Raw genomic sequence first — 57,671 nt, forward strand, 5'->3', positions numbered from 1 at the left:
ACTTTAGCTTGTGTCGCAATACCTGCGTGGTCCATACCTGGTAAATACAATGTGTCATAACCTTGCATTCTTTTCATTCTTGTTAAAATATCTTGTAAAGTTGTATCCCATGCATGTCCTAAATGCAACTTCCCTGTTACGTTTGGTGGTGGAATAACAATTGTGTATGTTTCCTTTTCTTTATTTTCACTTGGCTTAAAATAATTATGATCTAACCAAAATTGATAACGGCCTTCTTCAACCTTCTTAGGGTTATACTTAGGTTCCATTTCCATTAAAATCACTCCCTTTATAATATAAAAAACCCGTCCTAATAAATAGGACGGGTTAAACCGTGGTACCACCTAAATTCAATATAATCACTTATATTGCACTCTAACGATTATCGCTCGCACACGCATTAACCTACTTAGTTTCAATTAACGTTCAATTTAAGGCTACCTTCAATCATCATTAATATGCATTTACACCAACCATGCACTCTCTATCATTAATCAATGATTTACTCTTCCTTGATAAATATTCGATTACTTTAATAATATAAGCAGAATCCATATAAGTCAATATTGATTCAATTTAATTTCCATATTTTCTAGTTCGTGCTGTTAAGAATATTTTAATTAATGGCGCAACAATCAGTAGAATAAAGAATATCCTAAATATATGATAACTTGAAATCATGGCGACATCTCCGCCTGTTTCTAATGCTACAACGATGATTTGAGCCATACCACCAGGTGCTGCACTTAAGAATAAATCGTTTATATTGTCGTCTATAAATAACTCAAATACAAAGACAAGTACAAATGCCCCAATAATGAGTGATACATTTTGAAATGCTATAGCAAAAATCGTTTTTCTCGTTAAATTATTGATTAAATCTGATATTTGAACACCTATTCTTATACCGAATAATACTTGTGCAACGACAATAATCGGATAATCTAACGAGAAGATTTGCCCAGTATATAAATTCCATACTAATAATACAAATATCGGTGCAAGTAATTGCGGCACAGGCACTTTCAATTTATAGAATATAAAGTATAAAGCGATGATACCGATTAGTAGCACAAATAGTCCTGTGAAATCTAGCGCTGTAAATATAGATGGCGCCTTTTCAATTTCTCCTGACGCGGTACCATCATTACCATAAATGGATGAAATAATTGGAACTAATATTACGACAAACATGATTCGAGATGTTTGTGTCAGTGTAACAATTAACAAATCTGCTTTTTTATTTTCTTCAGCCATAATAACCATCTGACTTAAAGCACCTGGTATTGCACTTAACAATGCCGTTTCGAAAGTAACATTTGCAATTTTTCTAAACGCTATTGATACAATTAACGCAAGTATTAATATACAAACTGACATTAATATAATTTGTATCCATTCATCTTTAATATCATGAAGGACATTAGGCGTGAATGTAGAACCCATTTGAATACCTAATATCAGTAACCCGATATTACCTAACCATGTTGGCCATTTAATCGTTCTTTTCAACACTTTAATCACAATTAAACTCGCAAATATAGGTCCAAACAACCATGGTAATATCATGTGAATACTTTGTAACACAAAACCGAGTATAATTGCTAACAAACTAACGAGTATAATGTTCCATTTATTTCTATTCATGATTTAACACCTCAAAAAAATTATATCATTTATCGTTCTATAATTTGAGGTATGTTTTATTCGTTCGTAATTCTTTCTAAAGCAGTGTCAAAAGCTTGAATTGTTTTTTCAATATCTTCTTTAGTATGTGCTGTAGATAAGAATGTTCCTTCAAATTGTGAAGGTGGTAAGAATACGCCCTCTTGAGCCATTTCTCTATACATTTTACTAAATAGTTCTAAATCTGAAGAATTTGCTTCATCAAAGTTAGTTACAGGTCCTTCATTTAAGAAATAACCGATCATTGAACCTGCACGATTAACCGTAATCGGAACAGCGTGTTTTGCAAATACTTCTTTCAGACCCTTTTCAAGTAAATCTCCAAGTTCATTAAAGTATTGATAGCTTTCTTCAGTTAATTCACTTAGTGTTGCATAACCACTTGTCATTGCTAATGGGTTACCTGAAAGTGTACCAGCTTGATATACATTACCGACTGGTGCTATTTCTTCCATAATTTCTCTCTTACCACCGAATGCACCAACTGGTAGTCCACCACCTATAACTTTACCTAAACATGTTAAATCTGGTGTTACACCAAAGTAACCTTGTGCACAGTTATAGCCAACTCTAAATCCAGTCATGACTTCATCAAATATAAGTAATGAGCCATATTCTTTCGTAATATCACGTAAACCTTCTAAGAAGCCTTCAACAGGTGGCACGACGCCCATGTTACCAGCTACTGGCTCAACTATGACGCCAGCAATATCTTCACCAAAGTGTTCAAACGCAACTTTTACTGCTTCAATATCGTTATATGGTACAGTAACAGTGTTTTTAGCTGTGCCTTCTGGTACACCAGGAGAATCTGGTAAACCTAAAGTCGCAACGCCAGAACCTGCTTTAATTAATAATGAATCACTATGACCGTGATAACAGCCTTCAAATTTCAATATTTTATTTCTACCAGTATATCCTCTAGCAAGACGTAAAGCGGCTAATGTCGCTTCTGTACCTGAAGAAACCATTCTCACCATTTCAATAGATGGCACACGTTCAATAACAAGTTTTGCCATTTTATTTTCAAGTTCAGTTGATGCACCGAATGAAGTACCTTTATCAACTGCTTCATGTAATGCAGCTTTTACTTTTTCATGTGTATGACCTAGAATTAATGGTCCCCAACTTAATACATAATCAATATATTCATTACCATCTACATCATAAATTTTAGATCCTTGTCCGTGGTCCATAAAAATCGGTGGTGTATCTACTGATTTAAAAGCACGTACTGGACTATTTACGCCACCTGGCATTAAATTTACGGCTTCATCATAGGCATTTATTGAACGTTCATATCTCATATTAGTAGTCTCCTCCATCTATATATTTACAAATATCTTTAGCAAAATAAGTAATAATCATGTCAGCGCCAGCACGTTTCATTGACGTCATTTGTTCCATCACAATTTTTTCTTCATCTATCCAGCCATTTAATGCAGCTGCTTTTGTCATACTGTATTCTCCACTTACATTGTATGCAACAATTGGTAAGTCTGAGCGATTACGAACATCTCTAATGATATCTAAATAGCTTAGAGCTGGTTTAACAATCATCATGTCGCAACCTTCTTTAATATCACTTTCTAATTCTCTGAATGCTTCTAATCGATTACTTGGATCCATTTGATAAGTCTTACGATCACCAAATGAAGGTGCCCCTTCTGCTGCTTCTCTAAATGGGCCATAGAAGCTAGATGCGTATTTAATACCATAACTCATAATAGGAATATTTATAAATCCTGCTTGATCTAAACCTTCTCTAATTTCAGCAACAAATCCGTCCATCATATTACTTGGAGCAATAATATCTGCACCAGCTTTAGCTTGTGATACAGCTGTTTTTACAAGTAATTCTAATGATTGATCGTTATCTACATCTTTTGTTTCTTCGTTTATTACACCGCAATGTCCGTGGTCTGTATATTCACATAAACACGTATCCGCCACTACTAACATATCTGGGAATTTACTTTTAGATAATCGTGTTGCTTTTTGTATAATACCATCATCAATAAAAGCACCTGTTCCACAAGCATCTTTCTCATTAGGTATACCAAAGAACATAACACCTCTAATGCCTAAATCATAAGCTTCTTTAAGCTCTTGTTCTAATAAGTTTAAACTTAATTGATAAATACCTGGCATTGAAGATATTTCGTTCTTAATATTATCTTCTTCAATTACAAAAATCGGATATATTAAATCTGATTTATGAACATACGTTTCTTTCACCATATTTCTCATTACTTGAGATGATCTAAGTCTTCTATGTCTATCAAATTTCATGATTTTACCTCTTTCAAAATTGTATTTATCATGCCTTCTAATGTGTATTCTTCTGCTACTTTAGAAGGTTGATGATATGTATTTAACTTTCGCTCTGTTATAGCACCAATTGCATAAACTTCAACTGAGTTCGGAATTCGATGATAGGTATCAAAATAACTAGAAACAGCTGATGAACTTGAAAAAGTAACATGCGTTACTTCTTGCTGTTGTATCAGTTCATGTACTTTTCTAACATTTTCTATATTTGTAACAGGCTCATATAGATGCAGTACTTGTACTTGATTATCCCATTTCATAAGTTCTTTCGCCAGTTTATCTCTAGCTTGTTTACTACATGGGATTAATATAGATTGATTTGTGAACTGATCTTTAAATTCATGTAATAAGCCTTCTTGAGTAAATGAATCTGGCATTAAATCTACTGGAATATTGTATTGATCTGCTACTTTTTTTGTTTTTGTACCGATAACTGCTATACAATCGACTTCTATTTGATTTAAATATGGTTCAAATATTTTGATCGCATTTACAGACGTAAAAATAAGCCAATCATAGTGTGGTTTTAAACAAGATTGTTCAAATTTGATAGGAACAATATCAATGAACGGATAATGACGAATTTCGACATCTTCACGTTGAACAGTTCTTGTACTTGTAACCACAATGATTGGCTTCATGTTAACGACTCCTTATTATGCTTCTTCGTTCAATTTCTTAATGATTTCATATGCACCCTGTGCTTTTAGTTCTTCAGAAACTTGTTTACCTATTTCAACAGGGTCAGTCCCTTTTATTGTTGATTCATATCTTTCTTTACCATCTGGAGACATGATTAAACCTGTAAATGAAATTTCATCTTTTTCAAGTGTTGCGTAACCAGCTATTGGCACTTTACAACTACCATCCATTTCATTTAAGAAAGTTCTTTCACATGTTACACATGTTTCTACATTCTCATCATGAACTGATTTAAGAATATCTAATAATTCTTGATCATCACTTCTACATTCGATACCTAGTGCACCTTGGCCTATAGCAGGTACCATTGTATCTTCTTGTAAATATTCAGTAACGATATCATCACTCCAGCCCATACGTTTTAATCCAGCTGCAGCAAGTATAATCGCATCGAAGTCTTCAGTTTCTAATTTATTTAAGCGTGTATCAATATTTCCACGAATCCACTTAATTTCTAAATGAGGATATTTTGCTAATAATTGTGCACCACGTCTTAATGAACTTGTACCAACAATACTACCTGGTTTCAAATCCGCAAGTTTAACATGGTTATTTGCGATATATGCATCAAATGGATTTTCACGTTCTGGAATACATCCTAATGTTAATTCATCAGGCAATTCACTTGGAACATCTTTTAAGGAATGAATAGCAAAGTCAATTTCATGATTGAATAATGCTTGTTGTATTTCCTTAACGAATAATCCTTTACCACCAACTTTAGATAATTGAACATCAACAATCTTATCACCTTTAGTAACAATTTCTTTAATTTCAATATCTAATTCTGGGTATTTTTCTTTTAATTTATCTATAAATTGCTGACTCTGCGTCATAGCTAATTTACTTTTTCTAGAACCTACAATAATTTTACGCATAATTTCCTCCACCATTGTTTAGTTAAACCATTGATGAAATCCTGAAAATTTTGAGACCACCAAATAATTTATCATACACACGAGAAACATCATAATATTTGCTATAACTAACGTTTTTGTGTTGATTGATTTTCTTACTCTTAAAAATAAATAAATACCATAAAGTAGTAAGACTATTAATGAACCGATTACTTTACTATCAATCCAAATTTCACTACCAATTATAATAAGTCCCCATTGAATGCCAAGTATTAAACTAATTAATAAGACTAAAAATCCTACTAATGTAAATCTGAACACATTTTGTTCTAATTGGTCAATACTGCCCATTCTAAAGAACTTTTGATTAAATTTTTTCTCTTTTAAATTTTTTCTTTGTAACAAATACAAAATTGCATGTGATGTACTCAATGCAAAAAGAACATAGCTTAAAATAGCTAAAGAAATATGTATTAAAAGTAATTCATTCATTATATTTGCTGCAGTATTTTCTGTGTCATACTGTTCAGGTCTAAATGTATGAATAACTAGAAATACAAACCCAATCAAATTGATAATAAAGACTGTTAAATCTGTGGATTTAAAATAATTTAAAACTAATGAAACAGTGATAATCATCCATGTATAAAAGTAAAATCCTTCGAAAATCGTTAGTACAGGGAATTGTTTAGTTGTAACAATATACATGCACAAAAAGATTGTTTGAAAAATCCAAACAATCCCTAGCGTATAATACCCAAACTTTCTAACTTTAGAATTCTTTTGAATAAAGTCATAAAAATAGCACCCTAAACAAATCATGTAAATAATTAATACTATTTCATGCAAACGTACAGAAATTACATCTTGCATAGCATCACCATTATTTTGTATTAAGATTCAACTGTTTTAGGAGACAATTGATCTTGTTTTAATTCTTTCTTAGTTTCATTTATTCGCTCAACTTCACTTGAGATATTGAAGATTTCTTGGAATAATTCTAATTTTTCTTTTGATTTTTTGTCCGTTGATAATTCTTTTGCTTGTGTAATCGGATCTTTTAATAGTTGATTGACGATACTTTTCATATGTTTAGAAATAACTTTACGCTCTCTGTCAGTCATATCAGGTAACTTTCTTTCTACACTCATCATAGTATCTTGTTGTATATGTGATGCTTTATCTCTTAATGCCGTAATAATTGGTACAACACCTAGCATATTTACCCATTCTTCATGTTTATCAATTTCTTTAGCAATTAATAATTCAATTTCACGTGCTGCTTGTTCACGTTCTGCTAAATTAGCATCAACCAGTCCGTTTAAATCATCTACATCGTAATTAAACATTAATTCTAAATCATTTACTTCTGGGTCTATATCTCTAGGTACCGCAATATCAATTAATACTAACGGTTTATTTCTTCTAAAACGCTCTACATCACGCATCATATCTTTCGTTAATACATAATGTTCCGCACTTGTTGAACTAATCACAATATCCGCTTCCATTAATGAACATTGTAATTCATTGATACTTTTCGCTACACCTTTATACTGCATCGCAAGTGATTCTGCTTTTGCTACTGTACGATTTAAAACAGTAATGTCATTAACACCACTACCATTTAAATTTGCAACAGCTAACTCAGCCATTTCCCCAGCACCAATGATTAATGCTTTCTTATTATCTAATTTACCTAAAACCTTTTTAGATAATTCGACAGCTGCATAAGATACTGAAACAGCATTTGACGCAATATCAGTCTCATGATGCGCACGCTTAGCTAAAGTAATTGCTTGTTTAAATAGACGGTTAAACATTGTTCCAGTTGTAACCTCTGTTTGAGCAATTTGAAATGCGTCTTTCATTTGACCTAAAATTTGAGTCTCTCCAAGAACCATAGAGTCTAATCCTGAAGTCACTCTAAATAAATGTTCCACTGCATCATTCTCAGTTAAAACATTTGTATATTGTTTAATTGTATCTAATGATTGATCAAACCAATCTGCTAAAAATGACTGAATATAATATTTACCAGTGTGGATTTGATCTACAACAGCATATACTTCAGTTCTATTACAAGTCGATAAGATTACACATTCTAATATAGATTTTTGATTGTTAAGTGTTACAAGCGCATTCTCAATTTCTTGATCATTAAAAGCTAGTTTTTCACGCATTGCAACATCTGCAGTCTTATAGTTTACGCTTACTACAACAACATGCACTTCTAACGCCCCCATTAATTTATGTCCAATGTCTAAATTATAACATTTCTAATCTAGAAATGTGAGTAATTTGTTTAAATAAATTGTGACAATAATGCCCAAATATTGTCTGTCTTATCTTTGTTTAAAGATGAGTAACTAATCAATTTATCTTCAGGATCTAATTCTAAGGTTTGTCTAATGATTTTTAAATGCTTTTGTACTTTACCTTTAGGAATTTTATCCTCTTTTGTTGCGATGACAATAGTTGGTATTTCAAAATGTTTCAGATAGTTATACATCAACACATCATCTTGGGTTGGTTTATGTCTAATATCAACTAATTGAATTACACATCTTAATGCTTCTCTAGTTGTTAAATATTGTTCAATCATTTTACCAAACTGTTCTCTTTGTTTTTTACTAACTTTAGCATATCCATAACCTGGTACATCTACAAAGATAAGTTGCTCATCGATATTAAAGAAATTTAATGTCTGTGTCTTACCTGGTTTCGATGAAGTTCTTGCAACTTTTTTTCTTGAAATTAACGTATTGATAAATGTTGATTTACCAACATTTGAACGTCCGCTAAGTGCTATTTCTGGTAAACCAGTCTCAGGATATTGTTTCGGATCTACTGCACTGATTATAATATCTACATTATTCGGATTAATTTTCATCGTTTTCTCCTACAAGTTTGTTTCTTTTATTATATCTTATCTTACTTATATTTTAAACATAGTAACGATAGCTATATCAAATCACTTTTAAACATTAAACAAGGCTGAGACAGTTAATAACATGTCTCAGCCTTAGTAATCATATATGATTATGCTGATGTTTTTTCATCATTGATTAAATTACCTTCACTATCATATAAGTTTGGTAATTTATGATCTCTAATTGTATCTTCAGTAATAACTACTTTACTTACATCAGAGCTAGATGGAATATCAAACATAATATCGATTAAAGCTTCTTCAATAATTGAACGAAGTCCACGTGCACCTGTTTTACGTTCTATTGCTAATTCACTAATAGCCGTAAGTGCTTGTTCATCAAATTGTAGTTCAACATCATCTAATTCAAGCATCTTAGTATATTGTTTAACTAACGCATTCTTAGGTTGCGTTAAAATATTTTTCAATGCATCAACATCTAATGTTTCAAGGTTAGCTACAATTGGGATTCTACCAATAAATTCTGGAATTAAACCATATGCCTGTAAATCTTCTGGTCTAATTTGTGATAATAATGATTCTTCGTCACTAATTTCATCACCTGAGCTACTAAAGCCGATAACTTTTTCACCAAGTCTACGTTTAATAACTTCATCAATACCATCAAAGGCACCACCAAGGATAAATAGAATATTTGTTGTATCTATTTGAATAAACTCTTGGTTTGGATGCTTTCTTCCACCTTGTGGCGGTACACTTGCTGTCGTACCTTCTAAAATCTTAAGTAACGCTTGTTGTACACCTTCACCAGACACATCACGTGTAATTGACGTGTTCTCTGATTTACGTGCAATCTTATCAATTTCATCCACGTAAATGATACCTTTTTCAGCACTTTCAACATCGAAATCTGCTGCTTGGATTAATCTTAATAATATATTTTCAACGTCTTCACCAACGTAACCTGCTTCAGTTAAACTTGTTGCATCTGCAATTGCAAATGGTACATTTAATGATTTAGCTAACGTTTGTGCAAGCAATGTTTTACCACTACCAGTAGGTCCGATTAATGCAATATTACTTTTCTGTAATTCAACACCATCTTCGCTTTCAGAAGGTTGTTGTACACGTTTATAATGATTATAAACAGCTACAGCTAATGATTTTTTCGCATTTTCTTGACCGATAACATAATCATTTAATTGTTCCATAATTTCTTTAGGTGTAGGAACATCAGTAAACTGTTCTGGTTCTTGTGACTTTAATTCTTCCTCTACAATTTCAGAACATAATTCTATACATTCATTACAAATATATACGCCACTACCAGCAACAAGTTTTTTAACTTGATCCTGTTCTTTACCACAAAAAGAACATTTTAAGTTTTCTTCACCATCATTAAATTTAAACATTTTTACACCCCTATTCTTTTTAGACTATACTAAATGTATTTTACTTTTTCAAATTAAACGGACTAAAAAAGAATAGTAGCAGAAATATTCTGCTACTATAATTACTTTAATACCGAATAATTATTATTCTCCAGCTGATTCAGCTACTAATAAATCGATAACTTTTTGGATTTTAAGGTCATTAACTAAAATATCGTTATTACCTAATGTTGCTTTAATATCTTCAACAGATAATCCAAATTGTTCGCTCATTTTAGCGAATTCAGCTTCAACATCTGCATCAGATACTTCGATATTCTCTGCATCAGCAATAGCTCTTAAAGTCAAATTAGTTTTAACGCGTTTTTCAGCATCTTCTTTCATTTGTGCTTTAAGTTCTTCTTCTGATTGACCTGAGAATTGATAGTATAACTCAAGGTTTAAACCTTGTTGAGAAATACGTTGTTCAAATTCTTGCATCATACGATCTAATTCTGTATTAATCATAGCTTCTGGAATATCAACTTTTGCATTGTCAGTAGCTTTTGTAATAGCTTCTTCTTTTTCAGTTGCTTCTGCTTGATTAACTTTAGCTTCTTCTAAGTCTTTACGTAATTTTTCTTTATATTCATCAACTGTGCTAACTGATTCATCAAGTTCTTGTGCTAACTCGTCATCTAATTCTGGAATTTCTTTAGATTTCACTTCGTTAACTTCACATTTGAAAGTAGCTTCTTTACCAGCTAATTCTTCAGCGTGGTATTCTTCTGGGAATGTGACAACAACATCTTTGCTATCGTTAGCTTTAAGACCGATTAATTGTTCTTCAAATCCAGGAATGAATGATCCAGAACCAATTTCAAGATCATAACCTTCTGCTTGACCACCCTCGAATGCTTCACCATCAACATAACCATCAAAGTTAATGTTAACAACGTCTCCTTCAGCGATTTCGCCTTCTTTAACTGTTAATTCAGCTTGACGGCTTACTGCATCTTCAATTGCTTGATTGAATTCTTCGTCAGTAACTTCACGATCTTGTTTCTCGATTGAAAGACCTTTATAGTCTCCTAATTCAACTTCTGGTTCAACAGTTACAGTTGCTTCAAAGATAAGTTCTTTACCTTTTTCCATTTGTGTAACGTCGATTTCTGGACGATCAACTGGGTTGATTTCTGCCTCTTCTACTGCATTACCATATGCTTCAGGTAAAATGAAATCTAAAGCATCTTGGTATAATGATTCAACACCAAATCTTTGTTCAAATAATGGTCTTGGCATTTTACCTTTACGGAAACCAGGTACATTAATTTGTTTAACAACTTTTTTGAATGCTTTGTCTAATCCTTTATCTACTTCTTCTTTAGGAACCGTAACAGTTAATAAACCTTGGTTACCTTCTTTCTTTTCCCATGTTGCTGTCATGAATAAAAACCTCCGTGATTATCCTAATTTTATAAATTTTCAACTCTTTAATTATAACATAGCTTTCTAATGTTTCAACTATAGTGTTTATATTCATTGTAATTTTTGAATGACTTCAATGAATATGTCCCAATCTTGTTGAGCCACACTTTCGTAGTTAGCGTCTATATTAAAACGTTCTGATAAAAGTTTCAAGTAACATGCAACTAAAACATCATCATTTATATCATTAAGTGTAATTGGATACAAAATAATGGCATGTTGGTTTAATAAACTTTTAGCTAACTCTATAGATGAAGGGCTATCAATTTCAAGCTGATCAATTACTTTAGGAATGATATTTTGTGTAAAATTTGTTCTTTCTATACCAGGTAATTCAGTCGGTATAACAGTAATATTCTCATCTATTTTATTGAATTTAACTTCAGCTGACCATTCACTTAATCTTAAATATTCTAATATTAAACTTTGCACATTAGGATGCAATACTTCATTCTCAATAATTTGAGCTAAAGTTAAATTAAATATACCTAAGTGATGATCAATTAAATCTATAAGTAGATTAATTTGTTCTTCAAATTGTGTTTCTTGAAATGCTCTTAATACCTCTGAAGCTTTCAATTGCCTTTGGTTTAACTTTTCTTTAGCCATATCTTGAATAGGTAGCAATGCCATTCTAGTAGCATGTTCGATATTTTCATCTTTAATTTGATTAATAATTTCAACTACCGTTTGATATTGTTCTAAAAAGTATAAACTTTCTACAAAATATATGACTATTTTATCATAGAATGGATGACCTTGATTGAGCAATATACTTGCTTCTTCTCTCAATTCAAGATAGTAACCGCAAGATTTTAGGACTTCACATTTCTTTATTGATAGGTCATCATCCATCTCAAAATGTTGCTCATACGTCTCAAACAATTCATATGCTTCATCAAATTGTTCATTTCGGATCGCAAGATTAATATTGTTAACCAGTTGTTTTTTTAATTTTGGAAATGGAATAATTTCACTCAAGGTTACTCACCTCTTCTGTATATACCATCTATAATAAGACTACTCCATGTTTCGTAATTCTTATGATTTAACAATTCTGATTGATCAGCCCACTTAATTTTCAACGTGTCTGTTTCGACTGCTTCAACGCTAGATTTATTAACCTTTAATTTAAAAACAACACCAATATGAACTTTTCCTACTTCATCTTGATCATCATTTATAAATCCAATTAACTCCATGTTAGCTACATCTTGTTTATTTAAACCAACTTCTTCTTCCAGTTCTCTTGCAGCATTCTCTCTAATTACCTCTTCAACTGTTACAGCTTCAGGAACATCATTCATATGTCCACCTACGCCAATTGAACTTAAACCGTGTAATCGGCTTTCGCCTCCACCTGTTAGTCTTTCATATACAAGTACTTCGTCGTCCTCATTTTCTAATATGCAATATGAAATGAGTTGTTTATATGAAGGATCTTCTTCCATGTCACCACGACGTTTTGTTTCAAATTGACTAATTGTTTCATAAATATATTTAGTTTCTTCATCTTGAATAGATTTAAACCCATCAAATTGATAAGCTTCGTCTTTAAATATTAATTTACGTGGTACTACTGTTATCATTTCATCAAATTTAGACATAATAAACTCCTTATTCTTATTTCTACACTATTTTAACAAAGCGTATTTGAAGCGTAAAGAAGACGCATCTTCAACTATATTATTTCATAAAAAAAGCCATCAATAAAGTTAATAACTTTATTGACAGCTTATACAACAATGAAATGCAATTATTTAGCTAAAGCGTCTTTAGCTTTAGTAGCTAATTCAGCAAATGCTTTTTCGTCTGAAATAGCGATTTCAGAAAGCATTTTACGGTTAATTTCAATACCAGCTACTTTAAGACCATTCATTAAACGGCTATAGCTAATGTCGTTTTGACGAGCTGCTGCATTAATACGTGCAATCCATAATTTACGGAATTCACGTTTTTTCTGACGACGGTCACGGTAAGCGTAGTTACCAGATTTCATAACTTGTTGCTTAGCAACTTTATATAATGTATGTTTTGAACCAAAGTAACCTTTAGATAATTTTAAAACTTTTTTACGACGAGCTCTCGTCACTGTTCCACCTTTAACACGTGGCATGATAATTCCTCCTTAAAATGGACCATTAGTCCGCTATGTTTATTATTTTACGTACGTTAACATTTGTTTAACTCGTTTAGTATCTGATTTAGAAACTAATGAAGCTTTACGCAATTTACGTTTTGCTTTTGTAGATTTGTTTGCGAATAAGTGTGAAGTGAACGCTCTAGAACGTTTTAATTGACCTGAACCAGTTCTTTTAACACGTTTTGCTGCTCCACGATGAGTTTTCATTTTAGGCATTGAGATTTCCTCCTATAATTTCGGTTTATTTGTCGTTTGAAATTGGCGCTAACATTAAGAACATTGAACGCCCTTCCATTTTAGGTCTTTGTTCAACTGTTGCTATGTCTTTACAAGATTCTGCAAAGCGTTCTAACACACGTTGACCAATTTCTTTATGCGTGATCGCACGACCTCTAAATCTAATAGATACTTTAACTTTATCTTCTTTAGATAAGAATTTTTGAGCATGTTTCAATTTAGTTTCGAAGTCATGTTCTTCGATAGTTGGACTTAATCGAATTTCTTTAACATTGACTACTTTTTGTTTCTTACGCATTTCTTTTTCTTTCTTCTGCTGTTCGAATTTGTATTTACCGTAATCCATAATTCTTGCAACAGGTGGTTTAGCATTAGGCGCTACGATTACAACGTCTAAATCTACTCTTTCAGCCATTTCAAGGGCTTCATATTTAGATTTAACACCAATTTGCTCACCATCTTGGCCAATAAGGCGAAGTTCTTTTGCACGAATTTTGTCATTAACTTGAGTTTGATCTTTAGCTATGGTTGACACCTCCTAGAATTTTACGAAGTCGTCCAAGAAAAAAAGAACGAATGCATAATGCACCCGTTCTCATCCATAAACTTTAAAGGTTTATTATACCTGCTAACTGCTTAACGCGTCACTACAGGTGAGAAGCGGGTATGCTTCTACTTGGTCCGTTTCGTATTCAACAAAACTTATCTTACCAATTATAAACCCTTATGTCAATGTTTATTTAATATTCTTTTCAAATTCTTTCATATCCACATCTTGACTTAAGTCAACTTTATCAAGTGGAATCATTTTAGTTCTGTATTTTAGCTTATGAAAAATATAAAACGCTAAAAATACAGGAATACCCATATAAGTAATAAAGAATCTTCTTGGTTCGAATTCACCAGTTTGGATGAAATCAACATCTTGCCCTACGATTACAATCGCACATAAAGCAAATGCGAACAATGGACCAAATGGGAACCATTTAGCTTTATATTTTAATTTTGTCTTATCATAATCTTGTAGATCAAATGCTCTTCTAAATCTATAATGACTGATTGCAATTCCTAACCAAGCAATAAAGCCTGTCATACCTGAAGCAGCGATAATATATTCGTATGCCCCACCACTTAAATGCTCAATTGCAAATATAAGAACAACAACTACTGCTGTTGCAAATAATGCTGTGTAAGGTACACCTGATTTATTTGTTTTTGAAAATACTGGTGATGCTAATTTATCTTTACTCATTGAAAATAGCATTCTAACTGAAGCATACATACCAGAGTTACCTGCTGATAATACTGAAGTTAAAATGACAGCATTCATAAATGAAGCTGCAAATGCTAAACCAGCATTCTCAAATACAAGAGTAAATGGTGATTTCGCAATTTCGTCTCCACCCATTAAGTTTGGATTTGTATAAGGAATAATCATACCAATTACAAAGATTGCTAAAATATAAAATAATAAAATTCTCCAGAATACTTGTTTAATCGCTTTAGGTACTGCTCTTTCAGGATTTTCAGATTCTCCAGCTGTGATACCAATCAACTCGGTACCTTGGAATGAGAATCCTGCAACTAAGAATACACCTAATACAAGTAAGAAAGTATTAACATTCGAGTCACCTAAGAACGGTGCGTCACCTGCTACAAAGTTATCGAAACCTAAGTATTCACCACCTAGTAAGCCGAATATCGTTAATAAACCTACACCAATGAAAATAATAACTGTCGCTACTTTAATAAATGCAAACCAGTATTCACTTTCCCCGTATACTCTAACTGAAAGTGCATTAAGGCCAAATATAATAACCATAAAAATGACACTCCATAACCATGATGGAACGATTTCTAGTGGTTCCCAATAACTCACAACTTGAGATGCAATTGTGATGTCAGCTGCAACTGTGATAACCCAGTTAAACCAATAGTTCCACCCTAAAGCAAATCCTAGTGATGGATCGACAAATCGTGTTGCGTAAGTACTAAAAGAACCAGAGACTGGTAAATAAGTTGCCATTTCTCCTAATGATGTCATAAGGAAGAAGACCATCAAGCCAACTATTGCATATGCTAGTAATGCACCACCCGGTCCAGCATCTCTAATTGCTCCGCCAGAAGTCATAAATAAACCTGTACCAATACAACCACCGATGGCTATCATAGAGATATGTCTATCTTTGAGTTTCCTTTGAATATTGTTCGTTGATTTTTCTTGATTCATTGCTATTTCCTTTCTCCATTCCACAATCGAGCCACTAAAAAAGTCGCATATCTCAAGAGATATGCGACCGATATATGAACATTCCATACAAATTGGTAGCACATCACTTAGTGTGACAGTCCAGTATCTATTAAACACTGACCCAACAAATCATATTATGGATATGATTTGTTTCGGCGATGCACCCTTTCATTATTTCAACATACGCGCCATTTCGCTTCTGAATAATTACTCTTGAGCATCGCAACCTCTAACTCATTACTGAGGAATATTTAATTAAATTTCACTATTAAAACTATACCCGATGATTCCAGAAATTTCAATAGGCTATTACTTTTTTAGTCGAATTTCATCCACAATATTCCAGATAAACTCGTCTTTTTCAACTGTTTTTGAATCTTTTGATCCGTATTGACGTACATTTACTTCTTGGTTTTCAACTTCTTTATCACCAACAACGATTTGGTACGGTATTTTTTGCATTTGAGCTTCACGAATTTTATATCCCATTTTCTCGTTACGGTCGTCAATATGAACACGTACACCTTGAGATTTCAATTCATCATTTAATGCTCTAGCATAATCGTAATGTAAGTCAACATTTACAGGTATAATTTCCACTTGTCTTGGTGCTAACCAAAGTGGGAATGCACCTTTAGTTTCTTCTATTAAGAATGCAGTAAATCTTTCCATTGTAGAAATAACGCCCCTATGAATAACAACTGGACGATGTTCTTCACCATCATTACCAATGTAAGTTAAATCAAATTTTTGTGGTAATAAGAAGTCTAATTGTGCAGTAGATAAAGTTTCTTCTTTACCCATTGCTGTTTTAACTTGAACGTCTAATTTAGGACCATAGAATGCCGCTTCACCGATTGCTTCTTCATATGGTAATGCCATTTCATCGATTACTTCTTTAAGAACTGCTTGCGCTTCATTCCACATTTCGTCATCATCGAAGTATTTTTCTTTATCTTCAGGATCACGATAACTTAATCTGAATGTATAGTCCTCGAATCCGAAATCTTTATACACATCAAGAATCATATTAACAACGCGTTTAAATTCTTCTTTAATTTGGTCTGGACGAACAAAGATATGTGCGTCATTTAAAGTCATACCTCTTACACGTTGTAATCCAGATACTGCACCACTTGCTTCATATCTATGCATCATACCTAATTCTGCTATACGAATTGGTAACTCTCTATATGAATGACGACTATTTTTATAAATCATCATGTGATGTGGACAGTTCATAGGTCTAAGCACAAGTTCTTCATTGCCTAAATCCATTGTAGGGAACATATCTTCGTGATAGTGATCCCAATGTCCAGATTTCTTATAGAATTCTACATTAGCCATAATTGGAGTATAAACGTGGTCATAACCCATAGCGACTTCTTTATCTACAATATAACGTTCTAATTCACGTCTAATAGTTGCGCCATTTGGTAACCATAAAGGTAAGCCAGCACCTACATCTTGATTAGTTGTAAATAATTCTAATTCTCTACCGATTTTACGGTGATCACGTTCTTTTCTTTCTTCTAATACTTTCAAATATGCTTTTAAGTCTTTTTTATCAAAGAATGCTGTTCCATAAATACGTTGCAACATCTTATTGTTTGAGTCACCTCTCCAATAAGCACCCGCAGTAGATAATAATTTGAATTCTTTAATTTTTGAAGTTGAAGGCACATGTACACCGCGACATAAATCTGTAAATTCACCTTGAGAATAAAGTGTTACATTTTCATCTTCAGGAATAGCATCAATTAATTCTAATTTATATTCATCATTTTTAAAGAATGCTTTCGCTTCATCTCGACTTACAACTCTACGTTCAATTTTAAAGTTTTCATTCACAATTTGTTTCATTTCTTTTTCGATTGTTTCAAAGTCGTCACTAGAAATTTTATGTTCTGTATCTACATCGTAGTAGAACCCACCTTCGATTACAGGACCTACGCCAAACTTCACATCACCATATAATCTTTGTAAAGCTTGCGCCATTAAATGTGCAGTTGAATGTCTTAACACTTCCAAAGCTTCATCGCTTCCAGGTGTAACAATTTCAACTTCCCCATCATTTTCTAAAGGTCTTGTTAAATCTACTAATTGTCCATTAAATTTACCTGCTACAGCTTTCTTTCTTAAACCTGGGCTAATAGATTGAGCGATTTCTTCAGTAGTTGTGCCTTGTTCAAACCCTTTCACATTACCATCCGGAAACTTAATATTTATCTCACTCATAACGACTTCCTCCTCTTTTTTATTAAAGAACACAAAAAAGAGACCTCATCCAAAGGGACGAAATCTCTCGCGGTACCACCCTCATTAACGCACTTAACGTATAAGTACGATAACTCTACATAAGATAACGGTCTTGAGCCGAATGTGGATTAACACATCATGTATTGAGGGAGTAACTATTTATATTGCATTATCTCAATTTCAGCTAAATGAGACTCTCTGTGAATGCTTTATAGACGTCATGTCCTCTAAATTTGTATATTCATTTACGATAATTCAATTATACAACTCTACTGTAAAATATCAAGCTAAAATTAAGCGCGATAGTTTTTACCATCTAATTCATATGGTTCAGAGATTGTTTTAATGCGTTCCATAATTCGACTAGCTTTTGTAATCTCTGCACCTTGTCGTGTTTTGCTCAAATGGAATTCTAATTCATCAAAGTTAAAATTCGAACTAAAGAATGTCGGTAATTTATGGACCATTCTATAATGCAATAATGGCCCCAATATTTCATCACGAACCCATGGCGTCAGTTCTTCTGCACCGATATCATCTAGCATCAACACTTTAGCTTCACGTGCCGCTTCAAATCGACTACTGAATGATCCATCATTAAATCCATTTTTAAGTACTCTAATAAATTCAGGCAAATATATAATTGTAGAAGGTTGCTTTTTAACCTTTAACTGATTCGAAATTGCACCTAATATATACGATTTACCCGTTCCGAATGGACCATGTATATATAGCCCTTTAACTTCTTCACCTGCTACAATTTTATTACAAATATCCATAGCTTTCTTAATAATTTGCATACGAGACTCATTTTCGATGTATATATCTTTAATTGTCGCTTTCAACGTTTCTTCAGGCATTTGGAATGATGTCACTAAACTTGATTCAAACCTTTGTTCATCGTATTCGATTTTGTTCGGACAAGGTAAGTATCTCGTTTTGATATGGTCATTCTCAATGTATAGTTCAGGTACATGACCTTTCACAAAGTTGATACAAGTGCCATAACTACCACATTTCTCACAACATTTCGATTGATCTTTATATGCTTGTAATTGATCTAAATCTCTATCAATCATTTCGTTCGTTAATTCAGATTGATGTTCTTCTAAAAATGCCTTTACCTCTTTATGAGACAATGTATCTTTTTTAATTTTTTCTAATCGTTTTTGAAAATCTTTATTTTGTTTCAAATGTTGTCCAAGTGGTTCCATTATTGATCACCTTCTTTCCAAAAAGCTTCCATTTCTTTTTGAAGCGCTTGCTTTCTTTTTTTAAACGCAGCATCAGATTCATGATCATTTTGTTTCTCTTCTTTAGTTGAATCAGAAGATTTTTGTTTTAATAACCATTCTGGTGTCTTTTCAATTGATTTTAATTTATAAGGGTTATTTGCATTATTTTTACGTTCTTTTTTCTTCTCAGCTTTTTGTTTATCAAGATTTTTAACATAATGATAGGCTTCTTCAGCTGAAGCTAATTTAAGTTTCTTCCAATTCGAAGCAATTTCTTCAATATATGCTTTCGGTAATTGCATATTATTTTTAAACATTACATACTCTAACAAGATGTTAATAACACCGTATGGTAATTTTTCGCGTGTAATAATATCTTCAACAGTTCTCTTTTGTGCAATTGTTGGTTCAGATTGCGTAAATGATGATAATACGTCTATTGGACTTGTCGTATCCAACAATTCAAACCAAGACAATAAAGAGTTCACTTCACTGTTTTCAGAATGCGTATTTGCTTTAGGTTTTTCATTTTTTAGATCTAATGTTGGCAGTTCACCTTCATGCTCTATTTGATAGATTGTACGTGCATGTTTTCTTAAATCTTGAAGTGAAATCGTTTGGTTTTCTGTAATAGATTTTAAGATAATAGACTTCATTTCAACCGGTGTAATACCATATAACGTAGCAATTTGTATAATGACTTCTTTCGTCTGTTTATTTAAAATTTCTTTAGAAATCAAATGATTACTCAACAATAATTCTAACATTTCAAAATCAAATTGAACGTCTGACAAATCGAGGCCTTTACTTTTATATTCGGGACGAATATTGATATCATCTTGTTGTTCAACATTCGTCAACTTTGGCACTTTAAAGACATCAGTAAAGCTCTTTGTCACGTCATGAAAACCTTCTGTTGTCACACTGTCATCTTTATATCTATTTTTTAATCTAATATATCTTGACTTCCCAATTTGTTGATATAAAAATACAGATAATAAAGGATCATTAAAGAATTGCTCTGCTGTCGCAGGTTGCTCTAATTGATAAATAAATGATTGAGCTTCTTGATTTGTCTTAAAGTATGTTTTTAATAAACCGATACCTTCTAACAAGTCTAAAGCATCTCTAAAGCTAGATAAATTTATTCTTAAATCATTCATAATTGTATAATGATTATACGCTTCTGTTTCATGATGATAATTAAACTGCGATAAATATAAATAAACACCAATTGCATCAGTTCCAATTAATGGCGTATATAAACTAACTAATATATCTTGATGTACATGTGTATAATTATAATTCGATTTAACATAGAAGCCATCACTTGGCTTGATACCACTAAAATATTCCGCCATTAATACTCACCTTACTTTCGGTCTTTCAATATGCCTTGCATAGACTTTAATAATTGATCGACATCTTTAAATTCTCTATATACTGATGCAAATCTTACATAAGATACTTGATCGACATCCATTAAATGTTCCATAACTTTTTCACCGATATCATTTGAAGATACTTCTGTGTTACCTTCAGATCTTAATTCTTTTTCAACTTGATTTGTGATTTCTTCTAATTTTTGATAAGCAACCGGTCTTTTTTCACAAGAACGTACTAAACCGTTTAATATTTTATCTCTATTAAATGTTTGTCTTGCCCTGTCTTTTTTTACGACGATTAAAGGCGTGAGCTCTACCCTTTCAAAAGTTGTGAAACGAAATCCACATGATTCACATTCTCTTCGTCTTCTAATTGCTACTAAATCATCCGCGTGTCTAGAGTCTACAACTTTGGAATTTTCATATTTACAGTTTGGACATCTCATTCGTTTCACCCCTTATATACTTATTACATAGGTTGATTATACAGTAGTTTGTTATTTTTTTAAACGCTCACTACTTTTCAAAATGCACTTATAGATACTTAACAGTAATATTTTTCAATAAAAAACGTAATGCGGTATTTAATTTACCACATTACGTTTTAATTGTAACTTATATCACTTATGAAATTTTTTGTTCTCTCACTTCTGAAAGTATTTGAGCAATTTGTTCTGCTAGTTCAACAACTCTCATTGAGTAGCCCCATTCATTATCATACCAAGCGAGTACTTTCACTTTATTATCTGCAATGACCATTGTAGATTGTTCATCAACGATTGCTGAATGTGGATTCGTTTTGAAATCAATTGAAACAAGTGGCTCATCATTAATATCCATAATTCCTTTTAATGGTCCATTACTAGCTTGACGTAATGCTTCATTCACTTCTTCAACTGTTACATTTTGTTTTAAATCGACAACTAAATCTACAAGTGAAACATTAGAAGTTGGAACTCTTAATGCCATTCCATGCATTTTCCCTTCTAATTCAGGTAATACAAGTGACAATGCTTTTGCTGCACCTGTTGAAGTTGGAATGATACTATCCGTACAAGAACGTGCTCTTCTCAAATCTTTATGAGGATTGTCTAAGTTCTTTTGGTCATTTGTAAATGCATGTACAGTTGTCATTAATCCATTTTCGATTCCAAATGTATCATTTAAAACTTTGGCTACCGGGCTTAAACAATTCGTTGTACATGAAGCATTTGAAACAATATCATAATCATTTAAATCAAGTGCATCATCATTTACACCTCTAACAATTGTTTGAACATGGCCACCTTTAGATGGTCCTGTTAAAATAACTTTTTTAGCGCCAGCGTCAATATGTGCAATAGCTTTATCTCCATGATTAAATTTACCAGTTGCTTCTATAACAATATCAATTCCTAAAGTTCCCCACGGTAATAATTTAGGATCTCTTTCAGATACAAGTAAAATTTTATGACCATCAATGATGATACCATCTTCAACTGCTTTAATTTCTCCATCTAATTTGCCATGTGTAGAATCATACTTAATTAAATGAGCAATTGTTTCTGGTGGATATGAAGCATTAATAGCCACAATATTTAAATCATTTGATTTAAGTGCACCTCTTAAGACCATTCTTCCAATTCTTCCTAAACCATTAATTGCGATATTTTTCTTCATAGTCGAGAACCCCTTTTAATGTGATATACTATTTATTGCAATTAGTATATCACATTAAAAGTTTGTTGAAAACGTTTTCTATTATCTTTTTCTAAAATAAATTAAAAAAATGGATGAATAACAAATGCTATTCATCCACCTTCATTTCAAGCTTATTTATTTTTAAAGATTTAACGCCTTACTTTTAAGTAAATCATCAATATTGTGATGTAAGTCCTCTAAAGTTCCGTTGTTATCAATTATACAATCTGCTAAATCTTTCTTTTCATCTATAGGTATTTGCGATTGTATTCTTGCTTCCGCTTCTTCATCACTTAACTGATTACGTTCTTTAAGGCGTTGTATTTGAGTTTCTTGATTTGTATAAACTAACCAAGTTTCATCGACTGTATTTTGCAGTTTGTTCTCAAACAATAACGGAATATCCATTATGACATTTTTACCATGACTTAATGCTTCTTCTTTTTCTTCATCCATAATTGTTCTTACTATCGGGTGAATAATATTGTTTAGTTTTTCTCGCATTGTTTGATCGTTAAATACAATAGATCCAACATATTGTCTATTCATTTCACCATCTACAATCGCTTCTTCTCCAAATACTTCTTTAACTTGTTGTAGACCAACGCTTCCTTTTTCGACTGCTTTTCGACTGGCTATATCGGCATCTACTATACAAAATCCTTTATCTTGTAAAATACGAGATACTGTAGACTTGCCGGTAGCAATACCTCCAGTTAAACCTATTACTTTCGCCATTTTTACACCTACTTTTGACAATTTGGACAATAGTGCGTGTTTCTTGTGGCAATGACTTTTTGTAACACTTGCCCACCACATTGACCACACACTTTTTTACCATATATTCTATGTTTTTCTTGCATTGTCCCTTTTTCACCATCTGCATTGTAATAATCAGATATACTTGAACCACCGTTATCGATACCCTCTTGTAACACGTTTACCACTTCATCAAAGACCGCTTTACGTTCTTTTGAAGTTAACTCTTTCACTGGTCTCATCGGAAGAACACCTGCTCTTAACAAAGCTTCACAAGCATAAATGTTACCGCAACCTGAAATAACTGTATGGTCCAATATCGCGACTTTAATTGGTTTATTTATAAATTTATTCGACATTACTTTATTTAAGTAATGTTGGTAAGCTTCTTCAACAAACGGTTCTGGTGCAATCTTTAAGACTGAAGGATATTCACTTAAATCTTCCAATGCTCTTAATTCACCGAACCTTCTAATATCTGTGTAAATAAGCTGTAATCCGTTATCTAATTCAAATATGACGTGCCAATGCTTCCTATGGTTATCAACTTCAATATGACTTAATTCTGGAACTGTAAAGAATGCCCCCGTCATACCAAAGTGACACATAATAACATTGCTATTTTCACCGTTATCAATTTCCATAAAAATATATTTACTTCTACGATAGACACTCATAATCTTGTAATGTTCAGTACGTTCTTTGAATACAGCTAATGAACTACCTTTTATAATTGTTTCTTTACCTGTCGATTTGCCCAATTCAACTTTTTCTGAAAAAGTTACATTTTGTATTGTGGCACCGACAATTTTAGGTTCTATCACTTTTTTAACACTTTCTACTTCTGGTAACTCAGGCATATATAATCTTCTTTCCTATTATTATTTAGCATCATACCAAGTTTGTCCTGAACTAGATTCTACACTTAATGGTACAGATAACTCGAGTGCATTATCCATGATGTCTTCTACAAACGGCTGGAATGCTTCTAATTCTTCTTCTGGAACTTCAAATATTAATTCATCGTGTACTTGTAATAATAATTTAGCTTTAAAATCTTTATCTTTCATCTTATTTGCAAATTGTACCATTGCTAATTTAATAATATCCGCTGCACTACCTTGAATTGGCGTATTCATAGCTGTTCTCTCAGCAAAACTTCTTAAATTAAAGTTACGATTTGTGATGTCTGGTGTATATCTTCTTCTGTGAAGTAGCGTTTCTACATAACCTTTTTGTTTAGCATCTTGTACGATTGTATCCATGTATTCTTTTACTTTAGGGAAACTATCTAAGTAATCATCAATAAATTGCTTCGCCGCTTTTCTTGTAATACCTAAACTTTGACTTAAACCATAGTCACTAATACCATACACAATACCAAAGTTAACTGCTTTTGCTTGTCTTCTCATATTTGAAGTTACTTCATCTTTACTTACATTGAACACACGCATTGCAGTTGTCGTATGGATATCTTCATTAGCAGTAAAGGCCTCTTTCATATGTTCGTCGCCTGTAATATCTGCTAATACACGTAATTCAATTTGAGAATAGTCAGCAGCAAATATAACGTGATTCTCTTTACTTGGTCTAAAAGCTTTTCTAATTTTTCTACCTTCTTCTAATCTTATCGGTATATTTTGTAAATTAGGATCTACAGAACTTAAACGACCCGTTTGAGCTAATGTTTGATTAAATCTCGTATGAATCTTACCTTCAGACGTAATCATTTTTTGCAATCCTTCAATATAAGTTGACTGAAGTTTAGCTAGTTGTCTATAGACTAATATATCTTCAATAATTGGGTGTTCATTACGTAATTGTTCTAATACATCAACCGCAGTTGAATAACCAGTCTTTGTCTTTTTAATAATTGGCAGTTTTAAATCTTCAAATAATACGACACCTAACTGCTTTGGCGAATTAATATTGAATTCCGAACCAGCATGTTGATGAATTTGTTCAATCAATTTATCGATACGTATTTTCAAGTCTTCTTGCATTTCAACTAAAGTATCTTTATCAACCGTTATGCCGATATATTCCATTTCAGCTAATACATGTGCTAAAGGTAATTCTAGGTCATCGTGTAGACTTAATTGATCTTTTTCATCTAGTAATTGAATCATTTGATCTTTAGTTTCATAAACTGCCATTACCTTTTTAGCGATACTTTCAAAAAGCATATCTTGTTCAGGAACGTGCAACTTTTTACCTTTGCCATATATACTTTCATCATTCGGTACATAATAAATGCCAAATTCTGATACAACTGAATAAACATCATCAATCGTTCTAGAAGGATCTAAAATGTAGCTTGCTAACATTGTATCGAACTGAATACCATTAATTTCGACACCTAACCTTTTACATAATATAATCGTCTTTTTAGCGTCATATGTTGCAAACATAACTTGATCATTTTCAAGCCATTGTTGTAATTTTTTATGTTCTTTTAAAACATCAGGTGAAACAACATAATTTTCGTCATTTGCATGAATAGCAAATCCAAGTATATCTGCTTTTAAATAGTTAGCTTCGTTCGTTTCAAAATGAATTGCCGCTTCATTCACACTATCAAAATCAAAGTCATCAATATCAGTTGAGTATTCAATCACACGGTCATCTGTTGCATCGGCACTTGCATCCATTTGATCAAGCAATTGTTTGAATTCTAATGTCTTAAATAACTTTATTTTCTCGTCATTACTTTGATCTGTAAGTTTCAAGTCATCAATTGTGACTTCAATAGGAGACTCACGATTAATCGTAGCTAGCTCTTTACTTAACTTAGCATTGTCTTCGTTATCTATTAATTTTTCTTTCATTTTTGATTTCTTTAACTCATCAATGTTTTCATATACACCTTCTACAGTTTCAAACTGTTTCAGTAATTTAATCGCTGTCTTTTCACCAATTCCAGGCACACCTGGAATATTATCTGATTTATCACCCATCAAACCTTTCATATCAATAATTTGGTTAGGTACTAAACCATCATATTTTTCAGCGATAAATTCAGGCGTATAATGATCAATATCTGTTACACCTTTTTTAGTATAATAAATCGTTACATTTTCACTTGCTAACTGAGTTAAATCTCGGTCACCCGTAATGATGATTGTCTTAATATTTTTCTCATCTGCTTCACGAGATAATGTCCCGATAATATCATCCGCTTCATAATTTTCTAATTCATAATGTTTAATATGATAACTTTCCACAAGTTGACGGATATATGGTAATTGGCTTCTTAATTCATCCGGCGTCTTCTCACGACCACCTTTATATTCACTGTACATATTATTTCTGAAAGTTGTTTTTCCAGCATCAAAAGCAACCATAAAATGAGTTGGCTCTTCTTCTTTGATTATTTTATCTAAAATCATTGTAAAACCATATATAGCATTCGTATAAACGCCAGCTTTATTTGTTAATAAAGGCAAAGCAAAAAATGCCCTAAATGATAAACTATTACCATCAATCAGTACCAATTTTTTCACGATAAGATACCTCCATCTTTATATTGATTATATTTTATCATATCTCACTATATAATAAGATTGTTTCGCATAAATAAAACGTTATCATAGTGTAATGATATAAATAGTTAAACCGATATTTAATTTTTTACAAAAAAAAAGCGAAATACACAATGTATTTCGCATAATCATCAAAATGAAGGGGTCTATGTTTATTCTATCTCGTCATGATTAATTCAATATGAATAAATTGTAAAGATTATATGAAGATTACTTATTAAAGAGTTTTACAATAAAGTTAGATCCATTTCCAACTTCTGATTCTACTTTGATTTGTCCATTATGTGCTTCTACAATATGTTTAGTAATGGATAAACCAAGTCCTGTTCCTCCTGAATCTCTACTACGCGCTTTATCAACACGATAAAATCTTTCAAAAATTCGTTTTTGTTCATCTTTAGATATACCTATACCATTATCTTTCACAGAAATGATTTGACCATCATCTACTTCTTTAATCGTTATAATAACTTCACTAGATTTCGGTGAATAACTAATGGCGTTCGTTAATAAATTAATCAATACTTGTGTTAATTTATCTTTATCTCCGTATCCATATACTTCTTTATCGATATGATTTGTAATGTGAATGTCTTTTTTAGAAGCAACATTTGATACTGTGTTAATCGAATGTTCGCCAATTTCTGTTAATGATATTTGTTCTTTCGGTATCTCGCTATTTTGTTCGATTTTTGATAACTCGAGTAAATCTTGAACAAGTGATTGAATTCGATTAGATTCTTCTAACATGATATTTAGGAACATATCTAACGATTCAGGATTATTTTTTGCACCATCTAATAATGTTTCTGCAAATCCTTTTATCGATGTGATAGGTGTTCTTAATTCATGAGATACATTTGCCACAAAATCTTTTCTCATATGTTCTAATTTCTTCAACTTCGTTATATCATGCATAACGACAACTAAACCTAATAGATTTCGTTTTTTTCGAGATAATACTGGAATTGCAGATACTTCAAAAAACTTATTATGAACATCATTGATATACATTTCAATTTGTTCAAACATAGGTTTTTCTAATTTTAAAGCTTCGTTCATCATCTGTATGATCTCAACATTAGGCATTACTTCTTTAAATAACTGCCCTTCAGCATGACTATTTCTGTCAAACAAATCATGATACGTCTTATTCGCTATTACAATAACACCTTCTCTATCTAACATTAATATTGCACTTGGAATATTTTCTAAAGTCGTTTCCAATCGATTACGTTGCAATTTCTGTTCATTATTTAAATTATCTAATGTTCTAGCAAGTTCATTCGTATTAACAAAAAGTTCTTTCGTTTCTTTCACATTACTTTCTGGCACTCTAACACGATATTTTCCAGAAGCCAATAATTTAGTAGCATATGTCACTTCTTTAATAGGATGTATATAAGAAGTATTAATATATCGAACGACAAAATAGATTAAAGGTAATGTAAAACATAAGACTAATAATAAATATTTCCAAATATCTTTTTGAATAATCGCTATCGTATCTGTATGTTTAGCAATGACAACTGTATAATCACCATATGTTCTTGCATACATCACTTCAGATTCTGACTTATCTACTGCAAAATATTCATCAAAGGCCTTTGCATTAGATATAGCTTGCTTTTTATTTTGATTAAATATATTTGTATCTTTTTCACCTGAACGATATAACACACGTCCATCTTTTTGCAGTAAAATATCTTGATCAAACACACTCAAAATATCTTTAATATTTTCTGGATTATTTTTTGCAATATCGTATACTTTTTTGGATTCAGTCTTTAATAATTTTTGCTGTTGTTTAGAAATTAAATCGTAACTAGAATTATGAAGGAAAAACCCTAATATAAGAAAACTTACAACAGTAACCGTTGTAAGTATAATTAGTAATTTATTATAGAACTTAATCATTATTCTTTGGTCTTTCTAACTTATAGCCTAAACCTCTCACCGTTTTAATGAATTGAGGTTGCTTAGGGTTTTCTTCAAGTTTATCCCTCAAATGACTAATGTGTACGTCTACTATTCTAGAGTCTCCAGCAAATTCATAATTCCAAACAGAATTCAACATATGTTCTCTAGTTATCACACGACCTTGTCTTTCAATAAGGTAAAGTAAAAGTTCGAATTCTTTTGGTGTCAATTCTAATAATTCATCATTTCTATACACTTCAAAGAAGTCAGGTCTAATTCTAATTGCACCTAAAATAATATCTTCATCTTCTTCTAAGTTTTTATTTTCAACTTGCCCAACACGTCTTAATATAGCTTTAACACGTGCTACAACTTCACGAGGTGAAAATGGTTTAGTCATATAATCATCTGCACCTAATTCTAGACCTAACACTCTATCAAATTCATCGTCTTTAGCTGTAAGCATAAGAATCGGAACTTGATTTTTATCTGATCGAATCGTTTTACAAACTTCAATTCCATCTTTCTCAGGTAACATGACATCTAATACTACTAAATCAGGTTTCTCTTCATTTACTTTCTCTAACGCTTGAACTCCATCATAAGCTACAATTACTTGGTAACCAGCTTGTTCTATATTATATTTAAGCAATGTAACGATAGATTGCTCATCGTCTACTACCAATACTTTTTGTGACATTCAAGGTCCTCCTTAAGCGATTTAATATAATTATAACTTAAATTATTAAAAAAATAATGGTTATTTAGAGAACTTTACAAAAAGTTAACACTAGCTAAATAAAACAGACGCATTCAAAGCAGAATGCGTCCTTTAACTGTTATTTTATTGTAAAATATTCTTTACTGCTTCAACAGATTGAGCAGATTCATCAAGTAATTGCTTTTCTTCATCAGTTAAGTCTAACTCGATGATTTTTTCAATACCATTAGCACCTAATACAGTTGGTACACCTAAATAGATGTCTTGATAACCATATTCACCTTCTAAATAAGCAATTGAAGGTAATACTCTCTTTTGATCTTTCAATATTGCTTCTGTCATTTCAATTAAAGCTGCTCCTGGTGCATAGTATGCCGAACCATTACCAAGTAAATTAACGATTTCAGCTCCACCTTTTCTTGTTCTATCAACAATTTCAGCAATTTTTTCTTCAGATAATAACTTTTCTAAAGGTACGCCACCAGCTGCTGAGTATCTAATAAGTGGAACCATTGTATCTCCATGACCACCTAATACAAATCCTGTTACATCTTTAACAGAAAGGTCTAATGCTTCAGCAACAAATGTTCTAAATCTAGCAGTATCTAATACGCCAGATTGACCAATTACACGCTCTTTCGGTAATCCTGATTCTTTATACACTGTATAAGTCATAGCGTCTACAGGGTTTGTTAAGACTAAGATAACGCAATTAGGTGAGTATTTAACAATTTCTTTCGTTACAGATTTCATAACATTTTGATTCGTTTGTACTAAATCATCACGTGACATTCCAGGTTTTCTTGCAATACCCGCTGTAATAATGACGACATCTGAATCTTTTGTATCTTCATAATTAGCAGTACCCGTTACTTTTGAATCAAAGCCTAATACCGGTGCGCTTTCTGCAATATCTAACGCTTTCCCTTTTGTTGGGTTTTCAGATTGAGGCATATCAACAAGTACAATATCACCTAACTCTTTTTGAGCTGCTATAAATGCAGCCGTAGCGCCAGTAAATCCTGCTCCAATGATTGAAATTTTCTTTCTTGCCATATTGTTCATCTCCTTATAATAAAAGGAAGGTTAATAAATAACCTTCCTCAAATAACATCCTATTATGGTAAATTTTTAATTAATTCATCAGCGAATTCTGAAGATTTAACTTCAGTTGCGCCATCCATTAAACGAGCAAAGTCATATGTTACTACTTTAGAAGCAATTGTAGCTTCAACAGATTGTGTTACTTTGTCAGCAGCTTCTTGCCAACCCAGGTGTTCTAACATTAATACACCACTTAATAATACTGATGAAGGGTTAACTTTATCTAAACCAGCATATTTAGGAGCTGTACCGTGTGTCGCTTCGAAAATTGCATGTCCTGTTTCATAGTTAATGTTTGCACCAGGTGCAATACCAATACCACCAACTTGAGCTGCTAATGCATCTGAAATATAGTCACCGTTTAAGTTCATTGTAGCTACTACATCAAATTCAGCAGGACGTGTTAAAATTTGTTGTAAGAAGATATCAGCGATAGAGTCTTTAATAATTAATTTACCTTCAGCCTCTGCATCTGATTGTGCTTTATTAGCAGCATCTTTACCTTCTTCTTCAACAATTTTATCATATTGTTGCCAAGTGAATACGCGATCTCCGAATTCACGTTCAGCTAAATCGTAACCCCATTTTTTGAATGCACCTTCAGTGAATTTCATGATGTTACCTTTATGAACTAATGTAACATTTCTACGATTATTATCAAACGCATAGTTAATTGCTGCTCTTACTAATCTTTCAGTACCTTCTTTAGAAACTGGTTTAATACCGATACCTGAAGTTTCAGGGAATCTGATATTTTTAGCACCCATTTCATTTTGTAAGAAGTCTATAACTTTTTTAGCTTCATCTGAACCTTCTTGGAATTCAATACCAGCATAAATATCTTCAGTATTTTCACGGAAAATAACCATATCTGTATCTTCAGGACGTTTAACTGGTGAAGGAACACCTTTAAACCAACGTACTGGACGTAGACAAGTGAATAAATCTAACTCTTGACGTAAAGCAACGTTTAATGAACGAATACCGCCACCAATTGGTGTAGTTAATGGACCTTTAATTGCTATTAAATATTCTTTAATCGTTTCTAAAGTTTCATTTGGTAACCATTCACCAGTTTCATCGAATGCTTTTTGACCTGCTAATACTTCTTTCCATTCGATTTGTTTTTCGCCATTGTATGCTTTTTCTACAGCTGCATCTAATACTCTACTTGCTGCATTCCAGATATCTGGTCCGATTCCATCACCGATAATAAATGGGATGATTGGATTATTTGGAACATTTAAAACGCCTTGATTTGTTGTAATTTTTTCTGCTGTCATTATATGATTCCTCCATCTAAATTTGTTAGTTATATTATATTAATTAAATTAACGGTTTTCAATTGGTTCATATTTACGATCACGTTCACCAGTATATTCAGCTCTTGGTCTCATAATTCTATTTGTTCTGTATTGTTCAAGAATATGAGCTGTCCAACCTGACATACGGCTAATTGCGAAAATTGGTGTGAATAAATCGTGATCAATACCCATGCTGTGATATACAGTTGCACTGTAGAAGTCAACGTTAGGTAATAATCCTTTTTCTTCTTTCATAATTTCAGCAATTCTTAAAGAAATTTCAAACAGTTCTTTTTGACCTGTTTCGTCTGTAATACGACGACTCATTTCTTTTAAGTACTTCGCTCTCGGATCACCATTTTTATATACTCTGTGTCCGAAGCCCATAATTTTTTCTTTGTTTGCGATTTTATCTTTAATGTAATCATCTGTTTTGTCGACAGTACCAATTTCAGTTAACATTTTCATAACTTGTTCGTTAGCACCACCATGTAATGGGCCTTTCAATGCGCCAGCTGCTGCTGTCACACCTGAATACATATCAGATAAAGTCGAAACTGTTACACGTGCTGTAAATGTTGAAGCATTAAATTCATGGTCAGCGTGTAAAATTAACGCTTTGTTAAAACCTTCTACCTCAACATCAGTTGGAACTTCACCTCTTAACATATATAGGAAGTTTGCTGCATATGTTAAATCTTTTTTAGGTTTTACAACTTCTTTACCTTGTCTTACGCGAGAGAATGCTGCTACTAAAGATGCAACTTTCGCTTGAATTCTAATTGCACGTTCATAGTTCATTTCTTCATCAAATTTTTCAGCGTCTGGATCGAAATGTGCTAAATATGATAATGAAGTACGTAATCCAGTCATTGGATGAACTTTATCAGTCGCATAATCTTCGAAATGTGTATACATTCTAGGGTTTAAAGTCATATATCCTAGTAGTTTCTCATTTAGTTCTGCTAATTCCTCTTTGTTTGGTAATCTTAAATTCCATAGTAAAAACATGACTTCTTCAAATAAAGCATTTTCAGTTAGATCATCTATTTCATAACCTGCATAAGTTAATTGATTATCTATGATTGAACTAATTTGAGTTTCAGAAGCAATGATGCCCTCTAACCCTTTTGCTACTTGTGCCATAATAATATCCCCCTTACTAAATAATTGCCCATATATGTAATGGCTTTCATCTATCATTATATATAATTTCTTACGATTTGTGAATGCGAAGGACTTTTAAACTTTAAATTCTTTAGTAATTTTAGATGAATAAAAATAAACAGTTGTAATTTTATATTTTTTATAATATTGCTATAGTAAATAAAATATATCTCAAAAACGTGAACACATAAGGATTTACGAGTTAGTAATACCCTATCATTTTAATCAGAATAGGTCATTTCATCGTTCATCCATTCATTTTTATTATTATATATGATAAAAATAATAAATCATGATAACAGGTATCAAACAGTTGTTAAACATTCATTTTTTAATTGCTATTTTCTTACAGTAAGCGCATAATAATAACATAAAAGTTTGTATATGAAAGAGGGATAAAGTTTATATGGCTAACAATTTACAAAGGGAATTAAGCAATAGGCATGTACAACTTATTGCGATAGGTGGTGCTATAGGTACAGGCTTATTCTTAGGTGCTGGCGAAACAATCAGTTCAGCAGGCCCTTCAATACTGCTGACCTATATTATTATTGGTTTAATTTTATTTCTGTTTATGAGAGCTCTAGGGGAAATATTACTCTCAAACACAGATTTTCATTCTTTTGCAGATGTCACGCATACATATATCGGACCATTCGCAGGATATATAACAGGATGGACTTACTGGTTCTGTTGGATTGTCACTGGTATGGCTGAAGTAACTGCAGTAGCAAAATACATAAGTTTTTGGTTTCCTGACATACCAACATGGATTACAGCATTATTTACAATACTCATATTAATGACAATGAATTTAATGACTGCTAAACTATTTGGTGAATTAGAGTTCTGGTTCTCTATTATTAAAATTACAACGATCGTAGCATTAATCGTTGTCGGTATTATCATGATCGTAATGGCATATGAAACACCATACGGTACAGCTTCATTAACACATATTTGGGACCATGATGGTATTTTCCCAAATGGTATGAATGGTTTCTTCTTATCATTCCAAATGGCAGCTTTCTCATTTGTAGGTATTGAATTAATCGGTGTTACTGCTGGTGAAACGAAAGATCCACATAAGACAATACCAAGAGCGATTAACAGTGTACCAATTAGAATTATGCTTTTCTATGTAGGTTCACTTATTATCATCATGTCTATTACACCTTGGGACAAAATCGACCCTGCCGAAAGTCCATTCGTAAAATTATTTGGACTGATTGGTATTCCAATCGCAGCAGCAATTATTAACTTTGTTGTTTTAACAGCTGCAGCATCATCTTGTAATAGTGGTATTTTCTCAAATAGTAGAATGCTTTATGGTTTATCACAAAATGGACAAGCAAACAAAAGTTTCGGTCAAACAAACAAAACTGGTGTCCCTTATAAAGCAACACTATTTAGTTGTTTCTTATTAATGATTTCAGTACTTTTAAACTACGTGATTAAAGATGCTGGTGAAGTATTTAAATATGTAACATCTGTATCAACCGTACTTTTCTTAGTAGTATGGTCATTAATTGTTGTTGCTTATATTAGATATCGTAAAATATCACCAGAATTAAACAAAGCATCTAATTTCAAACTTCCTGGTGGTGTTCCGGTAGCATGGATTACATTAATATTCTTTATTTTCGTATTCGTGTTATTAATGACAAATAAAGTCACATTAATCGCTATATTAATTACACCAATTTGGTTTATTATTTTGACAATCATGTACTTTAATCAAAAACGTAAAGTATTTAAATAAAGTAAATAAAAACATCTCATTTACTAAATAAATCAGTAAATGAGATGTTTTTTTGACCCTTTTTAGTTTACTTATTTATATATTATAACGACCCCAGTATTTACACCTTTGGACTAAACTACTTATAACAGTATATGCGCATTCATAAATAAAAAAGAGACTGGGATATGATATCCTAGTCTCTTTTTTATTTATTATAATACGTTAGCATATCCTTCGAACACTTTGTGTTGTTTTGGATCTAATGTAATTAATGTACCATCTGCTATTTTTTCGCGAGCGCCTTCAACACCAACGATTGTTGCAACGCCTAAGTTAAGACCTACAACTGCTGCGTGTGAAGTTAATCCGCCTTCTTCTGTTACAATTCCTTTAGCATTTTCTAAATATGGAACCATATCAGCATCTGTTGATTGTGTAACAACGATTGATTCACTTAAATCTTTACCTTTTAAGTCGTCAGCAGTATTTGCCACTACAGCTTTACCTACTGTTGAATGATGACCGATTCCTTGACCTTTAGCCAATTCATCACCTACTAAATGAATCTTCATTAAGTTAGTTGTACCTGTTTCACCTGTTGGTACACCTGCAGTAATAATGATTAAATCACCATTATCAACTAAACCTGTGTTAACAGCTGTTGAAACAGCATTATTTAATAATTCATCAGTTGTTTGTTTACCTTTTTTCACAACTGGTAATACGCCCCATACTAATGTCATATGACGAGCAGTTGTTTCATTAGGTGTTACGGCAATAATGTGTGAATGTGGTCTATATTTAGAGATTGTTTGAGCTGTAGCACCACTTTCAGTTGCTGCAACGATTGATTCTACATTTAAGTTTAAAGCTGTATGAGCAACTGATACACCGATTGCATTTACTAAATTCGTATCGATCATTTTTGAACGATCAGATAACAATTTTTTGTAATCTTGAGCATCTTCAGCAGCTACTGCGATATTTTGCATTGTACGCACTGCTTCTTCTGGATATAATCCTGCTGCAGTTTCACCAGATAACATTACTGCATCAGTACCATCGTAAATTGCGTTCGCTACGTCACTTGCTTCTGCTCTTGTACAACGTGGGTTTCTTTGCATTGAATCTAACATTTGTGTTGCTGTAATAACTGGTTTACCTAATTTATTACATTTTTGGATTAATTGTTTTTGTACCATTGGAACTGCTTCTGGTAAAATTTCAACACCCATATCACCACGAGCAACCATTAAACCATCTGATACTTGAAGAATTTCATCGATATTTTCAATACCTTCTTCATTTTCAATTTTAGGAATAATTTTAATAACGTTATTTTCTTTTTCTTCTAAAATTGCACGAATATCTAATACATCTGATGGACGTCTTACGAAACTAGCTGCAATAAAGTCTACACCTTGTTCGATACCGAAGCGGATATCACTAGCGTCTTTATCAGTAATACCAGGAAGGTTTACTTTAACACCTGGTAAGTTAACACCTTTTTTATTTTTTAATTCGCCAGTATTTTCTACTGCACAGTGAACTTCACCTTTAGCGATATCTACTGATTTAACTGTAAGTTCAATTAAACCATCATCAAGTAAAATTGTTGATCCGACTTCTACATCTTCAGCTAATTTTTCGTAGGTAACTGAGAACGCTTCAGGCGTACCTTCTACTTCAGTTGTTTTAACTGTTACTTCACTACCTTTAGTAAGTTCAATTAAACCATCTTTCATATTATGTGTTCTAATTTCAGGACCTTTAGTATCTAATAAGATACCAATATTTTTATTTAATTTAGAACTTACTTTTCTAATTGTATCTATACGACCTTTATGTTCTTCATGACTTCCATGTGAAAAGTTTAATCTAGCAACATTCATGCCTGCAAGCATTAATTTTTCTAACATTTCTTCTGATTCTGATGCTGGACCTATCGTACATACAATTTTTGTCTTTCTCATATTAAAATGACCTCCGTAGTTTTTCTTTTTTTATATAGATAATTGATGTGCTAAATTATACATTTTCTTGTCGATGTTATGTTCTGCTTGGAATATTTCATCAAAATGAGTACATGTAAGTTCATTTTGTTGAATTCCAACTGCTTTAGCACTATCACCTTGCATAAGCAATTCAACTGCATAGCCGCCTAAACGAGAAGCAAGTACTCTATCCATTCCAGTAGGTGTACCGCCTCTTTGGATGTGGCCTAAACATGAAACTCTTGTATCAATGTTAATAAATTTCTTCAATTCTTCCCCACATTGATGACCTGTCATGACACCTTCAGCACAAATAATGATAGAATGTTTTTTCCCTCTATCCATACCATGTTGAATTTTTTCAGCGATTTCTTCAATGTCTGATTTAACTTCTGGAATTAAAATTGTTTCCGCTCCAGCTGCTAATCCTGACCATAGCGCTAAATCACCAGCGTCTCTTCCCATTACTTCAATAATAAAAGTACGTTCATGACTTGATGCTGTATCTCTTATTTTATCGACAGCATCAATGATTGTGTTAAGTGCTGTATCAAAACCAATTGTAAAGTCTGTACCATTAATATCGTTATCGATTGTACCGGGTACACCGATTGTTTTAAGATTTTTAGCTTCTTCGCTTAATCTTTGTGCACCTCTATAACTTCCATCTCCACCGATAACAACTAATCCTTCTATACCTCTTTTTTCAAGGTTTTCAATTGCTTTCGCACGCACTTCTTTTTCTTTAAATTCTGGACATCTAGCAGAATAAAGGAATGTACCACCTCTTTGAATCATGTCCCCAACTGAACCTAATTCAAGTTTTTTGATATTATCATTTATTAAGCCTAAGTAACCTTGGTATACACCATAAACTTCAATATCATGATAAATAGCTTTACGAACAACTGCACGAATTGCTGCGTTCATCCCTGGTGAATCTCCACCGCTCGTTAAAACCGCAATTTTTTTCATAAATATACAGACCTCTCTTGTTATATGATTGTTAATTTAAAAATAACACAAATATTGGCTTGATTCCATTAAAACTACTGTTATTTAAATATGTAAACGTCTTCTTAAAAAAAGATTCCAACTTTTGTAATTTTTCAAAAGTTGGAATCGCTTAATTTTAATTCAATTATGCACATATACATAAATTTATGAAATGAAATTATATCAGTATAAATGATTGCTTGTCATTTTAAATATCCTAATCGATATAACTCCCTATATTACGATACTTATTAAAACGATCTTCAACTAAACTTTCTGCATTTAATGTTCTTAAGTCTGAAAGATGTTTTTCAATTGATGTCTTTATAAGTGAAGCTTGTGATTCTAGATGTTTATGAGCACCACCAAATGGTTCTTTAACAACTTCATCTACAACATCTAAATCAAATAAGTCAGGTGCTGTAATTTTCATTGTTTCAGCTGCCATTTGAGCAAGCCCAGAATCTTTCCATAACAATGCTGCTGCACCTTCTGGAGAAATAACTGAATAAGTACTATTTTCTAACATAAGTAGACGATTGGTTACGCCTAATCCAAGTGCGCCACCACTTCCGCCTTCACCAATAACTATAGAAATAACAGGTACTGTTAAAGATGCCATTTCGACTAAGTTTTTAGCAATAGATTCACTCTGTCCACGTTCTTCTGCAGCTTTACCAGGATATGCACCTTTCGTATCAATGAACGTAATAATCGGTCTATTAAACTTCTCAGCCTGCTTCATTAAACGCAATGCTTTACGATATCCCTCTGGATGTGCCATCCCAAAGTTTCTAAAAATATTATCTTTAGTGTCTTTACCTCTTTGGTGCCCTATAACTGTCACTGGTAACCCATTAAAGTAAGCCAATCCACCTATTAAAGCTGGGTCATCACGGAAAGTTCGATCACCGTGAAGTTCGATAAAATCATCAAATATGTAAGGGATATAATCTAAAGTTGTAGGTCTTTCTTGTAATCTCGCAACTTGTACTCTATCCCAAGGCTTTAAATTATTATAAATGTGTTCAGTTTCTTTTGTTAAAGTGGCTTCCAACATTTCTATTTCATCTGTTAAGTCTACACCATGTTTTTCTTGATAAGATTGTAGAGATGCTATTTTTTCTTTAATTTCTACTAAAGGTTTTTCAAATTCAAGCATTGTCTTTCACCTCGTTATGATGCATCTTGAGCACAGTACTTAAAGTTTTATACATATCTTTTCGATGTACAACTTTATCTAATTGGCCATGTTCTAATAAAAATTCCGCCGTTTGGAAATCGTCAGGTAGTTTTTCACTAATCGTTTGTTCAATGATTCTTCTACCAGCAAATCCAATCAAAGCTTTCGGTTCTGCAAAGTTTAAATCACCTACAGAAGCAAAGCTCGCTGAAACACCGCCAGTTGTAGGGTGTGTCATATATGAAATGAATAGTAAGCCTTTATCACTATGACGTTTAATGGATACACTTGTCTTTGCCATTTGCATTAGTGAGATGATTCCTTCTTGCATTCTTGCACCACCACTCGCTGTGAACAATACAAATGGTAAATTATGATCTGCACAATAATCTACAATTCTACAAATTTTCTCTCCAACTACTGCACCCATACTTCCCATTCTAAATCTTGAATCCATAACACAGATACCATAAGGAATACCGTCAATTGACGTTACACCTGTAACGACTGCATCATTTAAACCAGTGCTTTTTCTATCTTTTTCTAATTTTTCTTCATATCCAGGAAATTCTAATGGGTTTGAAGCAGTCATACCGACATCAAACTCTTTAAATGCATCTTCATCACTCACAGCTCTAATTCTATCGTGAGCAGTTAATGCAATATGATGATCACAGTTAAAACAGACATTTAAGTTTTGTACGAGCTCTTTTGTATACATGATTTTTTTACATTTAGGGCATTTTGTCATGATACCTTCAGGCACGTCATTATCTTTACTGTTTTGAACAGTTACATATTTCTTCTTTTTCTGGCTTCGATTGAACAAGTCTTTAAACATGTCACTATCCCCCTGATTTTATTTACAATTGTCTCTTTCAAATCTATCACTATATTGAGAGAGTAGCTTCCAAATCATATACATAATTTGATTATTATTATTTGAAACAAGTTCTTCTTTTGAATTTGTTTCAATGTTATTGTGTTCTTCACAGAAATTTTCAATCATCCATTTTAATTCATTAATTTCATCTAGCTGTGATTCATTATGAATTAAGAACCTTCCGATTAAATCAAAAAGTTGGTGTTGGTACATATCACTTAAGAAAGTACCTTCACCTCTTCTAGTATGTATCACCCCTAAAAGTTCTAATGCTCTTAGGGCTTCTCTGATACTTGAACGTCCAACATTTAACGTTTCACTTAAAAATCTTTCGGAAGGCAGTTTTTCACCCACTTGAATATTTTTTTCAACAATAATTGACTGAATTTGTTCGACAATCTTGATTAATCCTTTTTGCTTTTCTTTATCCAACGTGAGTCTCCTTCCAAAATTATGACAAGTCTGCTAATTCATATGTTCTACGTTCTATTTCATCAACATCAACTTCAATACGTGCTACACCTGATTCCATACCAGCTTTTGCTACAGCTTTCGCTACGTATGGTGCAACTCTTGGATCGAATGGTCCAGGAATGACATAATCAGCATTTAATTCATCCTCTGAAACAAGATTAGCAATTGCTTCTACTGCTGCTTGTTTCATTTCTTCATTTATATGAGTTGCACGAATATCTAATGCACCTCTAAATATACCAGGAAATGCTAATACATTATTAATTTGGTTAGGGAAATCAGAACGTCCTGTACCAATTACTTTAGCACCCGCTTCTTTCGCTACATCCGGCATGATTTCAGGAACTGGATTAGCCATAGCAAAGATAATTGGGTCTTCAGCCATTGTTTCAACTAATTCTTTCGTTAATGCGCCTTCAACAGATACACCTACGAATACATCCGCATCTTTAATAACATCTGATAACTGACCTTCTGTTTTGTCTTTGTTTGTCCATTTTGCAACAAAGTCTTTAGTAGGATTCATACCATAAGGACGGTCTTCATAAATCGCACCTCTAGAATCACACATAATCATATTTCTTACACCATAACTGTATAATAATTTAATAATTGCAATACCAGCTGCACCTGCACCATTTAAAACAACTTTTATATCGGATAATTTTCTGTCAGTAATTTTCAATGCATTGATCAAACCAGCAACAGTTACGATAGCCGTACCATGCTGATCATCATGAAAAACAGGTATTTTAGTTTCTTTTTTAAGACGTTCTTCAATTTCAAAGCATCGAGGTGCTGAAATATCTTCTAAGTTAACGCCACCGTAGTTCGGTTCTAATAATTTAACAGTATTCACAATTTCATCAACGTCTGTTGTATTTAGTGCGATTGGCACACCATCTACACCAGCAAAGCTTTTGAATAAAACTGCTTTCCCTTCCATAACAGGAATACTTGCTTCAGGACCAATATCACCTAAACCTAATACAGCTGTTCCATCTGTAATTACAGCTACTGCATTTGATTTCATTGTATAGTCATATACTTTTCTTACGTCTTCATGTATATCTTTACACGGTTCTGCGACACCTGGAGAATAAGCAAGACTTAATTCCTCTTTATTAGTAACTTTAACTTTGGCATAAACGCCTAATTTACCTTGTTTTTCTTTATGCATATATAGTGCATCATCTCTTAATGACAAAATAATCATCCCTTCATTGTATGTATCTATCCCTTTATTATACATTAAATTTCTATAATTAAATTAAAAAATTCTTCATAGTGGTCAGACCACCATGAAGAATACTATATCATAAATTATTTAATTAATAAAGACTATAAAAGGCGTACATTCTCATAACCTATATTATGAATAAATTCTTCAAAATTACCATGATTTAAGTTTAAATAGCCCAGCATTTTTGAACTATAATCTTCATCATTAAAATACGTTACTTTAATATGATGATCATAGTCTTTTGTTATCCACTCTGCTAAATCTTCTACATTTCTTACGACAACTTCTTTTGTCGTATTAAATTTATATTGTTTAAATGCTTCTAATGTATCTATTTGATTAATAATAATTTGTGTCTTACCGTTTCTTTTTTCGAATTTGCCATTGATAATTACTGGGACATTGATGATATCAGTTGTTTCAATTTGTTTATATGCATCAGGGAATATAACTCCTTCAACTTCATTTAACCCATCTATTAAATTGACGAAAGCCATATTTTGACCTTTTTTAGTTCTAATTTTCCTTAATGATGCAATCATTACGAGCATCGGCACTTTATTATGGTCTAATCTTAATGGATAAATCGATAAATATTGATGTTGATTGAATAATGAAATGATAGGATGTTCAGTTGCATAGAACCCTAAGTATTCTTTTTCATATTCGCTTTTCATAATGTTAGGCATTTCTTCAACTTCTTTAAATTCTTTCTTTACGTTCAAACCTAATTCTTTCAATAAATTATTAGAATCTCCGACAGACTCACTACTTTCATAAACATCGTCAATAGACTGTAACATTGTCGCTCTAGTGTGACCAAAATCATCTAAAGCACCAGCATATATAAGTGCTTGTATCATTTTTTTACTTTTAGCTTTAGTCGGTAATCGATGTACGAGATCAAACATATCTTTATATGTTCCATTTGCTTTTCTTTCATCAACGATCACTTTTACACTTTGATAACCAACACTTTTAATTGCACCAAGTGACGTATATATACCTTTTGTAGTTGCTTTATAGAACCATTCACTATGATTAATGGACGGTGGATATATTTTCACACCAATTCTTTTAAGTTCCGTCACCATTTGTTCTGTCTTAACTTCATTACCAACTACATTAGAAAGAATCGCAGCATAAAAGTATGTCGGATAATGCACTTTCAAATAAGTCATGATATATGCAATTTTACTATATGCTACAGCATGTGCTTTAGGATAACCATAGTCTGCAAACTTAAGTATTAAATCAAATATTTTTACAGCTGTTGATTCCTCGTAACCTCTTTCTAAGCTACCATTCACAAAATGTTTTCTTTCATTTTCTAACACTGCTCTATTTTTCTTACTCATCGCACGTCTCAAAATATCCGCTTCACCGTATGAGAATCCTGCGAACTTACTCGCAATCTGCATAATCTGTTCTTGATATATAATAACGCCATATGTTGATTTCAATATCTCTTTTAAGTCTGGATGTAAATATTCTATCTCTGCATTTTGTCTACGTCTTTTAATATATGTTGGTATTTCTTCCATTGGACCAGGTCTATATAGAGATGTAACTGCTACAATATCGAGAAAATGGTCAGGCTTTAACCTCTTTAATACACTTCTAACACCTTGAGATTCAAGTTGGAAAATACCTGTTGTTTCACCTTTAGACAATAGTTGAAAGACTTTAGGATCATCAAAAGGAATTTTTTCAATATCTACAATTTGATTTTCTTGATATTTTACTTGATTGACGACTTGTTGAATAATCGATAAATTTCTTAAACCAAGAAAGTCAATTTTTAATAAACCGATCTTTTCAGTTTCTGTCATAGTCCATTGCGTTAAGACACCTGTATCACCCATCATTGTGGGTACAAATTGGTGTAATGACTGATCATTAATAATGATACCTGCTGCATGGGTCGATGTATGTCTCGGTAAACCTTCTAATTGTTTACTTAGTTGAAACCATTTTTCATGTAAATGATTCTGACTAACAAATTGTTTAAATGCATCGTCTTCAAATGCTTCGTCTAACGTAATACCTAATTTATGCGGTATTAATTTTGAGATGTAATTGAGTGTAGCATCATCAAACTGCAATATTCTACCTACATCTCTTGCAACTGCTCTAGCTTGAAGATGTCCATAAGTTACAATCCCAGCAACACGATTATCACCATATTTTTCTTGAACATATTGAATCACTTTATCGCGCTTAGTATCTTGAAAGTCGATATCAATATCTGGCATCGTCACACGTTCAGGGTTTAAAAATCTTTCAAATAACAAATCAAATTCAATCGGATCAATAGTTGTAATATTTAAAATAAAACTAACAAGGGACCCACCAGATGAACCACGTCCTGGTCCAACTAATACATTTTGATCTTTCGCATAATTGATTAAGTCACTAACGATAAGGAAATAATCTGAATAACCCATTTTTACAATAATATCGTATTCGTATTTAAGACGTTTTTCATATACGTCATTAAATTGTGGATACTTAGATTTATTCCTCATTAATAATTCCCAAAGATATTCATCACTTGATTGATCATCAGGCGTTTTATATTTTGGTAATAAATCTTGATGGTACGCAATTTCGACCTGACATTTTTGAGCTATTTCATCCGTATTTTGTATGTACGCTTCAGCTATATTCATTTGAGATATGTCTTCATGAGTTAAAAAATGATGATTTAGGTTTTGTTGAAAATCACTCATCGTTAATTTTTCATTATTTTTAATCGCGTGAAGTGCAATTAAACTATCGCCATCGTCTTCATTCAAATAAAGCGCAGACTTCATAAAAACTTTCTTATGATCCATATCTATCATAGAATCATGTGAAATATATTTATCATTGTCATCAATATTTATAGCTTGAAATAAATAATAGTTGGCTTCATTAATTTGTTTGCCAATGATTATAAGACCTTCTGAATATGCATTTACCCATTCTATTGGTGCTGAAAATCGTTCTTTAATGGAGATAGCAGATGATAACTTAATTAAATTATGGTAGCCCGTTTTATTTTTAGCTAAGACCACACATTCAACTTGATTGAGTTGGTCATCTAAATAAATGGTTAATCCGAAAATTGGTTTTATATCTTCTTTTATACATGCATCATAAAATTGTAAAGCACCGTGCAGAACATTTAAATCTGTAAGAGCAAGCGCTTGATAATTTTCATTTTTAGCTTTTTGTACAACATCTTGGATTCTGATACTTGAATTGAGCAAATCATATGATGAATGAATATTTAAATGACTTACCATGCGCTCACCTCCTATATTTCAGATTTAATATCTGCTGCTAATGCATCAAACTCATCCCAACTATAAACAGATGCACCTGAGGCATTTGGATGTCCTCCACCGTTATATTTAGCTGCGATATGATTAATTTTTATCCCTTTTGAACGTATTCTACATCTTATTTCTTTACCTTCATCAACAGCAAACACCCATGCTTTTAATCCTTTAATATCAGAAACGGTATTCACGAATAAAGAAGCTTCATTAGGTTGCAAGTTGAATTGTTCAAGTATATCTTTCGTAATTTTAATTGAACAGAATCCTTCACCATCATATTTGAAATTCTGAAGAATATATCCTTGGAAGTGAAGTAAAGCTGGGTCTCTTTCACTCAATTGGTTAAGTAATTTAGTACGTTCGAATTCTTTCGTCATTAACTCTGCTGCAACTTCCATTGTATGTGTAGACGTATTATCAAATAAGAATCTACCCGTGTCACCAACGATGCCTAAATATAAGACTCTACTTGCTTTCTCACTTACATTTGAACCATTTAAATTCCATGATTTATTTAAATCAAAGATAATTTCACTTGTAGATGATGCTTCTGTATTTACAAAATTAATATCACCATATGAATCTACTGGTGGATGATGATCGATCTTAATTAATTCGTCACCAGTATTATAGCGACTATCATCAATACGTGGTGCGTTTGCAGTATCACAAACGATCACAAGCGAGCCATTATATGTGTCATCTGCAATTTCATCCAAATCTCCAATAAATGTTAGCGTCGGTTCAGGTTGTCCAACTGCATATATATGCTTTTCAGGAAAAGCCTCTTGTAATATATATTTCAAACCTAATTGAGATCCATATGCATCTGGATCTGGTCTAACATGCCTATGTATGATAATTGTTTCATATTGCTTTATTTTATTTAATATTTCTTCCATTGTTATCCTTCTTTCTTTATATTTACTTATATTTTATTAATTGATATAATTCGACTTGGTAGGAGGAGTCAAACATGTCATCTGAAATTATGTCTACACTTGTTGCTTTAGCAGTAACAATTATGATTATTGCTTTAATATTTGCTATTTTAAATTTAGCACGTTCATTTAGAACGAAACGTGACGTTAGAAAAGCGTATCATAAAGCACGTTCAAGATTTTACTTTGGTATATTTATGATCGCATTTGCAGCAGACCAAGTATTGTTATTCCCAACATTAGTCACTTATATTATTGTTTTAGTATTATTATTCTTTGGTATTTTAAACGTATCTTATGGCTATAGAGCAAGTAAATACTTTAAAGGTAACTTACCGATTGAAAACAAAGCATGGGAAGAATTCGAGCAAAAAAAACATCAATAATATTTTAAAAAGCGTTGTTAAACATAACGCTTTTTTATTTTTCGAGAATTTGACACATTAGTAATGCTTTCGCAACTGTCGCACTACCACTGACCATCGTAACCTCGAATTTAGCAAATATTCTACCGATATCTAATGTTGTAATCTTCACTTCTACATCATCATCGATTTGAACAGTTTTCAAATAATAAATATCTATATGTTCAATCATGATTTCTGATTTTTTCATTTTTCTTATTTCATAACGTAACGCTTCTTCAATAACTGCAATATAAACAGATTTCGTTAACATTCCGAATTGATTCGTTAATTGTGGAGAGATATTCACCACAACATTACCATTTTCCATTGTGATTTGCTTTGCAATTTGGTCATGAATCGTTTCACCTATTTGAGGTTGTCTACTCATTAATTGCATCGTCTTCAATACATCTTCACGAGAAATGATTCCAATTAATACTTTAGAGGTTGAAACAACAGGTAACAATTCAATCCCTTCCCAAATCATAAGATGGGCACAAGTTGCGATGGTCGTATTTAAATGTGCAATGATAGGCGATTTAGTCATCAACGTTCTAATACTTTTATCTGGCTCTTCATTAACAATATCTTTACTCGTTAAAATCCCTACAACTTTCATTTCGCTATCAACAACTGGAAAACGAGTATGAGATGTTTGTTGAGATAATTCATTCCAATCTCGTACTTTTTGTTTATCATCTAAATAAGAAGTTGATTCAATTGGAATCATAATATCTTCAACCATTAAAATTTCTTTCTTAATCATTTGATCATATATTGCTCTGTTAATAATATTGGCAACTAAAAATGTATCATAATTAGATGAAATAATTGGAAGTTCGTGTTCATCAGCGTAGTTTATAATATCTTCATGCGCTTCAAATCCACCTGTAATTAACACGGCCGAACCTCTTTTTAAAGCTTCCATTTGTACATCTGCTCTATTACCAACAATCAGTAATGTATTTTTAGTTAAATATTTAACGACATCATTTAATTCCATTGCACCAATTGCAAATTTTGATAAAGTTTTATATAAGCCTTGTTTACCGCCCAATACTTGACCATCCACAATTTTAACAATTTCATTAAATGTTAAATTTTCAATTTGTTCTCTAGATTTCCTCTCAATTCTAACTGTCCCTACTCTATCAATAGATGCTACAAGCCCTTGATTATCCGCTTCTTTAATTGCACGATAAGCTGTACCTTCAGAGACGTTTAAATCTTTCGCTATCTGTCTGACAGAGATTTTATGTCCAACAGATAACGATTCAATATACTTAATAATTTGCTCATGTTTCGTCATGTTTATACCCTCTATCAAATTTTATGAATTACTTTCTATTATACATTTTTAATGTCTTAAATGATATCTTAAAAATTAAATAAAAGATTGAAACAACGCTTATTAAATTAAGTATTTTATACAGATTTACTTCTTAAACTTAAAAGCTGAGACGATAAAATCATCTCAGCTTTCTTAACTTATTTTCATATTCATTTAGAATTCTACTGATTCACCAGGTTTTAAAATGTGAACTTCTGATTCCGTTACAGCTTTTTCAAAATCTTTAGGGTCTTGTTTAATAAAGTCAAATGTATCGTAATGAATAGGTACTACTTTTTTCGGCTTGATAAATTCATTAACTGCATAACTTGCATCATCAATACCCATTGTAAAGTTATCGCCTATCGGAATAAAGCACAAATCAACTGGATGTCTATCTGCAATTAATTTCATATCGCTGAATAAACCTGTGTCACCTGTATGATAAATTGTACCCGCTTCAGTTTCTAATACAATTCCAGCTGGCATACCTAAATAGACGATTTCTCCATTTTCTTCTGTAAAGCTATTACTATGAAAGGCTTGCACATATTTTACTTTTCCAAAATTAAATTCAATATTCCCACCAATATTCATTGGATGTAAGTTTTCTAATCCGTGTTTATTAGATAAATAATCAATCGCTTCAGGTAACGCTATAACAGTTGCACCTGTTCTTTTTGCAATGCTAACAGTATCACCTAAATGATCGCCATGACCATGAGTTAATATAATATAATCTGCTTCTAATTCATCTGCTGTCAAATCTGATAATGGATTCCCTGTTATAAACGGATCCACAATCACTTTATGTCCTTTACTTTCAAAATAGATTACTGATTGTCCATGAAATGAAACTTTCATGAATCTCCCTCCTCACATTGTCTTTTCCGTATATTATATACCCTAAATTTGAATTTATGAATCAAGAAGTCTAAAATAATGATGTAAGAAAGAAATTTGGGAGGAAGAATAATGGAACATAATGAAATTGCAACATTTTTAAAAGATAAAGGTGCAGATGCAGCATGGATTACAACGCCTTTGAACATCTTTTATTTAACAGGTTATTTATCTGAACCACATGAACGTCTATTTAGCTTATTAGTCACTAAAGATGGTGAAGAAACACTATTTTGTCCAAAAATGGAAGTTGAAGAAGCTAAAAATGCAGGTTTCACTGGAAACATCGTTGGATACTTAGATACAGAATCACCATTCGATTTGATTGAACAACAAACTTATAAAACTTTCGCGATTGAATCAGAGCATTTATCAGTTAAAAGACTTCGTGAAATTGAAAAAGCATTTAATGTTGAAACAATTGTTGATATTGATCAAGTATTAAAAGATATTAGAAATGTAAAAACTAATGACGAGATTGAGTTGTTACAAGAAGCGGCTAAATATGCAGATTTAGCTATTCAAGCTGGCGTTGATAAGTTAGAAGTTGGCGTTTCTGAAATTGAAGTATTAAATCATATTGAAACAACTATGAAACAACATGGTATTTCTAAGATGAGCTTTGATACTATGGTATTATTCGGCGATCATGCAGCAGCACCTCATGGTACACCAGGAGAAAGAACTTTAAAAGAAAATGAATATGTACTATTTGACCTAGGTGTCATTTATAAAGGTTATTGTTCAGATATCACAAGAACTGTTCCATTCGGTATGCCTTCTGATAAAGCACAAGAAATTTACAATGTTGTTCTTGATGCTAATAAACAAGCGATTGAAATGATTAAACCAGGTGTTAAAATTGCTGACTGCGATAAAGTAGCTAGAGATATTATTAGTAATGCTGGTTTTGGTGAATACTTCCCGCATCGACTTGGTCACGGACTTGGATTAAGCGTCCATGAATTCCCAGACATTTCTAGTGCAAATACGGATGAATTCAAACCAGGCATGGTATTAACAGTTGAACCTGGAATTTACGTTCCTGGTGTCGCAGGTGTTAGAATTGAAGACGATATCGTTGTAACTGAAGATGGACATCGCATACTAACAGGCTACCAAAAATGATTAAAGAAGCTTGTGTAGAAACAATTTCGCAAATTGAACATGCGATTAAAAATGGTGCAAATCGAATTGAACTTTGCGATAACCTTTCAGTTGGTGGTACAACACCAAGTTACGGAATGGTAAAAATTGCAGTAGAGCTATGTCATCAACATAACGTCGAAGTCGCTGTCATGATTAGACCTCGTGGTGGAGATTTTAATTATAATTATTTCGAATATGAAATCATGAGACAAGATATATTACAATTGAAAGATTTGAAAGTTGATGCATTTGTATTTGGTTGCTTAGGTGAACACGGTCATCTTGACGAATGGAAGATGAAAGCATTAAAAGAAACATGTGGTATCATACCCGCCGTTTGTCATATGGCGTTTGATTCTATTAATCCATATCATCAATTAAAATCATTAGACTGGTTAATTAAGCACCAATTTAGTCGCCTACTAACACATGGCGGACCAAGTGATAGCGTAATATTTGATAACATTAACCATTTAGGTAAATTGTTGATTCACTCAAAAGGCAATATCACAATCATGCCAGGTGGCGGACTCAATAAAGATAACTTATCTCAATTAATCGAAGACATACCATTCGATGAAGTACACGGTACAAAAATTGTATAATAAGAAAAACCTGAGACGAAATTCGTCTCAGGTTTTTTGGTGGAGTTGACTTGTTTTTTAGTTTGGCGAGCGCTTAGTTACATTTCGTCCGAATTTTGTTACTAACAATGCCTTATTAGAATTTGATACACCCTATGTACCGAAAAATAAATAAATCAAGTATGTTTTTTAAAAAATATCATACTTCATATTTTAACTTTTTTCTTGATAAAATTTCTTATTTCGCATATTTGTATTTTTAAAGTATTTATTACATACTCTTCTGACTGTATGTCTTGGTATAGGATAACACCATGCTTGAGCTTCTTTAAAATCAAAAGGTTTTCTCTTTATGATAAAAAGTTCTTTTAGATTGAAATATATTAACTCTTCATACCCTAAATCTTTTCTACAGTAACAACATCTAAAGTTATGTTTGTTTTTCTTAAAGACAATAGTAAACAATTTTCTACAATTTGGGCATCTCAAACCAGATGCAACTTGATCTTCTAGAATATTAATATCCTTTTGATAAGAGGTTGAATAAATAGATTCATATTGTTTGAAAATATTTAAGATTTCTTGATTAGCTTCTTGATTATTTGTATCAATGAGGTGAGGAACTCTAGAAAGTTCTTGAGGAAGTAGTATTGCTTGATTTTGTGGTCTTTTACCGTGAAGATTGAAATGACTGTTTGTAAATATAATAAAGGTTTCAATTTCTCTTGGAATGTTGTGAGTAATAACGATTGATTGTATTTTATTTTCAATTTTATTTGTTTGTAAATGCGGTGACGGGTATCTTAAACTATTCCTACATTTAATATAATCGTCTTCAAAATACCAATCACCTGTATAGTGTTGAACTTCAAAAATATAGACTTTTGTTGATGAAACAACTAAAAAATCAATTTGTATATGATTTGAGGTTCCGATTTCTAAATTATATACATACTTAACATCAACGATAGTGTCTAGTATTGCTTTAAAATACATTTCACCTTCCAATCCAGTTTGGTTAACATACAATTCTTTTCTTTGATCTAAATTCAAATTTGTCCTGCCTTCGATAGCTTTAAGATAAGAAATATATTCTTTTTTATTCATGTAATCACCTGCTGTTAATAATATATAATCAAATTATAAGTATTCCACTCATTTTCAGCAAGTTGCATAAATTTAAAAAATGCCCAACTCAACAATATGAGTTAGGCATTTTTTAAAATTTTATCTCAAAACTTCTTGATAAGGTGTGTATTCTTTATCAAAAGCTTTTGCAACTTCTTTATATGTTAATTTACCGTGTATTGTGTTTAAACCTTTAGCAAGTGCTTCGTTATCTTGACATGCTTTAACGTAGCCTTTGTTTGCTAATTGAATTGCATAAGGAGTTGTTGCATTATTTAATGCAATTGTAGATGTTCTTGGAACTGCTCCTGGCATATTAGCAACTGCATAGTGTACGACACCATGTTTAACATATGTTGGATCATCGTGTGTCGTAATTCTATCTGATGTTTCGAATGAACCACCTTGGTCAATCGCGATGTCTACTAATACTGAACCTGGTTTCATTTTCTTAACCATTTCTTCAGTTACAAGTTTCGGTGCTTTAGCGCCTGGGATAAGTACTGATCCAATTACTAAATCACTTTCAACTACTGCTTCTTCAATATTTAATGGTGATGACATCATCGTTTGCACGCTAGCACCGAATAGATCATCTAATTGTTGTAAACGTGTAGGATTTAAGTCAATAATCGTAACGTCTGCTCCAAGACCAACTGCCATTTTAGCAGCATTTGTTCCTGCTTGGCCTCCACCGATTATTGTTACTTTCCCTCTTTTAACACCTGGCACACCAGATAATAATATTCCGATGCCTCCGTGTGTTTTTTGTAGGAATTGCGCACCAATTTGAGTTGACATTCTTCCTGCTACTTCACTCATTGGCGCTAGTAATGGTAATGAACGATCGCTTAACTGAACAGTTTCATAAGCAATTGCAGTTACTTCATTTTCTAGTAATGCATTTGTTAAAGATTCTTCAGCAGCTAAATGTAAGTATGTAAATAGAATTAAGTCTTTCTTGAAGAATTGATATTCTTCTTGTAATGGTTCTTTAACTTTCATAACCATTTCAACATTCCATGCTTCTTCTTGACTTACAATTTCTGCTCCAGCTTGTTGATAATCTTCGTTAGTAAATTGTGAACCTAATCCTGCCTCAGTTTCTACTTTAACAACATGATTTTGTGCAACTAAACTTGCCACGCCACTAGGTGTTAATGCCACCCTATTTTCGTTATTTTTAATCTCTCTTGGTACTCCAATAATCATTTTTCATTCCTCCTTGTTTTTATCATAACGCCACTAATTTGAAAGCGCAATCATTATTATTCAATTTTTATATTATCCTTATTTTCTAAATTTTTTAAATTTTCTTACTACAGCCAATTTTAACACACATTATATAAAAATCGTGTAAATTCCCTATTATTTAAAAGTTTATAATGTTATTTTTTCAGAAAATTATGATATAATTAAACAAAAGAACTAGGAGGCGGTTTCTATGTTAAGTTACAAAAATATTTTAATTGCAGTAGATGGATCAACTGAATCAGAATGGGCTTATAATAAAGCAGTAGCCGTTGCTAAACGTAATGACGCTAAATTAACAATTGTTAACGTTGTAGATTCTAGATCATATGCAAGTGTTGAAGCCTATGATACTCAAATAGTAAATAAAGCAACAAGTTTTGCTGAAAGTTTATTATCTGGATATAAAGAATTCGCTGAGAATAATGGTGTTCATAATGTAGCGACTAAACTTGAATTCGGATCTCCAAAAACAGTTATTCCTAAAAAATTAGCAGTAGAATTTGACGTAGATTTAATTATGTGTGGTACTTCAGGATTAAATGCAGTAGAACGATTTATCGTTGGCTCTGTATCAGAATCAATTGTAAGAAATTCTCCCTGTGACGTTCTAGTAGTAAGAACAGAAACAATGCCTGAAGATTTCGAACCAGTTGTAGCAACAAAAGAACTATTCGAAGAACACCACGAAGGTAAATAAATAGATATAAGAAAAGCGTTCAGTCGTAATGGCTGAACGCTTTTTTCATTTTTAAATGATTTTTATAAATTTTTTAAAACATGTGAGTTTACTACCTCTTTAACTCACATCTCCCCCTAATCTCCCGAATCTATTACTCATTTTCACATATTTTCTATACTAATAAAAAAACATTCAACCTTATGGCTGAACGCTTTTATATTAGTTTTGATTATTATTTTGATCTTTTAAGTTTTGTTTATTTTCTTGTTTTTGTTTTCTAGATTGTTCTTTAACGACTCTACGTGTAACGATTCTAACTAATCGCATTAATGCCCTCTCTGGTTTCATTTATATATCCTCCTTAGAATATGCATTACTTACATATAACCGAAGAATCACTTTTTAAACATAAAAAAACGAGGCTGGCATCTTATTCACACATAAGATACGCCTGTCTCGCTTTTAAATATATTTTATTATCCTAAGTTACCAAATTTCACAACGTCACGTGCAATCATAACTTCTTCGTCAGTTGGAATTACAATAACTTTTACTGGTGAATGTGGGTAGTTGATGAACGCTTCTTCTCCACGTAAACCTGTGTTTAAGCGTTGATCCCAATATACACCCATAAATTCTAATCCTTCTAATACTTTAGCACGAACTGTATCAGAGTTTTCCCCTACACCAGCTGTAAATACAATTGCATCTAAGCCGTGCATTCTTGTAGCATATGATCCCATATATTTATGGATTCTAGATGCGAATACATCTAATGCTAATTTAGCACGTTCGTTACCTTCGTTAGCGTCTTGCTCAATATCTCTTAAGTCACTTGATGAACCTGAGATACCAAGTAAACCTGATTCTTTATTAAGGATATTTAATACTTCTTCAGCATTTTTGCCAGTTTTCTCCATGATATATGGAATTAAAGCTGGGTCAAGGTTACCTGAACGTGTACCCATTGTAACACCTGCTAATGGTGTGAAGCCCATTGAAGTATCAACTGATTTACCACCGTCAATTGCAGCAATAGAAGCACCATTACCGATATGACAAGAGATAATTCTTAATTGATCTAATGGACGATCTAATAATTCTGCTGCTCTTTCAGATACATATTTATGACTTGTACCATGGAAACCATATTTACGAATACCGAAATCTTTATAGAAGTTGTATGGTAAGCTGTATAAATATGATTCTTCTGGCATTGTTTGGTGGAACGATGTATCGAATACTGCAACATGTGGGATACTTGGCAATAATTTTCTAAATGCTTTAATACCCATAATGTTTGCAGGATTGTGTAAAGGCGCTAAATCAGTTAATGATTCAATTTTAGCTAATACATCTTCAGTAACAAGTGCTGATTCTGGGAATAATTCTCCGCCGTGAACAACACGATGACCAGTACCTTGAATATCATTAATGTCTTCTATGATTTTGTGCTCTTTTAAAGCTTCAATCATGATGTTTACTGCAACTTCATGATTTTCAATATCTAGTGTTTTTGTGATTTTTTCCCCGTTAACCGTAATTGAGAAAATTGAATTTTTCAATCCGATACGCTCGATTAATCCTTTTGTGATAACTTTTTCTTCAGGCATCTCAAATAATTGGAATTTTAAAGATGAGCTACCAGCATTAATTGCTATAATTTTTGTCATTTAGACTTCCTCCTGATAATACTATTCTATACTATTTAAACACTAATACAGTTATGAATCAAGCATTAATACAGTTTATAAAGAATGATTTTCTTTCATCCATTCATCTACTTCTGATAAAAACGTTTGCAATTGAGATTGCGCCTTAAAATCTGGTATATTTGCTAGCAATACTTCAACACTCTTAGTATTTCCAGGGTCTTTCTTCTGTAAAATCAATAGTGATTTACGTGATTGTTCTGTCTTGAATAATGAATTAGGAAAGTTTAAAAATGCTTGCATTTCTGTTTCTGTTGCAATATATTTTTGAAGCTGTTTCACTTCTTCGCCTTCAAAGATATTTGTTGGTACGATTAAGAATACATACCCACCTGGTCTAGTTGCTGTAACAGCTTGTTCTAATAATAAATAATGACTATAACTATGCCCTTCATCAAACCCTAATTTCATCTCTTTACTGCGTTCATCAAGTGGATAATATCCTACTGGTAAATCGCCAACAATAACATCCGCTTCTTCTAAAGGTAGTGGCATAATAGCATCTTGTGGGTATACATCAAATGGTATTTCTAAGAAGTTAGCTAAATGTATACTTACACGTTGTAATACAGGATCTACTTCAATCAAGTGGTGCATCAATGTCTTATCTTGATTTTGTTCGTTGATTGTTGCACTCAAATGACCTGTACCACTTGCGATATCCACAATGTTTAATTCTTTTTTGTTTTTATTAAATAAATTTACAAGGTAGCTTAAAATAAACCCAATTGAATCTGGCGTCATTTGATGATTGGGTTGAATCACTTCTTCTTTTAATAAACTTAAATAAGCAAATTGGAACGCTTTTCTTCGTTCTTGTAATGTCGATTGTTCTAAAAGATCTCTTTGGTTTGTATAAATGTCTTCCATTGCCAATCCAAGATTCTCTATATAGCTTTGTCCATTCTCGTCGTGGAGGTCTTTACTTTTTACATCAAGTTTTTCAAATAATACTTCCATCATATTCTTTTCTTCAGTCATAATTGCCCTCTTTCGTATAAAAAGCTGTCCACTAAATGGACAGCAGTTTATGGTTGTTAATTAGTCTAAATTTTTAAATGCTTCTAAAGCTTTGTCATAGTCAGGATGGTTTGTACCTTCACTCACTATTTCTGCATAAACAACTTTATTATCTTTGTCCAAAACAAATACTGAACGTGCTAATAAACGAAGTTCTTTCATAATCACACCAAAATTCTCACCAAATGATAAATCACGGTGGTCACTTAATGTAATCACATTATCTAATCCTTCAGCTGCACACCATCTTTTTTGAGCAAATGGTAAGTCGTTAGAAATTGTTAAAACAACGCCATCTTGTTCATTTGCAGCTTCTTCATTAAATTTACGTGTTTGTTGACTGCACACGCCTGTATCTAAAGAAGGTACGGCACTAATAAGTTTCTTTTTACCTTCATAGTCTTTTAATGTCTTTTCAGATAGGTCGTTTGCTAATACAGTAAAATCAGGTGCTACTGAACCTACTTTAACTTCCTCACCTAAAATTGTAATTGGTTCATTCTTGAATGTAACTTGCGCCATAAAAAAAGCCTCCTTATTCTTGATAAATATATTTTATCATGATTAAAGAGACTTTAAAATTCTTTTGATTATAACTTAGTTATCCAATCACATTTTGGAAGTCTTTTCTCATTTGAACATATTTGTTTTTGAGAACGACAGTTTCTCCAAAATAGTCATGAATACCTTTATGCTTTTTAGTAAATGCTACTACAATATATGGAATGCCTAATAGTGCACCAGATATAATTCGCCCGATCCATTCTCTAAATAGGACATCCTTCAATTTGAGCGGTTGAGCATCTTCTCGATAGACACTTAAACCTAAGATCATCTTGCCTAGTGTTGCTTTAAAATAATACGTCATCAACACGAAATATAAATAAAATATTAAGGCACTTGCCATATTTTCAACACTGAAGTATGGCACCCATAGATAAGAATCATTGATATCTGTAAGTGCAAATATCGGACTTAACACAATACCTTTAAATCCTGCTAAAGCTAAGATATCGATGATATAAGCTAAAAATCGGACCCAGAATCCAGCAAATACGATGGATTTAATATCAGACATATATTTATTGACAGTACGCTCAATTTCACTTTGTTCACGTGTAGTAGCGACTTGTTCATAACTTGTTTCTGTCATTACAATCCCTCCTTATTCACCGTATAAATACATAGGTTGTGGTGATTTATTCGCTTTAATTAAGGCTTCATATTTAGTCATATCATCTAAGCCTATCATAGAAGAAAGTTTACTTTTAGCAGCCATTGGGAAGTTTAAGAATCCACCTGATGTATCATAAGTTACAACTTGTGCATGTTTTGATTTAATGTCACTTCTTAATGCTTTAATTGCATCATCTTCATAACCAATTTCATCAATTAAGCCATTTGATTTAGCTTGTTGTGCAGAATAAATTCTACCATCAGCTAATTTCTTAACTTCTGATTCTGACATATGTCTACCATCTTTAATGACATTTACAAATTGTTTATAGCTATCATCAATGATGGATTGCATGATGTCACGTTCTTCTTTCGACATTTCTTTCATTGGGTTCAAGATTTGTTTATGTTTACCAGAAGTTACAGATTCATCTTTCACACCTAAATCATTCGCAAGTTCTGAATAATTAATACTTGAGATAATAACCCCAAGTGAACCAGTTAATGTTTG

At 32.4% G+C, this 57,671-nt stretch carries 53 protein-coding genes, 1 riboswitch and 2 other annotated features (2 of these 56 running past the window's edge); of the genes, 5 read left to right on the forward strand and 48 right to left on the reverse strand.

Translation table 11 applies throughout. The features are described 5' to 3' along the window. The 30 genes from LQ694_RS01170 to LQ694_RS01315 all read right to left on the reverse strand — a co-directional run. A protein-coding gene (locus LQ694_RS01170) for a valine--tRNA ligase (RefSeq protein WP_239771786.1) crosses the window boundary here: on the reverse strand, positions 1-275 show its 5' end (the start). 2,356 nt of this gene lie to the left of the window's left edge; only the first 275 of its 2,631 coding nucleotides appear in the window; its start codon is at positions 273-275; its stop codon lies off the left edge, out of view. A 40-nt stretch (positions 276-315) separates the two neighbouring features. After that, positions 316-528 (reverse strand) — a binding site (T-box leader). 48 nt (positions 529-576) lie between these two features. Continuing rightward, complete coding sequence (locus LQ694_RS01175) at positions 577-1,647, reverse strand: AbrB family transcriptional regulator (RefSeq protein WP_049318690.1); 1,071 nt, start codon at positions 1,645-1,647, stop codon at positions 577-579. A gap of 56 nt (positions 1,648-1,703) precedes the next feature. After that, positions 1,704-2,993: a glutamate-1-semialdehyde 2,1-aminomutase gene (hemL, locus tag LQ694_RS01180; RefSeq protein WP_096791837.1), complete on the reverse strand. Its 1,290-nt coding sequence runs from the start codon at positions 2,991-2,993 to the stop codon at positions 1,704-1,706. Position 2,994: 1 nt separating this feature from the next. Beyond that, entirely contained in the window at positions 2,995-3,978 is a 984-nt protein-coding gene (gene hemB, locus LQ694_RS01185; RefSeq protein ID WP_058611686.1) for a porphobilinogen synthase, read from the reverse strand. Then, positions 3,975-4,658, reverse strand: coding sequence for a uroporphyrinogen-III synthase (locus tag LQ694_RS01190; RefSeq protein ID WP_096791836.1), 684 nt, complete (start codon positions 4,656-4,658; stop codon positions 3,975-3,977). Before LQ694_RS01190 ends, hemB begins: the two co-directional genes overlap by 4 nt. A gap of 15 nt (positions 4,659-4,673) precedes the next feature. Beyond that, positions 4,674-5,597 carry a hydroxymethylbilane synthase gene (hemC, locus tag LQ694_RS01195; protein WP_058611688.1) on the reverse strand — a complete coding sequence of 308 codons (924 nt, stop codon included), beginning with the start codon at positions 5,595-5,597 and terminating at the stop codon, positions 4,674-4,676. Positions 5,598-5,615: 18 nt separating this feature from the next. Beyond that, on the reverse strand, positions 5,616-6,449 hold the full coding sequence (locus LQ694_RS01200; RefSeq protein ID WP_048539625.1) for a cytochrome C assembly family protein: 834 nt from the start codon (positions 6,447-6,449) through the stop codon (positions 5,616-5,618). A gap of 20 nt (positions 6,450-6,469) precedes the next feature. After that, on the reverse strand, positions 6,470-7,807 hold the full coding sequence (gene hemA, locus LQ694_RS01205; RefSeq protein WP_048539624.1) for a glutamyl-tRNA reductase: 1,338 nt from the start codon (positions 7,805-7,807) through the stop codon (positions 6,470-6,472). Positions 7,808-7,881: 74 nt separating this feature from the next. Continuing rightward, positions 7,882-8,469 carry a ribosome biogenesis GTP-binding protein YihA/YsxC gene (gene yihA / locus LQ694_RS01210; protein ID WP_025904289.1) on the reverse strand — a complete coding sequence of 196 codons (588 nt, stop codon included), beginning with the start codon at positions 8,467-8,469 and terminating at the stop codon, positions 7,882-7,884. A gap of 149 nt (positions 8,470-8,618) precedes the next feature. Beyond that, positions 8,619-9,881, reverse strand: coding sequence for an ATP-dependent Clp protease ATP-binding subunit ClpX (clpX, locus tag LQ694_RS01215; protein WP_025904290.1), 1,263 nt, complete (start codon positions 9,879-9,881; stop codon positions 8,619-8,621). A 123-nt stretch (positions 9,882-10,004) separates the two neighbouring features. Then, positions 10,005-11,285: a trigger factor gene (gene tig / locus LQ694_RS01220; RefSeq protein ID WP_025904291.1), complete on the reverse strand. Its 1,281-nt coding sequence runs from the start codon at positions 11,283-11,285 to the stop codon at positions 10,005-10,007. 93 nt (positions 11,286-11,378) lie between these two features. Then, on the reverse strand, positions 11,379-12,308 hold the full coding sequence (locus tag LQ694_RS01225; RefSeq protein WP_196968315.1) for a hypothetical protein: 930 nt from the start codon (positions 12,306-12,308) through the stop codon (positions 11,379-11,381). Positions 12,309-12,310: 2 nt separating this feature from the next. After that, on the reverse strand, positions 12,311-12,934 hold the full coding sequence (locus tag LQ694_RS01230; RefSeq protein WP_058611691.1) for an NUDIX domain-containing protein: 624 nt from the start codon (positions 12,932-12,934) through the stop codon (positions 12,311-12,313). A gap of 149 nt (positions 12,935-13,083) precedes the next feature. Then, on the reverse strand, positions 13,084-13,443 hold the full coding sequence (gene rplT / locus LQ694_RS01235; RefSeq protein WP_025904294.1) for a 50S ribosomal protein L20: 360 nt from the start codon (positions 13,441-13,443) through the stop codon (positions 13,084-13,086). Between the two features lie 42 nt (positions 13,444-13,485). After that, complete coding sequence (rpmI, locus tag LQ694_RS01240) at positions 13,486-13,686, reverse strand: 50S ribosomal protein L35 (RefSeq protein WP_016910907.1); 201 nt, start codon at positions 13,684-13,686, stop codon at positions 13,486-13,488. A gap of 25 nt (positions 13,687-13,711) precedes the next feature. Beyond that, positions 13,712-14,242, reverse strand: a complete 531-nt coding sequence (gene infC, locus LQ694_RS01245) for a translation initiation factor IF-3 (protein WP_025904295.1) — start codon at positions 14,240-14,242, stop codon at positions 13,712-13,714. 23 nt (positions 14,243-14,265) lie between these two features. Beyond that, positions 14,266-14,391 (reverse strand) — a sequence feature (ribosomal protein L20 leader region). Positions 14,392-14,443: 52 nt separating this feature from the next. Beyond that, positions 14,444-15,937, reverse strand: coding sequence for an amino acid permease (locus LQ694_RS01250; RefSeq protein WP_058611692.1), 1,494 nt, complete (start codon positions 15,935-15,937; stop codon positions 14,444-14,446). Between the two features lie 88 nt (positions 15,938-16,025). Continuing rightward, positions 16,026-16,198: riboswitch (Lysine riboswitch) on the reverse strand. Between the two features lie 69 nt (positions 16,199-16,267). Further along, positions 16,268-18,196, reverse strand: a complete 1,929-nt coding sequence (thrS, locus tag LQ694_RS01255) for a threonine--tRNA ligase (protein ID WP_218697416.1) — start codon at positions 18,194-18,196, stop codon at positions 16,268-16,270. A gap of 314 nt (positions 18,197-18,510) precedes the next feature. Beyond that, positions 18,511-19,431 carry a primosomal protein DnaI gene (dnaI, locus tag LQ694_RS01260; RefSeq protein WP_048539618.1) on the reverse strand — a complete coding sequence of 307 codons (921 nt, stop codon included), beginning with the start codon at positions 19,429-19,431 and terminating at the stop codon, positions 18,511-18,513. Further along, positions 19,431-20,813: a replicative helicase loading/DNA remodeling protein DnaB gene (locus tag LQ694_RS01265; protein ID WP_196968316.1), complete on the reverse strand. Its 1,383-nt coding sequence runs from the start codon at positions 20,811-20,813 to the stop codon at positions 19,431-19,433. The genes dnaI and LQ694_RS01265 overlap by 1 nt, the downstream gene beginning before the upstream one ends. An 11-nt stretch (positions 20,814-20,824) precedes the next feature. Next, positions 20,825-21,283, reverse strand: coding sequence for a transcriptional regulator NrdR (nrdR, locus tag LQ694_RS01270; RefSeq protein ID WP_239771788.1), 459 nt, complete (start codon positions 21,281-21,283; stop codon positions 20,825-20,827). A gap of 178 nt (positions 21,284-21,461) precedes the next feature. Then, positions 21,462-22,496, reverse strand: coding sequence for a glyceraldehyde-3-phosphate dehydrogenase (locus LQ694_RS01275; RefSeq protein ID WP_096791832.1), 1,035 nt, complete (start codon positions 22,494-22,496; stop codon positions 21,462-21,464). 162 nt (positions 22,497-22,658) lie between these two features. Beyond that, complete coding sequence (coaE, locus tag LQ694_RS01280) at positions 22,659-23,255, reverse strand: dephospho-CoA kinase (RefSeq protein WP_096791831.1); 597 nt, start codon at positions 23,253-23,255, stop codon at positions 22,659-22,661. Between the two features lie 8 nt (positions 23,256-23,263). Beyond that, positions 23,264-24,136 (reverse strand): bifunctional DNA-formamidopyrimidine glycosylase/DNA-(apurinic or apyrimidinic site) lyase, encoded by an 873-nt coding sequence (gene mutM, locus LQ694_RS01285; RefSeq protein WP_096791830.1) that lies wholly within the window; start codon positions 24,134-24,136, stop codon positions 23,264-23,266. A 21-nt stretch (positions 24,137-24,157) separates the two neighbouring features. Then, entirely contained in the window at positions 24,158-26,779 is a 2,622-nt protein-coding gene (gene polA / locus LQ694_RS01290) for a DNA polymerase I (RefSeq protein WP_239771789.1), read from the reverse strand. Positions 26,780-27,028: 249 nt separating this feature from the next. Continuing rightward, positions 27,029-28,735 (reverse strand): two-component system histidine kinase PnpS, encoded by a 1,707-nt coding sequence (pnpS, locus tag LQ694_RS01295; RefSeq protein WP_218697414.1) that lies wholly within the window; start codon positions 28,733-28,735, stop codon positions 27,029-27,031. Then, positions 28,728-29,438 carry a response regulator transcription factor gene (locus LQ694_RS01300; RefSeq protein ID WP_048539611.1) on the reverse strand — a complete coding sequence of 237 codons (711 nt, stop codon included), beginning with the start codon at positions 29,436-29,438 and terminating at the stop codon, positions 28,728-28,730. Before LQ694_RS01300 ends, pnpS begins: the two co-directional genes overlap by 8 nt. 144 nt (positions 29,439-29,582) lie before the next feature. Continuing rightward, complete coding sequence (gene mdh, locus LQ694_RS01305; protein WP_179296652.1) at positions 29,583-30,515, reverse strand: malate dehydrogenase; 933 nt, start codon at positions 30,513-30,515, stop codon at positions 29,583-29,585. Between the two features lie 62 nt (positions 30,516-30,577). Beyond that, positions 30,578-31,846 carry an NADP-dependent isocitrate dehydrogenase gene (gene icd, locus LQ694_RS01310; RefSeq protein WP_048539609.1) on the reverse strand — a complete coding sequence of 423 codons (1,269 nt, stop codon included), beginning with the start codon at positions 31,844-31,846 and terminating at the stop codon, positions 30,578-30,580. A gap of 48 nt (positions 31,847-31,894) precedes the next feature. After that, positions 31,895-33,013 (reverse strand): citrate synthase, encoded by a 1,119-nt coding sequence (locus tag LQ694_RS01315; RefSeq protein ID WP_048539608.1) that lies wholly within the window; start codon positions 33,011-33,013, stop codon positions 31,895-31,897. A gap of 427 nt (positions 33,014-33,440) precedes the next feature. Here LQ694_RS01315 and LQ694_RS01320 point away from each other — a divergent pair, with 427 nt between their 5' ends. Beyond that, entirely contained in the window at positions 33,441-34,796 is a 1,356-nt protein-coding gene (locus tag LQ694_RS01320; RefSeq protein WP_048539607.1) for an amino acid permease, read from the forward strand. Between the two features lie 194 nt (positions 34,797-34,990). Here the strand turns inward: LQ694_RS01320 and pyk are convergent, their stop codons facing one another. The 8 genes from pyk to LQ694_RS01360 form a co-directional block, all read right to left on the reverse strand. Then, a complete protein-coding gene (pyk, locus tag LQ694_RS01325; protein ID WP_218697412.1) occupies positions 34,991-36,751 on the reverse strand; it encodes a pyruvate kinase in 1,761 nt (586 codons plus the stop codon). 30 nt (positions 36,752-36,781) lie between these two features. After that, on the reverse strand, positions 36,782-37,747 hold the full coding sequence (pfkA, locus tag LQ694_RS01330) for a 6-phosphofructokinase (RefSeq protein WP_037588500.1): 966 nt from the start codon (positions 37,745-37,747) through the stop codon (positions 36,782-36,784). Positions 37,748-37,985: 238 nt separating this feature from the next. After that, the gene (locus LQ694_RS01335; protein WP_096791825.1) at positions 37,986-38,930 is read right to left on the reverse strand and encodes an acetyl-CoA carboxylase carboxyltransferase subunit alpha; all 945 of its coding nucleotides are present in this window, start codon (positions 38,928-38,930) and stop codon (positions 37,986-37,988) included. Then, positions 38,923-39,792: an acetyl-CoA carboxylase, carboxyltransferase subunit beta gene (gene accD / locus LQ694_RS01340; protein WP_025904314.1), complete on the reverse strand. Its 870-nt coding sequence runs from the start codon at positions 39,790-39,792 to the stop codon at positions 38,923-38,925. Before accD ends, LQ694_RS01335 begins: the two co-directional genes overlap by 8 nt. An 18-nt stretch (positions 39,793-39,810) precedes the next feature. Next, positions 39,811-40,266 (reverse strand): FadR/GntR family transcriptional regulator, encoded by a 456-nt coding sequence (locus tag LQ694_RS01345; RefSeq protein ID WP_025904315.1) that lies wholly within the window; start codon positions 40,264-40,266, stop codon positions 39,811-39,813. A 19-nt stretch (positions 40,267-40,285) separates the two neighbouring features. Then, positions 40,286-41,515 carry an NADP-dependent malic enzyme gene (gene ystJ, locus LQ694_RS01350; protein WP_048539603.1) on the reverse strand — a complete coding sequence of 410 codons (1,230 nt, stop codon included), beginning with the start codon at positions 41,513-41,515 and terminating at the stop codon, positions 40,286-40,288. 134 nt (positions 41,516-41,649) lie between these two features. Further along, complete coding sequence (locus LQ694_RS01355) at positions 41,650-44,841, reverse strand: DNA polymerase III subunit alpha (protein ID WP_096791824.1); 3,192 nt, start codon at positions 44,839-44,841, stop codon at positions 41,650-41,652. Positions 44,842-44,852: 11 nt separating this feature from the next. Further along, positions 44,853-45,779: a DHH family phosphoesterase gene (locus LQ694_RS01360; RefSeq protein ID WP_218697410.1), complete on the reverse strand. Its 927-nt coding sequence runs from the start codon at positions 45,777-45,779 to the stop codon at positions 44,853-44,855. Positions 45,780-45,853: 74 nt separating this feature from the next. On the opposite strand from LQ694_RS01360, the gene LQ694_RS01365 reads away from it, so the two are divergent. Beyond that, positions 45,854-46,204 carry a YtpI family protein gene (locus LQ694_RS01365; protein WP_049318664.1) on the forward strand — a complete coding sequence of 117 codons (351 nt, stop codon included), beginning with the start codon at positions 45,854-45,856 and terminating at the stop codon, positions 46,202-46,204. Between the two features lie 34 nt (positions 46,205-46,238). On the opposite strand, the gene LQ694_RS01370 is transcribed toward LQ694_RS01365, so the two are convergent. Together LQ694_RS01370 and LQ694_RS01375 are read right to left on the reverse strand one after the other, a co-directional pair. Beyond that, a complete protein-coding gene (locus tag LQ694_RS01370) occupies positions 46,239-47,534 on the reverse strand; it encodes a DRTGG domain-containing protein (RefSeq protein ID WP_096791822.1) in 1,296 nt (431 codons plus the stop codon). 195 nt (positions 47,535-47,729) lie between these two features. After that, positions 47,730-48,419, reverse strand: a complete 690-nt coding sequence (locus tag LQ694_RS01375) for a metal-dependent hydrolase (RefSeq protein ID WP_096791821.1) — start codon at positions 48,417-48,419, stop codon at positions 47,730-47,732. Positions 48,420-48,530: 111 nt separating this feature from the next. Here LQ694_RS01375 and LQ694_RS01380 point away from each other — a divergent pair, with 111 nt between their 5' ends. Further along, positions 48,531-49,586 carry a M24 family metallopeptidase gene (locus LQ694_RS01380; protein WP_096791820.1) on the forward strand — a complete coding sequence of 352 codons (1,056 nt, stop codon included), beginning with the start codon at positions 48,531-48,533 and terminating at the stop codon, positions 49,584-49,586. Beyond that, positions 49,583-50,212, forward strand: a complete 630-nt coding sequence (locus LQ694_RS01385) for a copper homeostasis protein CutC (RefSeq protein WP_058612280.1) — start codon at positions 49,583-49,585, stop codon at positions 50,210-50,212. The genes LQ694_RS01380 and LQ694_RS01385 overlap by 4 nt, the downstream gene beginning before the upstream one ends. Before the next feature lie 192 nt (positions 50,213-50,404). On the opposite strand, the gene LQ694_RS01390 is transcribed toward LQ694_RS01385, so the two are convergent. Continuing rightward, the gene (locus LQ694_RS01390) at positions 50,405-51,298 is read right to left on the reverse strand and encodes a nuclease-related domain-containing protein (RefSeq protein WP_218697408.1); all 894 of its coding nucleotides are present in this window, start codon (positions 51,296-51,298) and stop codon (positions 50,405-50,407) included. A 120-nt stretch (positions 51,299-51,418) separates the two neighbouring features. After that, complete coding sequence (ald, locus tag LQ694_RS01395) at positions 51,419-52,531, reverse strand: alanine dehydrogenase (RefSeq protein WP_070373272.1); 1,113 nt, start codon at positions 52,529-52,531, stop codon at positions 51,419-51,421. 232 nt (positions 52,532-52,763) lie between these two features. Here ald and LQ694_RS01400 point away from each other — a divergent pair, with 232 nt between their 5' ends. Then, on the forward strand, positions 52,764-53,270 hold the full coding sequence (locus tag LQ694_RS01400; protein WP_025904325.1) for a universal stress protein: 507 nt from the start codon (positions 52,764-52,766) through the stop codon (positions 53,268-53,270). A gap of 201 nt (positions 53,271-53,471) precedes the next feature. On the opposite strand, the gene LQ694_RS15510 is transcribed toward LQ694_RS01400, so the two are convergent. From LQ694_RS15510 to sppA, 6 genes are all read right to left on the reverse strand, one after another. Next, positions 53,472-53,600 carry a hypothetical protein gene (locus LQ694_RS15510; RefSeq protein WP_256934144.1) on the reverse strand — a complete coding sequence of 43 codons (129 nt, stop codon included), beginning with the start codon at positions 53,598-53,600 and terminating at the stop codon, positions 53,472-53,474. A 128-nt stretch (positions 53,601-53,728) separates the two neighbouring features. After that, positions 53,729-54,925, reverse strand: a complete 1,197-nt coding sequence (locus LQ694_RS01405) for an acetate kinase (protein ID WP_218697406.1) — start codon at positions 54,923-54,925, stop codon at positions 53,729-53,731. Between the two features lie 75 nt (positions 54,926-55,000). Then, positions 55,001-55,945, reverse strand: coding sequence for a class I SAM-dependent methyltransferase (locus LQ694_RS01410; protein WP_058612276.1), 945 nt, complete (start codon positions 55,943-55,945; stop codon positions 55,001-55,003). A gap of 60 nt (positions 55,946-56,005) precedes the next feature. Then, entirely contained in the window at positions 56,006-56,506 is a 501-nt protein-coding gene (gene tpx, locus LQ694_RS01415) for a thiol peroxidase (RefSeq protein ID WP_058612275.1), read from the reverse strand. Positions 56,507-56,585: 79 nt separating this feature from the next. Then, positions 56,586-57,137: an RDD family protein gene (locus tag LQ694_RS01420; protein ID WP_058592042.1), complete on the reverse strand. Its 552-nt coding sequence runs from the start codon at positions 57,135-57,137 to the stop codon at positions 56,586-56,588. Between the two features lie 12 nt (positions 57,138-57,149). Next, positions 57,150-57,671, reverse strand: partial view of a signal peptide peptidase SppA gene (gene sppA, locus LQ694_RS01425; RefSeq protein WP_058612274.1) — the 3' portion only. Its footprint extends 474 nt past the window's final position; the window shows 522 of its 996 coding nt (coding positions 475-996); its start codon lies beyond the right edge, outside the window — the gene reads right to left on this strand; it ends in the stop codon at positions 57,150-57,152.

The organism is Mammaliicoccus sp. P-M58, assembly GCF_022386165.1.
GTDB classification, from domain to species: Bacteria; Bacillota; Bacilli; order Staphylococcales; family Staphylococcaceae; genus Mammaliicoccus; species Mammaliicoccus sciuri.

Excerpts from the sequence above, each read along its gene's own strand:
- ald (WP_070373272.1), bottom strand. The coding sequence starts at position 52,531 with ATGATTATTGGAGTACCAAGAGAGATTAAAAATAACGAAAATAGGGTG.
- mdh (WP_179296652.1), bottom strand. The coding sequence starts at position 30,515 with ATGGCAAGAAAGAAAATTTCAATCATTGGAGCAGGATTTACTGGCGCT.
- LQ694_RS01370 (WP_096791822.1), bottom strand. The coding sequence starts at position 47,534 with ATGACGAAACATGAGCAAATTATTAAGTATATTGAATCGTTATCTGTT.
- LQ694_RS01410 (WP_058612276.1), bottom strand. The coding sequence starts at position 55,945 with ATGACTGAAGAAAAGAATATGATGGAAGTATTATTTGAAAAACTTGAT.
- LQ694_RS01320 (WP_048539607.1), top strand. The coding sequence starts at position 33,441 with ATGGCTAACAATTTACAAAGGGAATTAAGCAATAGGCATGTACAACTT.
- LQ694_RS01360 (WP_218697410.1), bottom strand. The coding sequence starts at position 45,779 with ATGGAAGAAATATTAAATAAAATAAAGCAATATGAAACAATTATCATA.
- LQ694_RS01335 (WP_096791825.1), bottom strand. The coding sequence starts at position 38,930 with ATGCTTGAATTTGAAAAACCTTTAGTAGAAATTAAAGAAAAAATAGCA.
- rpmI (WP_016910907.1), bottom strand. The coding sequence starts at position 13,686 with ATGCCTAAAATGAAAACTCATCGTGGAGCAGCAAAACGTGTTAAAAGA.
- rplT (WP_025904294.1), bottom strand. The coding sequence starts at position 13,443 with ATGCCACGTGTTAAAGGTGGAACAGTGACGAGAGCTCGTCGTAAAAAA.
- hemC (WP_058611688.1), bottom strand. The coding sequence starts at position 5,597 with ATGCGTAAAATTATTGTAGGTTCTAGAAAAAGTAAATTAGCTATGACG.
- clpX (WP_025904290.1), bottom strand. The coding sequence starts at position 9,881 with ATGTTTAAATTTAATGATGGTGAAGAAAACTTAAAATGTTCTTTTTGT.
- LQ694_RS01400 (WP_025904325.1), top strand. The coding sequence starts at position 52,764 with ATGTTAAGTTACAAAAATATTTTAATTGCAGTAGATGGATCAACTGAA.
- dnaI (WP_048539618.1), bottom strand. The coding sequence starts at position 19,431 with ATGGAACCACTTGGACAACATTTGAAACAAAATAAAGATTTTCAAAAA.
- LQ694_RS01355 (WP_096791824.1), bottom strand. The coding sequence starts at position 44,841 with ATGGTAAGTCATTTAAATATTCATTCATCATATGATTTGCTCAATTCA.
- tig (WP_025904291.1), bottom strand. The coding sequence starts at position 11,285 with ATGACAGCAACATGGGAAAAGAAAGAAGGTAACCAAGGTTTATTAACT.
- LQ694_RS01390 (WP_218697408.1), bottom strand. The coding sequence starts at position 51,298 with ATGAATAAAAAAGAATATATTTCTTATCTTAAAGCTATCGAAGGCAGG.
- LQ694_RS01375 (WP_096791821.1), bottom strand. The coding sequence starts at position 48,419 with ATGAAAGTTTCATTTCATGGACAATCAGTAATCTATTTTGAAAGTAAA.
- LQ694_RS01380 (WP_096791820.1), top strand. The coding sequence starts at position 48,531 with ATGGAACATAATGAAATTGCAACATTTTTAAAAGATAAAGGTGCAGAT.
- LQ694_RS01420 (WP_058592042.1), bottom strand. The coding sequence starts at position 57,137 with ATGACAGAAACAAGTTATGAACAAGTCGCTACTACACGTGAACAAAGT.
- LQ694_RS01230 (WP_058611691.1), bottom strand. The coding sequence starts at position 12,934 with ATGTCTAAATTTGATGAAATGATAACAGTAGTACCACGTAAATTAATA.
- yihA (WP_025904289.1), bottom strand. The coding sequence starts at position 8,469 with ATGAAAATTAATCCGAATAATGTAGATATTATAATCAGTGCAGTAGAT.
- LQ694_RS01385 (WP_058612280.1), top strand. The coding sequence starts at position 49,583 with ATGATTAAAGAAGCTTGTGTAGAAACAATTTCGCAAATTGAACATGCG.
- pyk (WP_218697412.1), bottom strand. The coding sequence starts at position 36,751 with ATGAGAAAGACAAAAATTGTATGTACGATAGGTCCAGCATCAGAATCA.
- mutM (WP_096791830.1), bottom strand. The coding sequence starts at position 24,136 with ATGCCTGAGTTACCAGAAGTAGAAAGTGTTAAAAAAGTGATAGAACCT.
- LQ694_RS01275 (WP_096791832.1), bottom strand. The coding sequence starts at position 22,496 with ATGAAGAAAAATATCGCAATTAATGGTTTAGGAAGAATTGGAAGAATG.
- LQ694_RS01190 (WP_096791836.1), bottom strand. The coding sequence starts at position 4,658 with ATGAAGCCAATCATTGTGGTTACAAGTACAAGAACTGTTCAACGTGAA.
- accD (WP_025904314.1), bottom strand. The coding sequence starts at position 39,792 with ATGTTTAAAGACTTGTTCAATCGAAGCCAGAAAAAGAAGAAATATGTA.
- pnpS (WP_218697414.1), bottom strand. The coding sequence starts at position 28,735 with ATGATTAAGTTCTATAATAAATTACTAATTATACTTACAACGGTTACT.
- icd (WP_048539609.1), bottom strand. The coding sequence starts at position 31,846 with ATGACAGCAGAAAAAATTACAACAAATCAAGGCGTTTTAAATGTTCCA.
- tpx (WP_058612275.1), bottom strand. The coding sequence starts at position 56,506 with ATGGCGCAAGTTACATTCAAGAATGAACCAATTACAATTTTAGGTGAG.
- LQ694_RS01365 (WP_049318664.1), top strand. The coding sequence starts at position 45,854 with ATGTCATCTGAAATTATGTCTACACTTGTTGCTTTAGCAGTAACAATT.
- LQ694_RS15510 (WP_256934144.1), bottom strand. The coding sequence starts at position 53,600 with ATGAAACCAGAGAGGGCATTAATGCGATTAGTTAGAATCGTTACACGT.
- LQ694_RS01300 (WP_048539611.1), bottom strand. The coding sequence starts at position 29,438 with ATGTCACAAAAAGTATTGGTAGTAGACGATGAGCAATCTATCGTTACA.
- thrS (WP_218697416.1), bottom strand. The coding sequence starts at position 18,196 with ATGAGTGAGATAAATATTAAGTTTCCGGATGGTAATGTGAAAGGGTTT.
- LQ694_RS01250 (WP_058611692.1), bottom strand. The coding sequence starts at position 15,937 with ATGAATCAAGAAAAATCAACGAACAATATTCAAAGGAAACTCAAAGAT.
- LQ694_RS01405 (WP_218697406.1), bottom strand. The coding sequence starts at position 54,925 with ATGACAAAAATTATAGCAATTAATGCTGGTAGCTCATCTTTAAAATTC.
- nrdR (WP_239771788.1), bottom strand. The coding sequence starts at position 21,283 with ATGAGATGTCCAAACTGTAAATATGAAAATTCCAAAGTTGTAGACTCT.
- LQ694_RS01175 (WP_049318690.1), bottom strand. The coding sequence starts at position 1,647 with ATGAATAGAAATAAATGGAACATTATACTCGTTAGTTTGTTAGCAATT.
- LQ694_RS01265 (WP_196968316.1), bottom strand. The coding sequence starts at position 20,813 with ATGGCGGAATATTTTAGTGGTATCAAGCCAAGTGATGGCTTCTATGTT.
- pfkA (WP_037588500.1), bottom strand. The coding sequence starts at position 37,747 with ATGAAAAAAATTGCGGTTTTAACGAGCGGTGGAGATTCACCAGGGATG.
- LQ694_RS01315 (WP_048539608.1), bottom strand. The coding sequence starts at position 33,013 with ATGGCACAAGTAGCAAAAGGGTTAGAGGGCATCATTGCTTCTGAAACT.
- coaE (WP_096791831.1), bottom strand. The coding sequence starts at position 23,255 with ATGGCGAAAGTAATAGGTTTAACTGGAGGTATTGCTACCGGCAAGTCT.
- hemL (WP_096791837.1), bottom strand. The coding sequence starts at position 2,993 with ATGAGATATGAACGTTCAATAAATGCCTATGATGAAGCCGTAAATTTA.
- hemB (WP_058611686.1), bottom strand. The coding sequence starts at position 3,978 with ATGAAATTTGATAGACATAGAAGACTTAGATCATCTCAAGTAATGAGA.
- LQ694_RS01200 (WP_048539625.1), bottom strand. The coding sequence starts at position 6,449 with ATGCAAGATGTAATTTCTGTACGTTTGCATGAAATAGTATTAATTATT.